Below are 57,671 nucleotides of genomic sequence, written 5' to 3' on the forward strand. Positions count from 1 at the left end.
AAAAAACACACTGCCAAATGGTATTATCCGCAGTCTTAAAAGGACCTGTATATGACATTCTGTCGATGTCATATTTTTTATCGCATCAATTGGTGCGATAAAAAGAGAAACCTTTTATGAAAAAATTACTGTGTGTATTATTACTTGTCTCGTCTGGCGCTTTTTCAACTGATAAATTATCCCCTCTTCCCGACGGCAGGGGCAATAATAACCTTTCAGCCAGTGGTCCTGAGGTTATTGATAAAGGCTCTCCATTCGCATTAGGTAAAGGCAATGACACTTACACTTATCTTCGTTGCTATTATCGCATCGAACCGGCCAATACCTCTCCGCGAGCAGACTACCTCTGGGCCAGGAATATAGATTCTGCGGCGTATTATCGATTGCAGGGGAGTTGGTGGTCATCGCTAGCCGTTTCATGGAAAAACATGTTTTACAGCGACCAGTCACTAACTGCACTTAATCAGGTGTGTGAAAACACCTTGAGCCGGGCGGGTATACGCCAACCTTTAGTGATGATAGCCGCAGCTAACAATAAGCTGTCGTTTAATTATACTATTTGGAACAATGATTCACCGGGGCAGGGTGAAGGTATCAATAAAATCATTGCGTTTGGTGATAGTTTGAGTGATACGAACAATGTGTTTAATGCGTCCTTATGGCGTTTCCCCAACCCGAAAAGTTGGTTTTTAGGGCGGTTCAGCAATGGCCCCACCTGGATCGAGTACCTGGCTAAACAGAACCATTTGCCTGTCTATAACTGGGCTGTGGGGGGAGCGGCATCCAATCAGCAAAAACTGGTCATTCCCGGTTTGCTCGATCAGGTGGATTCATGGTTGATTTATATGAAACAGGCCCGAAACTATCGGCCGGAAAACTCACTGTTTACCGTTTGGATTGGGGCGAATGATCTGGTTACTTATAATCAAGGTGTGGATGGTCTGATCGCGAATCAAACCAAAGCACTTAATCGATTGGTGAGTGCAGGAGCGAAAAAGGTGCTGGTGCTTAATTTACCGGATATTACGCGGGCACCGGAGTTTGCTTACCGTAAGGATGGCGAAAAAATCAAACGGCAGATCGACGATTACAATACCCGTATTAAACAGGTAGTAGAGGGAATCAACCGTAACTACTCCGAACCGCCGGTGATCATTTTTGATTTGGCTGAATTGTTTACGGATATGCTTGATAACCCGGCACGTTATCAGGTCAGTGAAACCAAAATGGCGTGTCTGGATATCCAGGCACCTTCGTCACTGAATTACATCAATGCAATTCCGGTTAGAGCGGCTTGTTCGAACGCAGATACCTACGTATTTTGGGATCTGCTGCATCCTACTACCCATACTCATCGCCTGTTGGCGGAGCATATAGCCCATTACCTGAAACAACAACGTGTGTTGCCGTAATTCCCGTTCAGCGTGAATAACGTTTGACGCCGTAAATCAGGCAGTCTCAAATCAATCGGCCATCCAGGCTTGGGTTCTGTGCTTGACGGGATCCAGGCCTTTTATTTTGTGAGAGATAAAAATGTTACTGAGAATCCAAGGGCATGGTAAAAAATTTTATGATACCAGGGGATTATTAGGGGTAATCGTTTGCTTTTCTTATAGAAAGGAAGTGGGGTGGACTGCTGACGGCTCTACGGTTGGTATTGTGATAAAAACTGGTGTTGTTCGCAGGAAAAGTACCTGAACATAATGTAAAAAAACACTCTGAGCTAGCTCAGAAATATATCAATTTATGTAAGCTGGCGCGCAGATTTTTTTCCACTGCTGTGTGCCCTGAACGGCCAGATGCGCCATGACTTGTTGGCTGTCATTTAATTGGGCCACGTTGCTATAGATATGATGCGTTAAGCTTGCATTCGACAACAACAGGGTGCTGCACTCGTTTTCATCAATATTCATGATAGGCAGCATCGATTCCAGGGCCAGGGCTATGGCTTTACCCTGACGGATCATATTGAGTCTTAGGTGCAGGTTATCGATGTTCATTAACTCACGAGAAAACCCCTGTCGCTGTAGTTGCGCATGGCAGTGTTTGAATATCGAAGTTTCCGAAAAGTAAGTGCCTTGTACCCAGGGTAATTCTCGATAATGCTCAGGTTTTTGCCCTACCGGATGCAGCAACAACAGTCGTTCCTCGGTACACAGATGTTGCGAAAAAGGGGGAGTCGACAGGGGCTCTATGCTGAATAGCAGATTAAGCCGGTTAAGCTCATTGCGGCTCACCCCTTCAGTCGGCGTAAGCCGTACCAGGTTGATGGTCAACTCGGGGTTTTTTATTAACAGGTAATCAATCACCGTATTGACGTGAGGGGGAACCGGCCCATAAACGCCTACCTGAATGTGCCTTTTTTCTTTATGGTTATCTTTGATTCGATTAAGCTCTTCATAATGGGCAATGATGTCACTATATAAGTGTTGTCCTTCTTTGGTTAAGGATAAACCTTGGTTAGTACGCTCAAAAAGTGTGATTTTTAAATTTTCCTCTAGCTCCTTAATTCTTTTGCTTAATGGCGACGGAGTAATGCAGAGACGGTCTGCAGCCTTGGTAATTGAGCCCTCTTGTGCAACGGCGATAAAGTAATTAACCCGCTTTGACATAAATTCCATAGCAATTCCTTTTTAATAGACTGAGTGCGGTCGTGAGATTTTGTTTAGAGTGTTCTGGTCTTTATTCGGTTCCTACCCTGCAGCTGAATTTACATTGAATTACACAGTGATTCACGTTTTTTCCCATGAATAAATTCATTATTCATGATGGCGATCTCCTTTTTTAAAGGCCTTTTATTACCTCTATAGTATTAGGTTTTACATTGAAAATACGAAGGGGTGCTGATTGTTTTTTCAGACTATGGCGACAGGTGGGCTGCTTTGGTTATTCGGAACTTCAACGTTTCGTTTAAGTTATGGCGTGCTAAAACCACGAGTGCGATGGTACGTATTACCCATTTAATCCGTAGGAAGAGTCTTGGCGTTGTGTGGATCGAGATCGCGAATACGAAAGAGCAGGCTCTTTTCTTCATGATGTTCCTTATCAGGGTGAGCACATCTTCAAATGCAGTTAGTTGACGCATTTTGGAATGCAAGATCCTGAGTGTATAGGGTTGAATGGAGCAGTATCTGTGATTAAAAAGGACATTGGCATGCTGGTTACGCCCTCCTCAGAACGGAACATCGCCCCCCGAGCGCTGGCAAATATTGCCCACTGTCGGGGAGGATGATTCTTAGATTAAAAGGTGACAGAGGTTTTTCCGCGCTAAGAAATGTCTACCAGCAACGTTTTTACACTCATTTTTGCGGCGGTAAAGAACAGCTTCGTCAGTTGTTGTTCATCGCCATCAGTGATGTTTTTCTCCGCATTCTTAATATCATTACTGACAATCTCGATGGCATTGCCGATTTTCAGCATGTGATTACTCAGATCGAGCAAATCTTGAGAGAAGGCAGTAGATTGCGTTGCAAAGCTCTGCTGCTGACGAATGTCAGATTGCTGTGATGCAATTTGCCGTTCAAGGCTGTTCACTTTGCTTTGCGCATCGCTGAGCATCACCGCCATCGCGATTAGCCCAGGTATTCCTAAAATGCCCAGGGCAATAAAGTAGAGTTTTTTCTTGTTTAGCTCGTCGAGCTTCTGCTGGCTGCCCTGTAAGTTGGATTGCAATCCGGCGATGGTCGCCTGCAAATCGATAATAATACGTTGCAGAGTCATATTATTTTCAGTCAGGGTATCATCAGTGTTCCTGGTGTGATCCTTCACTTTAGCGATCAGGCTGGATATTTGAGCAATTTCCCCTACGCTTTGTTGAATGAATTGGCTTAACTCTGAGGGGGATAAACTCTCCAGCGCTGCCAGCTTTTCATCAAGCTGCGTCTCCAGTTTTTGGCCCCAGGTTGTCACTTCGCGCTGCATCTGTTTAATATCCGGCAGTAATGTGCCAATGGCATTCTGGATATTATGTTGGATTTTGACAGCATTGGCGGGTAAGCCACTGAATTTTTGAATGGCCTCACCGGTGCGCGACAAATTATTGATGACTTGCGTGAGCATTCCATCACTCATAGGGTTTTCTCCAAATGAGGGGCAGGCTCAGCCCACCCCTTAAGGTTATGGGGCGTTATGCCACCAGGCGCTTGGTAAAATCGGCAATGGTCTGCCCTTTTGGTACTTCGCGGACGTCCACGCCGGCCATCTGACGTTTGATGATTGTGGTTCCGTCCAGCACCTTGCCAACGGACGTTGTCGATGCTTTAAGGAACAGTTCGCGGAGGTACCCGTCATCAATGATGCCGGTGCGCAGGTTATTGCTCAGTGTTTCCAACTCTGTAGTGAGTGAATCCCATGCATTGCTCATTTGCGTAGCGGCTGTCACGGCACTTTGTGCCTGAATTTGTAACCCCTGATAGCCGGAGCCGATTTGGCTCGCCACCATCACTTCACTGTTCAGCTGACTGCGGTCACGATAAAGTTTTTCACGGGCACTCAAGGAGTTACTGAGAACAATCGCGCCACCGGTAACGGCTGCGGCCCCGGCAAGTACCATGGTGATCCCGCCAATCACCACCGGGGTAGATGTCCCGGCAGTGACCAGCCCGGCGACCGCGCCCACGGCTGCGACAAATACGCCGCCAACAACCAGTAAGCCACCGAGTACAATGCCTGCGATTGCACCATCAATGGCCGTATTGATTCTACCGATATCCTGGTTAAGCTGTTCTAATAGTCCATTATTGCCACCGACCACATTATTAAGATTTAACACAATGATTTGGTAGTTATTCGAATCAACAATAAGGTTGTCATTCAAGGTGCCAATTGTTCGGCGCGTATTCGCTGAAACTTCCTGGTACTCTTTAGCCTTGTCATTGATTGCGCCCAGCATCTTTAACCACTCCTCTTTTGTTGCCCCTGATGGGATAACGCTCGGAATGATTTTCTGCAGTTCGAAGTAATTTTGAATATTGGTCACGTTGCTGATAATTAACGGTTGAATGTTATTCAGGTAATTATTCGCATGGACTTTTGCAACGTCCAGACTGGTGTTAATTTGACGTTGATGTTCCCGCAGGTTCTGGAAACGTTCAAAATCAACCGGTATCTGCTGTCTGACGCTATTGCAATAGGTTTGAATATGCAGTGCTTGGGACGATTGGGCATTCATACCATCATTAATAGAAAGTGTTGAGGATGTCATGATATTTTCCTTTATTAAACTAGGGGGTGATTAAACTTCAGGTAAGATATTATTGCCGGCGTAGTTAAGCTTGGCATTGTCGATAACTTTGGAAAGTTGCTGCCATTGTTCCGCGCTGAGTGAAATAACCTGTTTGGCTTGTTTTATTTCAGATGCATCACTGATGTTGCGTATCATTGGCGCCGCCGTCTGATAGGCTTTTGCTACCTTATTCCACTCGGCCGGCAATAACGTCATACGTTGCTCGGTAAGCGCATAGGTATCTACAAACAGTTGAGCCTGAGCCTGAACGGATTTTGCAACCGTGAGCAGCGCATTGGCGCTGGCCAACGCGTGGTATGCCGCAGCCAGCTTGGCATAGTTGGCCTTGAGATCGTTCACCGCCTGATGCGCGCCGGAAGCCCCGGCCGAGATCGCCTGAATACCGGAAATCATATAGTTGGCCTGCTCGGTAGCGGCTTTAGGCTTGGCGGGAGGTGTGTCTTTTGCCGGACCCAGCGGCACTGTCGCGACAATCGACTGGCCCAGTTGCACCACGCCTTCACCGGCTTTGACACCTGCGTCAACGATGCCCTGAATATTTTTCGCAATGGCTTCATTGAGCGCAGTGATAGTTTGCGCCAGCTGTTTAGCCTCGGCACTGAGGTCCTGTTCGATAGTCTCAACCGTCCCACGAAAGTTATTCATCAAAGGGTCTAAGGTTGCTCTGGTCACGCTAAAGTGGGTATCGACTGCCTGTGCTGCGACCTGATAGCTTAGCGCTACTTCCGCCAGTGCCGCGATCTGCTCAGCACTTTTCTGAGGCGATAGTGGGTCCTCTGTGGAAAAAAGGCTGTTGATAGTGTTGGTGAGGGTAGAAAAATTTGATGCCTTGCTAAACAACCCAATCAGCTCGGACATTGTGGTTTGTTTAAACGTATGGGCCTGCTGCCTCAACTGGTTTTGGTAGGCTTTGACTTTCACGGTCAGGCCCGGATCCATCAGCTGTGAAGTTAATAGTTGCTGGCTCAGCAGCAAATTACTGTAACTTTGGTTCAGTAAGGCATGAGAGGAAATGGCCAAATGCAATGCCAATAACTTCTGTGGACTTAAATCAATATCAACTGGATTTATCATAAGAAGCTCTCTTGTATAATTGGATGTTAAAATAATGTCGATAATAAAAACGGCTCTCTGTTCTCCTGTGGGTTATCTATTTGCGAGATAAACCTATCGCAGAGTTCTGCGTCTTGAGTATCGTCAAAATAATCAGGTGAATGTTCGAAAGGGAAAGTAAATTGAATTATGCAAGCCACAGTTGAAAGTGGTGAAAAGAGTTATGATTTTGGTTTGTGTTTCTTCAATTTTTCTTTGGTGGGTATTTCACTTGTCCTTTTTGATGATTCATCGTGTTTTATTGTGATTCGGTATTGCCAGTAATTGACGGGCGCCTATACTGCCTGATTATTCAAGTGAGAGGAGCTTTTTATTTAATTATTGAAAGGAGTCTATATGCGTAAAATATTGTCAGATCGAGGGCTGGAATTAATTAAAAGTTATGAGGGGCTTCGGCTTTCATCGTACCGCGACAGTGGCGGTATTTGGACTATTGGTTACGGGCATACCGGTGATGTTCGGGCGGGGAGAACCATCAGTGAATTAACCGCATTAACCCTGTTGCAGGCCGATGTTATGGACTGCGAAATACTGTTGCACAAGATTGTTGAGGTGCCTTTAAACCAAGGGCAATTCGATGCTTTGGTCTCTTTTCTGTTTAATGTCGGGCCGGGTAAGCCTGGGGTAAAGAGTGGGCTGCGGTATTTGAAATCTGGTTCGCCTTCGACGCTATTGGTATTGCTGAACGCCGGACGTTATCAAGAGGCCGCAGCTCAATTCCCTTTGTGGATGTATGCCGGCGGTCAGCGTCTGCCGGGCCTGGTGCGACGTCGTCAGGAAGAGCAGCACTTGTTCTTATCGGAAATGCAGCGTGTAGCCTAACCGAAATCCACAAAGGGTTATTTAGCATGGCCTGCCGAGTGGCCCATAGCTTAGCTACGCAGCATCGCCAGAAAGGCCTGAACCACTGGCGTCGCGCTGTCGGCGTGATGGATAGCGTACAGATCCGCCGACGGTGCCTGCTGCAGCGGACAGAAACGTACGCCGGGCCACGGAATGCGGCCATAGCTGTCCGGCAACAGCGTAATGCCATAGCCTTCGGCCACCAGCGCCATCAGGGTTTGCGGTTCGTTGACCTGATAGGCGATATCCGGTTTGAAGCCCTGCTGCAGACACAGATTATGCAGGTACAACCCCAGACTGGCTTCATGGGGCGGCAGTACGATGAATTTTTCATGCCGCAGCGCCGCCAGCGGCAGGCTTTCTGCCTGGGCTAGCGGGTGGTCCTGCGGCAGCACCAGCGCAATGTTCTCCCGTGCCAGCAGCTGGCATGTCAGCCCCGGCAGTATCTGTTCCCTGGCTTCCCGCCAGACGCCAATATCGATATGACGCTTTTGCAACGCGGTGATCTGCTGGCTGGGCGTCAGTTCGTTCAACGCCCAGGTGACGTTGGCCGTTTGTTCGGTAAAGCGCTTCAGCGCCGGTATCAGCCCGCCCCACACCGAAGTGCCGACCATGCCAATCACCATGTGTCCCGCTTCGCCACGCCCCAATTGCTGCACCTGATTGAGTGCATTACCCGCCTGATCCAATAGCATCTCGACGTTGTGAAACAAGGTTCGGCCCGCCAGCGTCAGCGCCATCGAACGGGTGGTGCGTTTGAACAGCTCGACGCCCAACTGGCTCTCCAGCTCCTTGATGTGCTTGCTGAGCGGGGGCTGGGAGATGTTCAGCCGCAGTGCGGCCTGGGTGAAGTTCATCTCTTCTGCCACCACGCGAAAATAGCGCAGCAGGCGGAAGTTAATCCGGCTGGGATCCGGCAGTTGCTGTGGCTGTTTTAGGTTGATGATGGCCTCCTGATGCGAGCAATTTATAGGTGAATGGAATAAATCAGCCGCCAATAATGTATTGGTCGCCGGTGCGCATCGCTCTCTACTATGGGGATTATTTCACCCTTCCACAGAAGAGAATACTATGTTTAATCAAGAAGATGCTTTTTCCTGTGCTGAAATTGTCCGCGCACGCATACCGGGCTTCCAACCGCGAGCGGCTTTGATCCTGGGCTCCGGGCTGGGTGCGCTGGCGGAGGTGATGACCGACACCCTGACCATCGACTACGCCGAACTGCCGGGCTTCCCGGTCAGCAGCGTGGTGGGGCATGCCGGTCAGTTGGTTGCCGGTTGGTTGGAAGGCGTTCCTGTCGTGTGCATGAAAGGGCGTGGTCATTACTACGAAGGGCTCGGTATGCAGGTGATGACCACCGCCGTGCGCACCTTCAAACTGTTGGGCTGCGAATTCCTGCTGGCGACCAACGCCGCCGGTTCGTTGCGCCAGTCGGTGCCGCCGGGCAGCCTGGTGGTACTCACCGATCACATCAACTTTATGCCCGAGTCGCCGTTGGTTGGCGATAACGACGAGCGTTTCGGCCCGCGCTTCTTCAGCCTGGCCAATGCCTATGACAGCGAGCTGCGTGGCCAATTGACCCAGGTGGCGCAGAGCGTGGGTATTCCTCTGGCGGAAGGGGTGTTTGCCGCCTACACCGGGCCCAACTTCGAAACCCCGGCAGAAATCCGCATGATGCAAACGCTGGGGTGCGACGTGGTCGGCATGTCTATCGTGCCGGAAGTGCTCTCGGCGCGCCATTGCGGGCTGAAAGTCCTGGTGGTTTCGGCGATGACCAACTACGCCGAAGGGCTGTCCGATACGCCACTGTCCCACGAGCAAACGCTGAGCTGCGCAGCCCTGGCGGCAGAGGACTTTATGCGCCTGATCCGTGAGTTCTTCAAAACGCTGTAACGCTGCAAGCTCCCCCGCGGCGAGGTGCAGGGGCCTGGCCGCGTGAATCATCGTTTTAATCAAAATAATAAGGTGATGGTGATGGCAATAAAAACGCGACTGAAGGTAATGGTTTTTCTGCAGTTTTTTATTTGGGGTGCCTGGCTGGTGACGCTGGGATCTTACATGATTAATACCCTGCATTTCAGCGGGTTGCAGGTGGGCATGGTGTACAGCGCCAAAGGCGTCGCGGCGCTGATTATGCCGGGGTTGGCAGGCATTCTTGCCGATCGCTGGATCCGCGCCAATTACCTGTATGCACTGTGTCATCTGTTCGGTGCGCTTGCGCTGTATTGCGCCGCCCAGGTTGAGCAGCCGATGGTGATGTTCTGGGTCATGTTGTTCAACGCCATGGTGTATATGCCGACGATTTCGCTTTCCAACGCCATTGCCTATTTTTGTCTGGAGAAGCACGGTTACGACACGGTGAAAGATTTTCCCCCGGTGCGGGTGTACGGCACCCTGGGCTTTATTGTGGCGATGTGGCTAATCGGCTTTAGCCGAATTGAGCTGAGCAATATGCAGCTGTATCTGGCTTCTGCCGTGTCACTGTTGTTGGCCTGCTATTCTCTGACGCTGCCGAATTGCCCGACCAGCAAAGTTGAAAAATCGAAAAGCTGGTTCAGCGTACTGGGGCTGGACGCGTTGGTTTTGTTCCGCCAACGGCGTATGGCGCTGTTTTTCCTGTTTGCCATGCTGCTGGGTGCGGCACTGCAGGTTACCAACACCTTCGGCAATCCTTTCCTGCATGATTTTGCGAGCAACCCGCTGTATCAGGACAGCATAAGCGTCAGGTACCCAGCGGTGCTGTTGTCGCTGTCACAAATCTCCGAGGTGTTCTTTATCCTCACCATTCCGTTCTTCCTGCGCCGATATGGCATCAAACAGGTGATGCTGATTAGTATGGCGGCCTGGACGCTGCGTTTCCTGTTCCTGGCCTATGGCACCCCGGTTGGTTTTGGCTTTGTGCTGCTGCTGCTTTCGATGATCGTTTACGGCTGTGCCTTTGATTTCTTTAATATTTCCGGGGCTATCTTCGTTGAGAAAGAGGCCGATAGCCGCATCCGTGCCAGCGCACAGGGGTTATTCATGACCATGGTCAATGGTATCGGCGCGTATCTGGGGGCGATAGCCAGCGGCGAAGTGGTGGATTTCTTCACCCACGACGGCGTAAAAGATTGGCAGAGCATCTGGTTGATCTTCGCGCTGTATACCTTGGTGCTGGGGATCATCTTTGCGCTGACCTTCAACTATCAGCACCGGCCGGAGGAATACGTTGGGCCGGTCGAGCGAGCGCATTAGAAAAAGGAGAGGGGCACGCAAACCGTGCCCATTTGGCGTCAAACGCCGGGAAAACGCCGTTGCAGCTGTTGCCAGTCCGGCGTGCTGTTTGCGCCACGACTGGCCACCATGCAGGCGGCGACGCGGTTAGCCAAATCGACCGCGCGCGGCAGCGGCCAACCGGCGGAGAGCCCGGCCAGCAGGCCGGCGCAGTGGGCGTCGCCCGCACCCTGTGTGTCGACGACGTCCACCGGGTAGGTCTTTACCTGGAGCGGCGGGGTATCGCCACGGCAAATCCAGACGCCATCGCCATCCAACCGACAGATCAGCGTGATATTGTGCGCGCTGGCAAACTCCCGGGCCAGGGTGAGCGTATCGCCTGCGCCGCACAGCGTTGCGGTTTCGCTACGGTTCAGCGTCAGCAGGCTGTGGCTGTCGCTGAGCATAGCAAAGAAATCTTCATCCAATTGAGCGATGCCCGGGCCGGGATCGATCAGTCGCCACTGGTCGAACGGCAATCTGGTCAGCCATTCGCGTACGGCCTCACCGCTTTCTCCGGCCAACTGCTCGCCGCTGATGTAAATCAGCGTGTCTTCCGTCAGGGGCAACGTGCCCAACTGGGCTTTATTCCACTGGGTTTCGCAGCCGGGTTCGACCACCGACAGAGACTCACCGTTGGGGTGCATCCGTGTCTGGCGGCGGCCATTGTCCATTTGACCATGGCGCAACAGTACCGGCATATCCAGATGATTCATTTCGGCCTCAACCGCCGCAGCCGATACCCCGTTGCCAACCGGCATGCCGTTGATCACCGGGACCTGCAGGCGTCTGAGCGCCCGTGCGACATTAAACGCGCAGCCACCTATTTTTTGCTCCTGCGTCAGCGCTACCTCAACGATCGCGCTGCCTAGGGCCAGAATCGGTTTTACTGCTAAAAACTCACTCATGGATCTCCTCCGCTGTCGGCCGGTGGGCCGAACAGAATCCCCTATGATGACCGCGCAGGCGCGTGGAGTCGAGAGGGAAGCCCGATATGCTGTGGCCAGCGGTGAAATAACCATGCTCTTTTTGTCACTAGTGCGTATAATCGCCGCCCGGCGATTAATTAACCTGTGAAAGAGCACCAGAATGAGCACTACCAGCCTGATCCAACCCGATCGTGAATTGTTTTCCTATAAGCCTTATTGGGCCGAATGTTATGGCACCGCGCCGTTTTTACCGATGTCGCGCGAAGAGATGGATCAACTGGGCTGGGATAGCTGCGATGTGATCATTATCAGTGGTGACGCCTATGTCGACCACCCGAGTTTTGGTATGGCGATCATCGGCCGCATGTTGGAAGCGCAGGGCTTCCGCGTCGGCATCATTGCGCAGCCGGACTGGAGCAATAAAGAAGATTTCATGCGGTTGGGCAAACCGAACCTGTTCTTCGGCATCACCGCCGGTAACATGGATTCGATGATCAACCGTTATACCGCCGATCGCAAACTGCGCCACGATGATGCCTACACCGCCGGCAACGTGGGCGGCAAGCGTCCGGATCGCGCGACGCTGGTTTACAGTCAACGTTGCAAAGAAGCCTATAAAGACGTGCCGATCGTGCTGGGCGGCATTGAAGCCAGCCTGCGTCGCATCGCTCACTACGATTACTGGTCGGATACCGTGCGCCGTTCGGTATTGGTGGATTCCAAAGCCGACATGCTGATTTACGGCAACGGCGAGCGCCCGCTGGTGGAAGTGGCACACCGCCTGGCTGCGGGCGAGAAAATCAGTGAAATCCACGACATCCGCAACACGGCGGTGATGCGCAAAGGCGCGTTGCCGGGCTGGACCGGTGTGGATTCTACCCGTCTGGACAAGCCGGGCCGCATTGAGCCTATCCCGAACCCTTACGGCGACGATCTGCCCTGTGCCGACGGCGGTAAACCGGAGCCGGAAGCTAAACCGGTCACCGTGCGCGCCGCCAAGCCCAAGCCGTGGGAAAAAACCTATGTGCTGCTGCCATCTTTTGAAAAGGTGAAAGCCGACAAGGTCCTGTATGCCCACACTTCGCGCATTCTGCACCATGAAACCAACCCAGGCTGTGCCCGTGCGCTGATGCAGTCGCACGGCGACCGTTACGTGTGGATCAACCCACCGGCGATCCCACTGACCACGCCGGAAATGGACAGCGTGTTTGCCCTGCCGTACCAGCGTATTCCGCACCCGTCCTACGGCAAGGAAACCATTCCTGCCTATGACATGATCCGCTTCTCGGTCAACATCATGCGCGGTTGCTATGGCGGCTGTTCATTCTGTTCGATCACCGAGCACGAAGGGCGCATCATCCAGAGCCGTTCGGAAGACTCAATTATTCGCGAGATCGAAGAAATTCGCGACAAAGTACCGGGCTTTACCGGTGTGATCTCCGATTTGGGCGGCCCGACCGCCAACATGTACATGCTGCGCTGTACCAACCCGCGCGCTGAGCAGACCTGCCGCCGCGCCTCGTGCGTGTACCCGGAAATCTGCACCTACATGGACACCAACCACGAACCGACCATCAAGCTGTATCGTCGTGCGCGCTCGCTGGAAGGCATCAAGAAGATCCTGATCGCCTCCGGCGTGCGTTACGATCTGGCGGTAGAAGATCCGCGTTATATCAAAGAGCTGGCTACCCACCACGTTGGCGGCTACCTGAAGATTGCGCCGGAACACACCGAAGAAGGCCCACTGTCGAAAATGATGAAGCCGGGCATGGGCAGCTACGACCGGTTTAAACAGCTGTTTGACCATTACTCCAAGCTGGCGGGCAAAGAGCAGTATCTGATCCCGTATTTCATCTCCTCGCATCCGGGCACCCGCGATGAGGATATGGTGAATCTGGCGCTGTGGCTGAAGAAAAACCGTTTCCGTCTCGATCAGGTTCAGAACTTCTATCCGTCACCGATGGCGAACTCCACCACCATGTATTACAGCGGCAAGAACCCGTTGAGCAGAGTGGGTTATAAGAGTGAAGATGTGGTGATACCGAAAGGCGATCGTCAGCGTCGCCTGCACAAGGCGCTGTTGCGTTACCACGACCCGGCCAACTGGGCGATGATCCGTACCGCGCTGGAAGATATGGGCATGAAACACCTGATCGGCAGCCGTCGCGAGTGTCTGGTGCCGGCGCCAAGCATTGACGAACAGCGCGAAGCCAAGCGGTTGCAGCGCCATACTCGTCCGGCGCTGACCAAGCACACTGACATCACCCGTCAGCGTACGCCGTCCAATAAGCCGCCGCGCAAGCCGATTCGCAACGGCAAACCATAACGGTCAGGCACTGGCTTAAATGAAAAGGAGAACCCTCGGGTTCTCCTTTTTTGCTTTTGAAAGTCAGAGCTGCTCGTAGGCCGCTTCGACTTTCATCAAATGACGCGGCGCCTGCGGGGCGGGATGGTATTTGCGCACGTGCCAGTTAAAGGCTTCCGGCGACAGATTGTTAATCATCGAGATGGCTTGCTGACGGTTGCTGGAGAAGGTCCGCAGCAGTGCGCCGGTGCCGTTGACGTAGGCGATGATGGTGGCGTAACGCAGCGTGACAGGATCGTCGATGCCTTTAAGCTGCTGCTTTTGCAGCACCGCCAGGTAGGCGGCACCGAGGTCAATATTGGTGTCCGGATCCAGCAGGTCGTCGTCGTCCGGGCAGCCGCGTTTCCCTTTGTAACGGTAGGCATCACAGCCGGCGGTGTCGGCTTTCAACTGCATCAGGCCGATAGCATTGGAGCGGCTGATTGCCGCCGGATTAAAGCCGGACTCCACCTTGATCATCGCGGCGATCAGTTTTTGATCGACATCGTATTTATCCGCAGCATCTTCGATCGCATCGTCAAAAGCATGAGCATCATAGCTGGTGCGCGGTTTTTTGCTGGAACAACCGGCCAGGATCAGCATCAGGCATATCACGCCTGCGCGCGACCAGAGTCGTAGGGTGGGTTTCATGGTGCTCCGTATTGTTTTTGCTGGGATAAAGTCGGCATCATAGCATCTCCGTCAGTGCCTGTTCGACATACAGATAGCCAATTCCCATCACCTGCTGCGCGCGCGTCAGCTGACCAAAACCGATGTGCGTCGCTTGAGTCTGGATCTGGTCGTGACGATCGAAGGGGTTGAACCCGGTCTGGCTGACGATGGTCTCCAGCCAGGCCTGACCAAAGCCACAGCTGCGGCCATAAAGGTAAATACGGTTAATATTTAAGATATTTAGGAAGTTATACAAACTCAGGCCAATCGCCTGGGCGGCACGCTGCACCAACACCTGCAAGGCTGCATCCCCTTGATGGTAACGGGCGATCAATTCGGCGGTGGTGGGGGTTTTAAGCCTTTCGCCTTCGGGCGGCAGTCTGGGGGCGACCTTTAGCTGGATGCGCGCCTTTTTTTTCAGTGCCGACAGCGAGGCGATGGTTTCCAGACAGCCGTAACGGCCACAGGAGCACAGGCTGCCATCGGGATCGACGATGGTGTGGCCAATCTGGCCGCTGCCGAACAGGCTGCCCCGGTAAATCTGCTGGTTAATCACGAACGACGAGCCGATGCCGTAATCGACGTTAATCACGCAGAAGTCCTGCGCATTGGCGTTATTTTGCCACTTTTCCGCCAGCCCCAGCATCACGCAGTCGTTATCCAACAAAACCTCGGTCTTCAGGCGCTCTTCCAGCAGGTATTTTATCTCGACCGGTCCTTCCCACGGGGCCTGCGGCATACGCTGCGACACGCCGGTCAGCGGGTTGACCTGGCCGTGGATCGACAAGGCTATTTTCAGCGGCATGCCCTGTTGGCGGCTGTGCAGATGATAGATTTGCACCATTTCCTGCAGCATTGCCTGCGGCGTGGTGGCCACGATCGGTTGCGGTGTGAAGGCGCTGCACGGCGTGATCAGGCCATCCACCACGATGCTTTCAATCAGATAGGGCGACACGTTCAGGCACAGGATCCGTTGCCCGGAGGCGGCGATGCGGTAACTGCCGCCCCCCAAGCCGCGACGGTGCAGATTCTGCCGATCGTGCTCAACCCGGCGCTCTTCCTGCAGCTCATCGAGAATTTTGCCGACGGCGGGAATAGACAGCTGCGAAAGCCGTGCCAGCGTCGATTTACTGGCGATCTTTTCCCGATACAGCAGCGCGCACAGCACCCGTTTATTAAAATTGCGCACCCGTTGGTTATTCAACCCTTGCAATGCCATTCATTAAACCTCGTTTACTGTATTGCGTGATGGTAGCGCAGAAAGTCAGCAATTCTGTCATCTAGACTGCCTGAAACGCAACCTTCAGTATTTTTAGTGAGGAAAACATGCACGGGACAGTCAAGGTTTGGCAAGAGCAGGTTGAATTACCCACTTACGGCACCGGCGAGCAGGACTCGCACCCGATGTTCCTGGAAAATCGGGTCTATCAGGGATCGTCCGGTGCGGTTTATCCCTATGGCGTTATTGACACCCTGAGCGGTGAAAAATCCCTGCGTCGCTATCAGGCGGTGTATCTGGAAAACGACTACCTGCGCGTGATGCTGTTGCCGGAGCTGGGCGGGCGTATTCATCGGGCTTACGACAAAGTGCAGCAGCGCGATTTTGTTTATCACAACGAAGTGGTGAAGCCGGCGCTGGTGGGGTTGCTGGGGCCGTGGATCTCGGGGGGGATCGAGTTCAACTGGCCGCAACACCATCGCCCGACCACCTATATGCCGGTGGACTGCCAGATCCAGCAGCACGATAGCGGTGCGCAGACCGTCTGGCTGGGGGAAGTGGAGCCGATGCGCGGGTTGCAGGTAATGGCCGGTTTCACGCTGTATCCTGACCGCGCGCTGATCGAAATCAGCGCCAGGATCTTCAACGCCAACCCGACGCCGCGCCATTTCCTGTGGTGGGCCAACCCGGCGGTGAAAGGTGGGGACGATCACCAGAGCGTATTCCCGCCGGATGTGACCGCCGTTTTTGACCATGGCAAGCGCGATGTCTCTTCGTTCCCTATTGCCACCGGCACCTACTACAAGGTGGATTATTCGGCCGGTGTGGATATTTCACGCTACAAGAATATCCCGGTACCGACGTCTTACATGGCGCATAAGTCGGACTATGACTTTGTGGGCGCTTACAGCCACGATGAGCAGGGCGGATTGTTGCATATCGCCGATCGCCATGTGTCGCCCGGCAAGAAACAGTGGAGCTGGGGCCACGGCGAATTTGGTCAGGCCTGGGATCGCAACCTGACCGACAATAACGGCCCTTACATTGAGCTGATGACCGGGGTCTACACCGATAACCAACCGGATTTCACCTGGCTCGATGCCTACGAAGAAAAATGCTTCGTGCAGAATTTCCTGCCTTACAACACCCTGGGTATGGTGCAAAACGCCAACACTCGTGCAGCGCTAAAACTGGAAAGCGACGGGCGGCAGCTGGTGTGGGGATTGTATGCGGTCGTGCCACTGGCACAGCACCGCTTGGTGATCCGCAGCGACAGCGACCAGCAGTTGCTGCTCGACCGTCGTGTCGATCTCACCCCAGGTGCGGCGTTGCTGGAGACCATGACCGGCGATTTCGCTGGCCGCCTGACGATTGAATTGCAGGACGCGCAGGGCCGCAGCGTACTCAGCTATCGCCAGCATCAGGCGAGCGAAAGCACCGAGTTGCCGCAGCCCGCCAAAGCGCCACTGGCGGCAGAGCAGATCGTCAGCGCCGATGAAGCCTGGTTTATCGGCCAGCATCTGGAGCAGTATCACCACGCCAGCCGTTCGGCGTTCGATTACTACCAGCGGGGTCTGGCGTTGGATCCTCTCGATTACCGCTGCAATCTGGCATTGGCCACGCTGGAATATAACCGCGCCAATTTTAAACCTGCCATTGCCTACGCGGATGACGCGCTGGCGCGGGCCCACAACCTTAACCGTAACCCACAGTGCGGGTTAGCCAGTCTGATCCGTGCCTGCGCTCAGGAACAATTGGGCAACGACGATGCCGCCTACGAAGATTTCTACCGTGCCATCTGGAGCGGTAATGGCAAACCGGGCGGTTTCTATGGCCTGGCGCGGATTGCGGCGCGGCGCGGGGAGTATCAGCAGGCGCTGGAGTTTTGTGAAAGTAGCCTGAGCGTGAACGCCAGCCATTATCCGCTGATTGCCCTGAAGGCGCTGCTGTTGCAACGCTTGGGGAAAGGGGCACAGAGCCTGGACTACATCGATGACCAGCTTGTCGCCCGTCCGTTGCATTACAGCCTGTACTACCTGCGCTACGCGCAAACCCGCGCGGAGGCCGATCTGCAACGCCTGAAGGCGGTGACCGGCTGCCGCGGGATCAATGCGTTGACCATCGCCGGCCAACTCGGTGAATGGGGAGCCAAAGAGCAGGCGATTGAATTATTGACGCTGCTGGACAGCCAGGAAACCTTGCCGCGCTATATGTTGGCCAGCCTGCGCAAAGGCGCGGTAAGCGATGAGGAATACCGCAGTTTACTGACGCAGGCGCGCAACAGCTTTGCCCGGCAGGTGCGTTTCCCCAATACCCTGAACGAAGTGCAGATGCTAAGCCAACTGCCGGAGTGCGATTTCGCGCAGTATCTGCTGGCCTGTTTCCATTACAGCAAGCGCAACTATCCACAGGCGGTGGCGTTGTGGCAGAGCTGTGTGGAGCGGCAACCGACGTTTGCCGATGCCTGGCGTAATCTGGGGGTCTACGCCTTCAATAAGCTCAAACAGCATGATGTGGCGCTGGCTCATCTGCAGCGGGCTTTTGCCCTGCAGCCTGATGACGCTCGCCTGCTGTTCGAACTGGATCAGTTGAATAAGCGCCTGGGTACTGCGCCTGATCAACGGCTGGCGATGTTGGAGCAACATTTGCCGGTAGTGGCCCGCCGGGACGACCTGACCGCCGAATTGCTGAGCCTTTACAACCAATGCGGTCGGCTGAGCGATGCGCAGCGGATCCTGCAACAGCGTGAGTTCCACCCGTGGGAAGGCGGCGAAGGCAAAGTGACCGGTCAGTATCTGATCAACCTGCAGCGGCTGGCATTCCAGGCATTGCAACGGGGGGAACCGCAGCAGGCGCATGAGTTGCTGCAGGCGGCATTGCACTACCCGCAGAATCTGGGGGAAGGCCGCCTGGCCGGGCAAAGCGACAACGACATCTACTATTGGCTGGGTATCTGCGCCGCGCGACAAGGCAAGCTCGATGCGGCCGCCGGCTACTGGCAACGGGCCTGCGTCGGGCACAGCGATCTGACGGAGAGCCGCTACTACAACGACCAGCCGGTGGATTATTTGTTCTATCGCGGCATGGCGCAAAAGCAACTCGGGCAGTCGGCGCAGGCCGAACAGCAATTCTGGCAAATGCAGCAATGGGCAAGCCAGCAGTCAGGGGCCGCGCCTGGCGCCGATTTCTTTGCCGTTTCGCTGCCGGATCTGATGGCCTTGGACAATGACCTGCAACAGGCGCATCAGCAGCACTGCCTGCTGGTTACGGCGTTGGCGCAGCTGGGGTTAGGGCAGCTACCGGCGGCGCAGCAGACGTTGAGCGAGTTGCTGGCGATCAATCCTGCGCATGACAAAGCGCATTTATTCAGCCTGTTGGCCGAAGCTTTGGCCAACTGATGCCGAAAGGGGACGAATGTGACGAATAAACTGAACATGCCCTATGTCTGGACTATCTGCCTGGTCGCCGCTTGCGGTGGCCTGCTGTTCGGCTACGACTGGGTGGTCATCGGCGGAGCCAAACCCTTCTACGAGGCCTATTTTGGCATTACCGATCCCGCCCAGTCCGGCTGGGCGATGAGTTCGGCGCTGGTGGGCTGTATTTTCGGCGCGGTGATCTCGGGCCTGCTGTCAGATCGCTTTGGTCGCAAGTTGCCGCTGGCGATCGCCGCTTTGACCTTTGTGATCTCGGCCTGGGGCACCGCCGTGGCCACCAGTTTTGACGCCTTTATCATTTACCGCATTGTCGGTGGCGTCGGTATTGGCCTGGCTTCGGCGCTGTCGCCGGTGTATATCGCCGAAATCAGCCCGGCGGCGCAGCGGGGTCGCTTCGTTGCGGTGAACCAACTGACCATTGTGATTGGGGTGCTGGCAGCGCAGTTGATCAACCTGCTGATTGCCGATCCGGTGGCGACCAATGCCGGTCAGGCGGAGCTGTTGGCCAGCTGGAACGGTCAGGTTGGCTGGCGCTACATGTTTGGCGCCGAGCTGGTGCCGGCGCTGGCCTTCCTGCTGCTGATGTTGGCGGTGCCGGAGTCGCCGCGCTGGCTGGCGAAGGTCGGCCGCCACGAGCAGGCGCAGAAGGTCTTGCGACGCATCGGCAATGAAGGTTATGCGCAGCAAACGCTGGCGGAAATCCTCCATACGCTGGACAAGGACAGCCGCAAGGTGCCGCTCAGCGCACTGTTGCGCAGCGACGTGCGGCCGGTGCTGGTGATTGGCATTGTGTTGGCGATATTCCAGCAGTGGTGCGGCATCAACGTGATCTTTAACTATGCGCAGGAGATCTTCGCTTCGGCAGGGTTTGATATTAACGACACGCTGAAATCGATCGTCGCCACCGGGTTGATCAATCTGATCTTCACCCTGCTGGCCCTGCCGCTGGTGGATCGCATAGGCCGCCGCCGGCTGATGCTGATCGGTGCCAGCGGATTAACGGTGATCTACCTGCTGATGGCAGCGGCTTATGCCTATGGGCTGTTGGGGTTGCCGGTCTTGCTGTTGGTGTTGGTTGCCATCGCTATTTATGCCGTCACGCTTGCTCCCGTCACCTGGGTGCTGCTGTCTGAAATCTTCCCCAACCGCATTCGCGGCGCGGCGATGGCTGCCGGTACCTTTGCGCTGTGGGTGGCCTGTTTTGTCCTGACCTATAGCTTCCCGTTGCTGAATGCGGCATTGGGCGCGGCGGGCAGTTTCCTGTTGTATGGCGTCATTTGCCTGGCTGGCGCAGGGTTTATTTACGCCAGAGTGCCGGAAACCAAGGGCATCACGCTGGAGGCGCTGGAGGAGCAGCTCAGCGCAGCAGGCGCTACTGTCATCAAGGAGAAAGAGTTTACTTAACCCTGTTTAGTTTAATGCGTGATCCTGTGGCGGTAAGTAATCAGCTTGATCATTTAGTGTAATGAGTCTGTGCTCCGCCGGGGGGGAACAGCGGTAAAGCTCTCCGGCGGAATAATAAAAATAGGCAGCAAGAGGTTAATGAACATTAACTGGAGAATAACGATGTTGCTAAAAAAAATAAAACACGTGCTGTTAGCCATTACCGGGGGCCTGATTATTTGCAGTGCAGGCGCACAGGCTAAAAACGATAAAACTACCCTTGGCGCTATTTATCTCGATACCCAGGGGTATTACGCCGGCGTCCGCTGGGGCGTGCAAGACGGTGCTGCCAAGGGCGAAGGAAAAATTGAAATCATAGAAACCAATGCGCAGGGGGATGTTTCTAAAGAAAGTTCGTTTATCGATACCATGATTGCGCGCGACGTGAATGCCATCGTGCTTTCCGCCGTATCGGTCAATGGCAGCGTGCGGGCCATCAAGCGCGCCAACGAAGCGAATATTCCGGTGATTTGTTACAACACCTGCATTAATGAGAAAGGCGTAGATAAATATGTTTATGCCTATCTGGTGGGTGACCCTTATGAGTTTGGCAAAAAACTGGGCAATACCGCCGCTGATTACTTTATTGAAAAGAAAATCACCGAGCCCGCGATTGCGGTTATTAATTGCGAAGCTTTCGAAGTGTGCGTGCAACGGCGTAAAGGGTTTGAAGCGGCGTTAAAAGCGAAAGTGCCGGGCATGAAAATCGTCGCTAATCAGGAAGGCACGGTGCTGGACAAGGCGATCTCGGTCGGCGAGAAGCTGCTGATCTCCTCCGGGAAAGTCGATGCCATTTTCGGCGAGTCCGGCGGCGCTACGCTTGGCGCGGTTAAAGCCGTGCGCAACCAGAACAAGGTAGGCCAAACGGTGGTGTTCGGCTCGGACATGACCACTGAAATCGCGCAGGAGCTGGTGAACCGCCAGGTACTGCAGGCGGTGGTGGATATATCGGGCAAGAAAATGGGCGCTCTGGTCTTTGCTCAGGCGATGAATGCCATCAACCGCCAACCGGTCGGCCAAAAGGTGGTGCAGGTGCCGATCGATCTTTATGCCTCCTCGCAGAGCGCCACTGATTGGCTGGCGACTCATAAAGATGGCTTGCCTTAATGTCGGTGACCCCCATGAACGACAGAGCCTTAAACGAATTGGCGCAGCAACCGGTGGTGGCTCGTATTCAATCCGGGCATAAGCGATATCCGGGAGTGGTGGCGCTGCAGGATGTGAATTTTACCCTGCGGCGTGGCGAGGTGCGCGCTTTGCTGGGGAAAAACGGCGCGGGCAAGTCCACCTTGATCCGCATGTTGACCGGCAGTGAGCGGCCGGATACCGGGCAGGTGTTTATCGGCGAGCAGTTGCTGGATGGGCCAGAGGCGCTGTTGACGCGTCGGGCCGGTGAGCTTGGCGTACGGGCCGTCTATCAGGAACTGAGCCTGGTTCAGGATATGAGCGTGGCGGAAAACCTGTGTCTGGGGGCCTGGCCGCAGCGCGCCGGGGTGATTGACGCACAGGGTATGCTGACGCAGGCACGTCTTGCGCTGGCGTTGCTCGGGGTGGATATCGATCCCCAAAAATGGGTTCGCGATCTCAGCCCGGCGCAGCAGCAACTGGTGGAGATCGCCCGGGCCTGTCAGGGGGATCCCAAAGTGGTGATCCTCGACGAGCCAACCAGTTCGCTGGCCAATGCCGAGGCCGATCTGGTCGCGGCGGCAGTGATGCGCCTTTCCGCCGCCGGGATTGCAGTGGTGTATGTCAGCCACCGAATGAACGAGATCCGCCGGCTGGCATCGTCCTGCACCATTATGCACGACGGCCGCGTGGCGGGTGACGTCGCACTGGACAACACCTCCACCCAGCAAATTGTCGACCTGATGCTGGGCCATCAGGACCACCATACGCAAACCGTCACGGCCCCGAAGGGCGGGGACAAGGTTTTTGAAGTTAAGCAATTATCGCTGCCGCCCAAATTGCACCAGGTCAGTTTTGAGCTGCGGCGTGGCGAAGTGTTGGGTATCGCCGGGTTACTGGGCGCAGGCCGCAGTGAATTGCTGAAAGCCATTGTCGGCCTGACGCCGTTCAGCGAAGGCGAGCTGATCCTCGACGGTGAAACGCTGATCTACCCCAATTACGCCCAGATGCTCAAACGCGGTATGGCCTACACGCCGGAAAACCGAAAGGCTGAGGGCATCATGCCGTTGCTGGGCGTGGATGAAAATACCGTGATGACCGACAGCCCTTCAGTCAGTCGTTTTGGCGTGCTGAACTGGCCGAAGATCAAACAGGTTACCTCGGCGATCGTCGGCCGCATGCGGGTGAAAACCGCGGAAACCGGCACGCCGATCATGACGCTCTCCGGCGGTAACCAGCAGAAGGTGGTGATTGGCCGTTGGGTTTACGCCAGAAGCCGGATCCTGTTGCTGGATGAGCCGACGCGCGGGGTGGATGTTGAAGCGAAAAATCAAATCTACCGTATTGCGCGTGAGCTGGCGGCGGAGGGGAAAAGCATTATTTTCGTGTCGAGCGAAGTGGAGGAGTTGCCGCAGGTCTGCGACCGGATCTTATTGTTGCAGCAAGGAAGGATAGTGAAGGAATTTATCTCACCCGTGGATGTTGAACAGCTGATGTCTGAAGTGCTGATGATCCAATAATTCTGCCCGTATTCGAAGGCACCGGAGGTAATGACAATGTCCACATTGGTACCGGAAGTCAATATAGCCAAAACCCGAAAGCTATCAAAGCACGCCAATGAATTTGGCTTGCTGGCGATTATTATCGTGCTCTACCTGGTATTTTCTATTTATGCCACCGGGTTTATTTCACTGAATAACCAAATGAATATTTTACGCGATGCCGCCACTATCGGCATTGCCGCCTGGGCCATGACGTTGATTATTATTTCCGGGGAAATAGACGTCAGCGTTGGCCCGATGGTGGCCTTCATTTCGGTGATCCTGGCTTACTTAATGCAATACGCCATCCCGCTGCCATTAGCGTTGATCCTGGCCTTGTGCCTGGGGGCGGCGTTAGGCTCGGTCGCCGGAGTATTACGTGGCTGGTTCAACGTGCCCAGCTTTGTCGCCACGCTGGGACTTTGGAGTGCTCTACGCGGTATGGGGTTGTTTATGACCAACGCCTTGCCGGTGCCGATCGACGAAAATGCGGTGCTGGACTGGCTGGGCGGACAGGTGTTGGGCCTGCCGGTTTCAGCGGTGATTATGCTGATCCTGTTTGTGATTTTTCAGTTTATCAGCAAGAAAACCGCCTTTGGTCGCTCGGTGTACGCCATTGGCGGTAACGCCAGCGCTGCCCAGCTGTGTGGCATTAACGTCAAGCGTATTCGCGTCCTGTTATTCACCCTGGCCGGCCTGCTGGCTGCCGTCACCGGTATTCTGCTGGCGGCGCGCCTGGGCTCCGGCAATGCCGGTGCGGCCAGCGGCCTGGAGTTTGACGTGATTGCCGCCGTGGTGGTGGGCGGTACCGCCTTGTCCGGCGGCCGCGGTTCGATGCTCGGCACGCTGCTCGGCGTGCTGGTGATCACCCTGATTGGCAACGGCCTGGTCTTGCTGGGGATTAACTCCTTTTTCCAACAGGTGGTCAGAGGGGTGATTATCGTACTGGCGGTGCTGGCCAATATTATCGTGATGCAGAAGAACAATAAGCAATAGCCTCATGTACCACTAAAAATAACGCTTTAAATCTGGAAGGAAAATATTATGGGAAAAATGTTGGCGGCTTATTTACCCGGAAACTCCACGGCAGAGCTGCGCGAGGTGGATATTCCGCAGCCGGGTATTGGCCAGGTGTTAATTAAAATGAAATCGTCCGGTATTTGCGGCAGCGATATTCATTATATTTATCATCAGCACCGTGGTACGGCGGCTGCACCGGAGCAGCCCTTGTACCGGGGATTTATTAACGGCCACGAACCTTGTGGGCAGATTGTCGCGTTGGGGGCCGGTTGCCGGCACTTTCGCGAGAGTGACCGCGTGCTGGTGTACCATATTTCCGGCTGCGGTTTTTGCAGCAACTGCCGCCGGGGCTATCCGATTTCCTGTACCGGCGCCGGCAAGGCCGCCTATGGCTGGCAGCGGGATGGCGGCCACGCCGACTACCTGTTGGCGGAGGAAAAAGATTTGATTCATCTGCCTGATTCGCTCAGCTACGAAGACGGGGCTTTTATTTCCTGCGGCGTCGGCACGGCCTATGAAGGCATTGTGCGCGGCGAGGTGTCCGGCAGCGATCACGTGCTGGTGGTGGGGCTGGGCCCGGTCGGCATGATGGCGATGATGCTGGCGAAGGGACGCGGGGCAAAAACGGTGATTGGCGTCGATGTTATCCCGGAGCGTCTGGCGACCGCGAAGCGGCTGGGGCTGATGGATCACGGTTTTCTGACCGGCGAGGGCGTGACCGAACGCATTCGCGAATTGACCGCGGGCGGTGCCAACGTCACCCTCGACTGTTCCGGCAATGCCAAAGGGCGCCTGCTGGCGCTGCAGGCATCTTCGGACTGGGGAAGGGTTGTCTACATTGGTGAAACCGGCAAGGTGGAATTTGAAGTCAGCGCAGACCTGATGCATCACCAGCGGCGGATCATCGGCTCCTGGGTCACCAGCCTGTACCATATGGAAAAATGCTGCACCGATCTGCACGACTGGAAAATGCATCCGCATCAGGCCATTACCCACCGTTTTAAGCTCGAGCAGGCCGCGCAAGCCTATGCGCTGATGGCTTCCGGACAGTGCGGCAAAGTGGTGATTAACTTCGCCGATTAACGTCAGGAGGCACTATGGCACTGTTTCGTTTGGATAACGGCTGCGTCTCGCTGGTGGTTTCCTCGCTGGGCGGCAGCGTGCTGAAATTCACCGCCCACACACCGGAGGGAGAGATCCCTCTGCTGCGGCCTGCGGCAGTGAGCGACGCCACACCGGCGCTGCAATCGGGGTGTTTTCCGCTGGTCCCCTTCGGCAATCGGGTCAATCAAAACCACTTCAGCTTCGAACAACAAGACTACCGGCTCAGCGCTAATACCGATTGGGATCGGCATTATCTGCATGGTGATGGCTGGCTGCAGGAATGGCAATGTGTGGAACAAGCTGACGATGCCCTTCACTTGCGCTATAGGCATGAGGATGGCCCTTACCGTTATCAGGTAGAGCAATATTTCACGCTTCATCAGCAGCAACTCAGTATCGAACTGGCGGTAGAGCACCGCGGTGAAAGGCCGATGCCCTATGGGCTGGGCTGGCATCCGTACTTCCCGTTAACGGCGAATACTCGGGTACAGGCTTCCGCCGGGGCTTACTGGCGAGAAGCCGAAGACTGGCTGGCGGGCGAGCAGGCGGCATTAACCGGGGAGATGGATTTTTCCCGGTCGGGGCCATTGCCGCGCCATTGGGTGAATAACGGCTTCAGCGGCTGGAACGGTGAGGCGTTGATCCAGTGGCCGGAACAAGGCGCTCAGTTACGGATGGACACTCAGCCGGCTTGCCCGGTTTACTTCCTGTTTGTCTCGGATCCGGCGTTCGATCCGGGGTATCAATTCGACTTTTTCTGCCTGGAACCCATGTCGCACGCCGCCAACGGGCATAACATGGCTGACCTGGGTGGGCTGCGCCGGCTGGCTAAAGGGGAGCGGTTTAGCCAGACGATGTTGCTCAGTTATTCCGCGGTTTAAGCCCGAAAATTAAAATTCGGATCTCCTTCACAGAACCCATTCAAACTCTGCAACCGGTTACTGAAACCGGTTGCGGTTTTTTCGTTTTTGAAACCATACTCATTCTTCAACTGAATCATTTGTATCTATGCCCCCAGGAGAACGGATGAAAAAAATATTTTTATGCTGCGCCGCCGGAATGTCGACCAGTATGGTGGTGAATAAAATGAAAAAGTCTGCCGAACAGCAGGGGATTGAGGTTGATATTATCGCCGTCGGCCTGGAGGAATTTGAATCCACGCTGGCGAATTACCAATGCTGTCTGCTTGGGCCGCAGGTGAAATATAAGCTGGCCGATTTTAAAAAGATTGCCGACAGGGAAAATAAGCCGATAGCGGTGATAAACAGCATGGATTACGGCATGATGCGCGGCGATAAAATTCTCGCCGAAGCCTTACAGATGATCGCACAACACTGATCCCGCCGGGGCGCCGGCAACAGCCTGTTTCCGCCGGGTTCCCGCTTTGTGACCATTGACTCAGAACGTCCCGAGGGTTGAACCATGAGTATCAGCCAGGCCGCATTCAATTTTATTGAAAATCGCATCAGCCCGATAGCCGGGAGATTATCGACTCAGCGACATATTATGGCGATCCGCGACGGTTTTATTTCCGCGATGCCCTTTATGATTGTCGGTTCATTTTTATTGGTCTTTGCCTACCCGCCTTTTTCCGCCGACAGCGGTTGGGGAATTGCCCAATGGTGGCTGGGGGCGGCGGAAAAACATCAGGTCGCTATTCTTACCCCGTTTAATATGACGATGGGCATTATGTCCATCTATATCACCGCCGCCATTGCCTACAACCTGGCGCAGAGTTATAAGCTCGATCCCTTTATGGCGGCGATGCTGGCCTTGATGTCGTTCTTGCTGGTTGCCGCGCCGCAGAGCGAAAAGATGCTGCCGACGGCGGCACTGGGCGGAGTGGGGATTTTCACCGCCATTCTGGTGGCGATTTATACCACCGAACTGATCCGCTTCCTCAAAGCGCACAATATCGGCATCTCGCTGCCGGAACAGGTGCCGGCCAAGATCAAGCAGTCGTTCGATCTGCTGATCCCGATCCTGGCGGTGGTGATCACCCTGTATCCGCTGAGCCTGCTGGTGCAGCACCAGTTCAACCTGCTGCTGCCGCAGGCGATCATGGCGCTGTTCCAACCCTTGATCTCCGCTGCGGATTCGCTGCCGGCGATCCTGCTGGCGGTGCTGATCGGACATCTGCTGTGGTTTGCAGGTATCCACGGCGCAGTGATCGTTTCCGGTATGCTGCAGGCCTTCTGGCTCACCAACCTGGGGATCAATCAGGATGCGCTGGCCGCCAACCAACCGATGCCGCACATCTTTATGGAGGCTTTCTGGACCTTCTTTATCGTTATCGGCGGATCCGGCGCCACCTTTGGGTTGGTGCTGCTTTATCTGCGTAGCCGTTCGGCACACCTGCGTTCGATCGGTAAGCTGAGCCTGGTACCTAGTTGTTTCAACATCAACGAACCGGTGATCTTCGGCACGCCGATCGTGATGAACCCCACCTTCTTTATTCCGTTTATCACCGCGCCGATCGTCAACTCGATCATTGCCTACGCGGCGGTGAAGCTGGATCTGATCGGGCGGGTGATCTCAGTGGTGCCCTGGACCGCTCCGGCGCCGATTGGTGCCGCCTGGGCTACCGGTTGGGATTTCCGTGCTGCGCTGTTGGTGCTGCTGCTGGCGGCGGTTTCGGCGTTGATCTACTACCCGTTCTTCAAAGTCTATGAGCAACAGCTGCTGGATCAGGAAGTGAGCGAAGCGGAGCAGATTGAACGGACACAAGGAGTCACCGAATGATGGACATGGAAACGGCGGTAATGGAGCTGATCATCAATGCCGGAGAGGCGCGCAGCTGTGCCATGCAGGCGCTGTATGCGGCGCGTAAGTACCAATGGGACCAGGTGGATATTCTGCTGGCGGAATCGCAACTGGCGGCGAAGCGCGCCCACGCCACCCAGACCGAGCTGATCGGTTTTGACGAGGGGGAGGGCAAGCTGCCGGTCAACCTGATTATGGTGCACGCGCAGGACCACATCATGAATGCCATGCTGGCACGCGATCTGGTGGAGGAACTGGTGAGAATTTACCGATTACTGGAGCAAAACGGGGTGAAAAACCAATGAGCGTATTTCCGAAAGACTTTCTCTGGGGAGCCGCAACCGCGTCTTATCAGGTCGAGGGCGGCTATGATGCCGACGGCAAAGGCCTGTCCAACTGGGACCTGTTCTCTCACCTGCCAGGCACCACCTATCAGGGTACTAACGGCGACGTGGCGGTCGATCACTATCATCGCTTCCGTGAAGATGTGGCGCTGATGGCCGAGCTGGGCATGCAGACCTACCGATTCTCGATCTCCTGGCCGCGGCTGCTGCCACAAGGTCGGGGCGAAGTGAACGAGGCCGGGGTCCAATTCTACAGCGATCTGATCGACGAACTGCTCAAGCACAATATCAAACCGATGATCACCCTTTACCACTGGGATCTGCCGCAGGCGTTGCAGGAAGCGTTTGGTGGTTGGGAATCGCGTGAGATCGTCGATGCTTTTGATGAGTATGCGCGGCTGTGTTACTCGCGGTTTGGCGACCGGGTCGAGCTCTGGTCCACGTTCAATGAAACCATCGTGTTTATCGGCATGGGCTATTTCACCGGGGCGCACCCACCCAAACTGACCGATCCGAAAAAGGGCATTCAGGCGTGTCACCATGTGTTCCTGGCCAACGCCCGTGCGGTAAAAAGCTTCCGTGAAATGAAGATCAACGGCCAGATCGGCTTTGTCAACGTGCTGCAACCGAACGATCCGATCAGCGATTCACCGCAGGATCGTCGCGCCTGCGAGATCGCCGAAGGGATCTTCACCCACTGGCTGTACGATCCGGTGCTGAAAGGCGAATACCCGTCAGAGCTGCTGGCGATGGCGCAGCAGGCCTTTGGTGTGCCGCATTTCGCGCCGGGCGATGAGGCGTTGCTGAAAGAGAATATCGTCGATTTTATCGGCCTGAATTACTACAAGCGTGAAATGGTCGCGCACAACGATGACGTGGACGGTTATACCATCAACACCAGCGGGCAGAAGGGCAGCGGGCGCGAGCTGGGCTTCAAGGGGCTGTTCAAACAGGTTCGTAACCCGAACGGCGTCTACACCGACTGGGATTGGGAGGTCTATCCGCAGGGGTTGACCGATGCCATTGGCCGTATCGTCAAACGCTACGGCAATATTCCGATCTACATTACCGAGAACGGGCTGGGAGCCAAGGATCCGATCGTCGAAGGTGAGGTGCGCGATCAACCACGTATTGATTATCTGCGCGATCATATCCAGGCGATCGGCGCGGCGATCGAGCAGGGCGCGGATGTTCGTGGTTATTACCCGTGGTCGTTTATCGATCTGCTCTCTTGGCTCAACGGCTATCAGAAACAGTACGGCTTTGTGTATGTCGATCACGACAACAATCTGGCACGTAAGAAGAAGCAGAGCTTTGGCTGGTATCAGCAGGTGATCGCCACCAACGGCGAACGGCTGTAGCTCACGGAAGGGGTAAGTCTCAGTAGGTCCCTGGCTGATAGGTAACACTTTAGCCTGGGCGGGTACTTGCCCTCTTTTTCTGATCTATCCGTCAATCATTCCCTTCTCAAAATCTCCTCTTGCTATTCCATTTCGGCATACCCGTGTTGTGACTATTCATTACTCACCGCCTATAAAAACGCCATATAGTCAAATTATTGCCTTACCGTACCATCACAAACAGGAGGGTGAGATGAGCGATTCCCCGCTTGAACCGCCAAACAACTTTCCTCGCCGGCCGGCAGAGCATAAGCATCTGTTACAGTTCCCTTGGGGAACCGCCAAAGCTGGCAGGATCGCCATTCTCCCCCGTATCCCGCTTTCTGCATGATGAGGGAATAACCATGAAAACGATAACGCTGGGCAGCAATACATTCGACTACCAGGACAGCGGCAGCGGGGACACCACCTTGTTGCTGCTTTCAGGCTGGTGCCAGGATCATCGGCTTTTTAAGCACGTCGTGCCGCTGCTGGCGCAACACTATCGCGTACTGAATATTGATTGGCGCGGGCACAATGCCGCACGCAGTTATGACGGCGATTTTGGTATGGATGATCTCACGGCCGATCTGGTTCTGTTTCTTGACCGGCTGGATGTTGAGCGCTTGATTCCGCTCTCTACATCCCATGGCGGCTGGGCCAACATCGCTTTAAGCCAGCAGTTGGGCCCGTTGCGGGTACCGAAAACCATTGTGGTGGACTGGTTGATGACCGGAGCTTTTACCGATCTGCTGCAGAATTTACAGCAGAGCCAGCGGCCGGAAAGCTGGCAACAGGCGCGAGATGCTCTGTTTGCGGAATGGGTAGCCCATACGGATAACCAGGATGTGATCAACCATGTTCAACAGGAAATGGCCGGGTTCGATCAGGAGATGTGGATCCGTTCTTGTCGGGAAATCGAGTTGGCCTATCGGCAATTCGGTTCGCCCCTGCAACGCCTGGAACAACTCACTCCGGAGCGTCCGGTAATGCATCTCTATTCACAACCGCATAGCGCCGAGTATGACCAGCTGCAGCGCGAATTCGCCCAACGCCACCGTTGGTTCAACCCGGTGAAAATTGCGGGGGCGAGCCATTTCCCCACCCTGGAATCGCCGGACAAAGTGGTGATGGAAATTCGGTCATTTATTGGCTAGGAAACCTCTCGCCGTAGCAGCAGCGTTCCTAATGATGAGCAGAATCATAAGAATGTGCGTAGCCGTATTTATGTCGTTTGGCCTGTCTGCCGTGATTAAACCACCGACATTGTGCACGCCTGTTTTCCAGTGGGTAATCAGGAGGTAAAGCATGAGCATGCAGACCGATCGTAAGGTGATCACTGGCGGTCATATTATCACCATGGACGCAGAGTATGGGGAACTGCCCCAGGGGGCGCTGCTGATTGAAAATGGCCGGATCGCAGCGCTGGCGGAAAACGCAAAGGCGTTTAGTCATCTGGAGGCTCAGGTGATCGATGCGCGTGGTGCGATCGTGTTGCCGGGTATGATCGATAGTCATCGCCACACCTGGATGTCGTTGTTTCGGGGGATCTCGGGCGATATGTCGTTGCCGGAATTTCTGGCAAATACGTTTTATGGGCTGGGGGCCCTGGTGACCGCCGAGGATTTGTCCACTGCCACCCTGGTGGGAGCGCTCGAGGCCATAGACAGCGGAGTCACAACCATTCTCGACTGCTGTGACTGTGTTAATAGCCCGGATCATGCCGTCGCGGCAATCGAATCACTGCAACAATCCGGCATCCGTGGCGTGTATTCCTATGGATTTCAGGTTTATGATTTTCAGCCCGCCGGTTTTTCCTGCCATCAAGAACGCGTCAATTTTGCCGCTGAATTGCGCGAGCGTTATTTTAGCGACGATCAGGGTTTGTTGCGTATGGGAACCTTGCTCAGCGATTTCGGCACAGTGCCCTTTACGCAGACAGCGGCGGAGATCCGCATGGCGCAGCAGCAGGATCTCCTGATTGCTTCTCATACCGGTGCACTGCCTAACAGTCGGTTATTAAAAGGGTTGCAGGAACTGGACGATCATCAATTGCTGCAGCCCGGCCACCTGCATATTCACTGTTCCGGTCTGACCGATCCTGAATGGCGGCTGTTGGCTAAAACCGGCGCTAAAGTCAGCATTGCCCCCGAAACTGAAATGCAAATGGGCATGGGTTTTCCCCCTATCAGAGCCTGCTTGGATCACGGTATAGCCCCGGCCATCAGCACCGATATTGTCTGTGTGGGGTCTGGCGATCTGTTTTCGCAGATGCGGTTGGGGCTGCAAACCCAGCGCTGCCTGGATAACCATCAGCACCATATCCGTGGCGAAATTGTATCTGAACTTTCTCTCTCGGTGGGGGATGCGCTGCGTTGGGCGACCCACGGCAGCGCGGCTGCGCTGGGAATGGAGGCAAGCATCGGTTCGCTGACGCCGGGAAAACAGGCCGATGTGATTTTGCTTAAACATCAGCGGGCGATGGTGCCTTCTTCTTTCCCAAGGGCGAGCAGTGTGTTGCAGTCCCATGCTGCCGATGTAGATACGGTGATCATCAACGGCCAGATCCGCAAGCGGCATGGCGAACTGGTGGGGCAGGATATGGCCGCCATCCGGCAACGTGCCGCTCAGACGCTGGCGCGTATTCAGCAGGCGGCGCTCGGGCGCGCAGAAATCACGAGAGCAGAAGCGGTTGCCTGGCTTAGGGAGGCGGAGCGGAGAGCGTCGGTAAATCTGGCGGAGGCCTATCGCCAATAAGCGTATTTTGGATCATGCTGCGCCCGACCGAAGCCGGGCGCAGGGAGATTACAGTGAGTCCGGATCCGGCCCCAGGCGGTTGCCGATATCCAGTTTGGCAATTTCGCCCAGTTCGTCTTTGTCCAGTTTGAAGTCGAAGACTTCGAAGTTTTCACGAATACGCGCTGGCGTGACCGATTTCGGGATCACGATCAGCCCGCTGTCCAGGTGCCAGCGCACCACGATTTGCGCCGGGGTTTTCTCGTATTTTTCCGCCAGCTTTTTGATCACCGGTTGGTCGAATACCCCTTCGCCACCCTGTGCCAGTGGGCTCCAGGATTCGGTCGCAATATGGTGGGTTGCGTTCCAGGCGCGTAGCTGACGCTGTTGCAGCAACGGGTGCAGCTCAATTTGGTTAATCACCGGTGCGACATTTGTTTCGTCCAGCAGGCGCTGCAGGTGCGGGGTGTGGAAATTGCATACCCCGATGCTTTTGACCAGCCCCTGCTCACGCAGTTTGATCAACCCGCGCCAGGCATCGACATATTGGTCTTGCTGCGGTTTTGGCCAGTGGATCAGATACAGATCGACGTAATCCAACTTGAGTTTTTCCAGGCTGGTTTCCAGCGCACCTTGCGGGTCGCCCTGATCGTCGTTCCACAGTTTGGTGGTGATAAACAGCTCATCGCGTGGTACTGAGGTGGATTGCAGTGCTGCGCCAACCCCTTCCTCATTCTTGTAGATTGCAGCGGTATCGATCGAGCGATAGCCCACCTCCAGTGCTTTAAGCACCGCCTGGGTGGTTTCTGAAATACTCGCCTGCCAAACGCCGAGACCCAACTGCGGCATCAGATTACCATCGTGGAGTTTGATGATGGGTTGTTGCGTTGTCATGCGTATCTCCTTATCAACGGATTGCCCAGTGCTGCATGCACCGGAAATGGCTATTAATAAATTCTAGTTGGCAAATTGGGGTGGTGCTGAGTTTGCTAACCAAATTCCAGCGCTGTCGGGACAGGGCGGCTACAGGTCATGTTTTCTCCCTCGGATTAACCAGATGATGTCGTGCGAAGCGATCGGCAGCGCAGAAAGCGCGCTGAACTGCGCCCGATGATCGGTCGGGCGCAGGAGAGAAGTCGAAACTAAAGCCTAGCAGGAAATACCGGTTTTGCGATTAACGCGCCGCGTTATAAATGCGCTGGCTGACTTCCAGAGTGATGTCCTGGTGCTCGCCCAATGCGGTCATGCCGTGCTGATGCAGCTTATCCAGCAGGGCCGGAATAGAGCTGCCGTCGAGCTGGTAATCCGCCATGCGGGTCGGTACACCCATCTGTTCGAAGAAGGCACGAGTGGCGGCAATGGCACCGTCGATGCGGCTGTCTTCACTGCCGTCGCGCAGGCCCCAAACGCGGTCGGCGTACTGCAGCAGTTTTTCGCGTTTCTGGGCTTTTTTCTCGATCAGCAGCGCGGGCAGAACAATCGCCAGCGTTTGGGCATGATCCAAACCGTGCATGGCGGTCAACTCGTGGCCCAGCATATGGGTTGCCCAGTCCTGCGGCACGCCGGCGCCGATCAGGCCGTTCAGCGCCATGGTGGCGCTCCACATCACGTTAGCGCGCACCGCATAGTTTTCCGGCTCGGACAGCGCGCGCGGACCATCTTCCAGCAGCGTCAACAGCAGGCCTTCGGCAAAGCGGTCTTGCACCTTGGCGTCGACCGGGTAGGTCAGGTACTGCTCGATGGTGTGGACAAAGGCGTCGACTACGCCATTGGCGATTTGGCGCGGCGGCAGGGAGTAGGTCACTACCGGATCCAGCACCGCGAACAGCGGTTGCACGTGTGGCGAGAAGAAGTGCTGTTTGTCGCCGCTGCTTTTGCGGGTGATCACTGCGCCGCTGTTGGACTCAGAGCCGGTGGCCGGCAGTGTCAGTACGCAGCCCATTGGCACCGCGCCTTTGATTTCACTGCCCACGGTTTTCAGGATGTGCCAAGGATCGGCATCCGCCTGATAGTGGGCCGCTGCGGCAATAAACTTGGTGCCATCAACCACGGAGCCGCCGCCGACCGCCAGCAGGAAATCGATATTTTCTGCACGCACCACCTCGACCGCTTTCATCAGCGTTTCGTAGGTTGGGTTAGGCTCAATGCCGGAAAACTCCTGCACGTTGCGGCCCGCCAGTGCGGCATAAACCTGATCCAGTACGCCGTTTTTCTTCACGCTGCCGCCACCGTATGTGATCAGAATGCGTGCGTCGGCAGGGATCTGCTGTGCCAGGCCGGCGATTTGGTCTTGGCCGAACAGGATTTTGGTTGGGGTATGGAGAATAAAGTTTTGCATGGGTGATTTCTCTTCTGCATGGGGCCAGCGCCGTCGGCGCAAAATATCTGAGGCGTATTGTCAGTAACTTGGCTCAGCAGCACAATGCACATTCCTGCCCGAGTCTTGCCTATTCCTACAAAACGTTGTAGAAAAATAGAGTTTTAAACTATTATTTATGCCGAATTATTCTTAATGTAAGAGGGTGTTTCCGTGAGCGAAATCGATGAACTGCGCGGCCGCATGGCGCGCCAGGCGGCCTGCTTTGCCGAGAGCAACGGTTATACGCCTTCGCCGGTACCGCTGGTGAAAATCCTCTATGTTGATCGCCATTGCCCGCGCCAGCCGGTGATGTATGAACCGGGGATCGTGATCATTTTTCAGGGGCATAAGGTCGGATACTGCGGTAACCGGGTCTTTCAGTACGATCCGCGCAATTATCTGTTGATGACGGTGCCGCTGCCGTTTGAGTGTGAGACCTTTGCCAGCCCGGAATTGCCGCTGGTGGGGTTGTCGGTGAATATCGACAGCCAAATGCTGCAGGACCTGTTGATCGACATCGGCGATGACGACTACCTGGTGAAGCCGCGCAGAGAAAGCAGCGGGGTGAACCTGGCCGAGCTGTCGGAAGAGCTGTTGTGCGCTACCGAACGCCTGCTGGATGTGATGGCCAAACCGCTGGATGCACGCGTGCTGGGACCGCAGATTGTGCGTGAAATTCTCTATCACGTACTGCGCGGAGCCTGTGGCGCCTCATTGCAGGAATTGGTTAATCGCCATACCCACTTCAGCCAAATCGCCAAGGCGCTGCGGCGCATCGAGAACCAATATGCGGACAACCTCAACGTTGAGCAGTTGGCGGGGGAAGTGAATATGAGCATCTCGGCGTTTCACCATAACTTCAAGGCGGTGACCAACACCTCGCCGCTGCAATATGTGAAATCCTATCGTTTGCACAAGGCGCGTTTGCTGATGGTACACGACGGTCTGAAGGCCAGTACCGCCGCAATCCGCGTCGGCTACGAAAGCGCTTCGCAGTTCAGCCGCGAATTCAAACGCTTCTTTGGCGTAACACCGAGTGACGAAGTTGCCCGACTGCGCGAAAACCCCCCTTTATTGATAGAGGGCTAATCTCGCCGCCGGGCAGTGATTCAGCGTGTCAGCACAATTTTACCGAAGGCTCCGCGATCGAGGTGATCGAGCGCCTGCGGCAATTGATCAAAGCGGTAGCGCTGGTCGATCACCGGCTGCAGGGCATTGACGTCCACCGCACGCACCAGATCTTCCAGCGCACGGCGGTGGCCGACACCAATACCCTGAATGATCGGCGATTTCAGCAGCAGCGGCCCCGCGGGAGCCGAGACTTCGAAGCCCTCCAGCGCCCCGATCACCGAGATACGCCCGTGCACCGCAACGGCGCGCACCGAGTTGCCGAGATTAGGGCCACCCACGGTATCAATCACGTGGTCGATGCCGCGATCCTGGGTCAACTGGTACACCCTTTCTACCCAGTCCGCAGTCAGACGGTTAATGCCATGATCGGCACCCAAGGCTTTGGCTCGCGCCAGTTTTTCGTCGCTGCCGGAGGTAACATAGACCTCGGCACCGAGCATCTTGGCGATTTGAAGCCCGAACAGCGCCACGCCGCCAGTGCCCTGTACCAGCACCGATTCTCCGGCGTGCAGCTGGCCCTGTTCCACCAGCGCGAACCAGGCGGTCAGTCCGGCGCAGGGCAGGGTACTTGCCTGCGCATCGTCCAGCGAGGTGGGCGCAGCCGTCAACCAGTCTTCATGCAGCACCACGTATTCCGTCAGCATGCCCTGATAAAAACCGCCCAAAGTGTGGTAAGGCGGGATACGCGCATTGCCATGCGGCTTTTGCCGGCCATCGATCCAGCCAGGGCTAAAGGTGGAAATCACCCTCTCGCCGGGTTGAAAACGGGTGACGTCGGGCCCAATGGCGTCGACTTCACCGGCCATGTCGGAGGCTGGCGTGAAGGGCTGCGGCAGTTCTAGTCCCATGCCGGTTTCAATGACCAGTTTGTCGCGGTAATTGAGCGATACCGCATTCACTTTCACTCTGATCTGGTGCGGTCCCGGTTGCGGTATGACGCTTTCACTCAGTTGCAGGTGTTGGCGCCCCAGGGCGTCCATTGTCCAGCGTTGCATTGTTTCGGCCATGATTGACTCCAGAGTCAGTGATAAACAGACCTGCTGATAATATCGTTGATATAGGTTCGCCAGTGGCGATAAAATTTCTTTTGATTGTTTCTTTCAGGGCTACAAATTATGAGCGATAGCTTGAACGGCATTTCGGTATTTGTCACCGCGGTGGAGGCAGGCAGTTTTGCGCTGGCAGCCAGCCGGCTACACCTTTCGCGTTCGGCGGTGGGGAAAACCATTGCCCGCCTGGAGCAACGTTTGGCCGTTCGCTTGTTTCATCGCACGACCCGCAGCCTGAGCCTGACCGACGACGGTGCGCTGTTTTACGATCGTTGTCTGCGGGCACTGGAAGAGATACGTACCGCAGAAATGCTGCTGGAGTCGGGGAAGCAGCAGGTCAGCGGCAGGCTGAGGGTGTCGATGCCGGTGCTGTTTGGCCGCATGTGCATTGCGCCGCTGTTGACCAGTATGGCGCGTGAGCATCCTGGGTTGGCGCTGGAGCTGTCATTCAACGACCGCGTGGTGGATTTGATTGAGGACGGTTTTGACCTGGCGATCCGCAACGGTACGCTGGTCAGTAGCAGTGGGTTGGTGGCACGGCGCGTTGGCGACCACCGCATGGCGTTGTGCGCGGCTCCGGAATACCTGTTGCGCAGTGGCGAACCCAAAAACCTCGAACAACTGGCGCAACATGATGCGGTGACCTATATGCGCGCCGGCGTGGTTCGCACCTGGACACTTCTGGATGCCTGCGGAAAAGAGCAGGAGGTGATACCGAAGAAAGGGTTGCAGATGGATGACTTGCAGGCGATTGCGGACGCCACGGTCGAAGGGTTTGGCATAGCCTGGCTACCTTGCTGGCTGGTGCGCGAATCGTTGTTGAAAGGGGAATTGGTCAGGCTGATGTGCGATCGGCCCGGCATGTCATTCGAAGTTCACGCGGTTTGGCCGCAAACGCCGCATTTGCCACTGAAGGTTCGATTGGCGGTGGATACGCTGGTGAGCAAGCTGCCTCCCAGCCTGGCGTTGGTTGAAAAAGCGCTTTAAGGGCGGCGATGGCCGCCCGTCTGGGCATCAGGAAGAAGCGGCGCGTTTTTTTCGCCAGATAACCAACATGCCGCCCAGCAGGCCAACCAGCAGTAGCACCAACGGCAGGATCATCAGCCCGGTCATCACCTGGCTCTCATAGCGTTTCACCAAAGGGATCTGGCTGAAAGCGTAGCCGAGGCCGACCACCGCGCCCACCCAAATCACCGCACTCAGCCAGTTAAAGAACTGAAAACGGGTGCTGTTCAGACCAGAGATACCGGCCATGGTGGGCAAAAGAGTACGAACGAAACCCAGGAAACGGCCGATGACCAGCGCCGTCAGGCCATGGCGGTTAAACAGGTTGTGTGCACGTTGGTGATACTGAGCGGGCAGTTGCAGCAGCCAACCTTTGACCAGATTGGTATGGCCCAACCAGCGGCCCTGCAGGTAGCTCAGCCAGCAGCCCAGGCTGGCGGCAACGGTCAAAATGATCAGCGTCGGTACAAAGGCCATCACGCCCTTGGCGATCAGCGCGCCGGATAACAGCAGCAGGCTGTCGCCGGGTAAGAAGGAAGCTGGCAGTAGTCCGTTTTCTAAAAAAAGAGTGGTGAAAAGTACTGCATAAACCACCCAAATTACGCTGGGATTGGCAAGGGCAATGAAGTCCTGCTGCCAAAGCGCATGAACAATCTCTCGTAATACATCCATTATTTATCCTGTTGCATACCGGTTGCGCCTGGCTTCAGGGTATCCAGGGCACAGTGTTGGCCGTATCTGACAGTTACCCGCCTAGTGTAACGCTAATAGCTTAAGCACACATTAAACAAGGCGAATAAAGTTGCCGATGCAAACAGGCGTTCTGTTAACGCGTATTGGCGATGCGGTCGAACCCGGCGGCGAGATCGGCAATCAGATCCTGCACGTTCTCCAGGCCGATATGCAGACGCACCAGGGTGCCGGAGAAGTCGACGCCGCCCGCTGGGCGAATGGCTTCCAGTTCCTCCGGCTGGTTAGCCAGGATCAGGGATTCAAAGCCGCCCCAGGAATAGGCCATGCTGAAGTGGCTGAAGTTATCCAGATACTCGGCTAACTGCACGTCGCTCAGGCGCTGTTTCAGCACGAAAGAAAACAGGCCGTTGCAGCCGCTGAAATCGCGCAGGTAAAACTCGTGACCCTTGCAACCGGGCAGCGCCGGGTGATTGACCACCGCCACCTCGGATCGCTGGGCCAGCCAATGGGCGACTTCGATGCTGCTCTGCTGGTGCTGCTTCAGGCGTACGCCCAGGGTGCGCAAACCGCGGCTGGCCATATAAGCGGTATCGGCGTCCACCATTTGGCCCATCAAATAGGAGTATTCACGCAGTTGGTCCCAACAGCGCTCGTTAGCCACGGCGGTGCCGAGCATGTAATCGGAATGGCCAATAATGTATTTGGTGCCGGCCTGAATCGAAATGTCGATATCAAAATCCAGCGCCTTGAACAGCACCCCGGCCGCCCAGGTGTTATCGATCATGATCACCACTTCAGGCGCCACGGCGCGAATCGCCTGCACCATTGCCGGAATATCCTGGATCTCCATGGTGATCGAACCGGGGGATTCGAGGAACACCACGCGGGTATTGGGCTGAATCAGCCCGGCGATATCGGCGCCGATCAGCGGATCGAAATAGGTGGTTTCCACATTCATGCGGCTAAGAATATGGGTACAAAAGTCCTGCGTCGGCTCATAGACGGAACCGGTCATCAGCAGGTGGTCGCCCGCGCCGACAAAGGACAGAATGGCGTTGGAAACCGCCGCCGCGCCGCAAGGGTAGAGCACGCAGCCTGCGCCGCCCTCCAGTTCGACCATCGCATCCTGCAACGCGAAGTGGGTCAGGGTGCCGCGTCGGCCGTAAAACAGCTCGCCATGAGCACGTTTGGCGGTGGCCTCTTTTTTGGCCGCCACGGAGTCAAATACCAATGAAGAAGCGCGTTGGGTGACGGGGTTGACGGAGCCCTGGGTATAGCGCTTGCTGCGCCCGGCGCCAATCAGGGTAGTTTCGATGTTTTTAGACGTCATAGGAGCGGGCTCACCTTTGCTTGATCTTCACGGGTCATTTGCGATAGCCCTTACGTTAGCATGACGCCTTATAGCCATCCAGACGTTTTAACATCCAAATGTAGAAACGGCTATAATCTTCTGCTCAATCGTGCCCTCGCATCTCATCCTTCTGCCTGACGGCGATAACCAAGCGGGTTTATCGGTGAGTCCGGGATGTAACAGTAAAATGCGACAAATCCCCCGTCTTTGTTGCAGCCCTGTGCGGTAAAAGTGACGAAATAGCCCTATAAAGGGTGCATATAGGCCCGAACAGGCGGCGAATGGGTTAGTGAGAAGGCCTTTAGTGCGCCGCAGGGGCAATTTTCCCGATTATTTGGTAAATAATAATGAGAACTACTATCAATCCCTGATTGGTTTGATATGATCGCACGCTGAATTATTCCTCAATTTTGATCGGTAACGGGTGGAGGCACAGCGTGAAAACGGCTGGCAAGAATTTAAATCAAGGATCGTTCGGTCAGGGCCGGGCGCAATGGGGCCAGGCGTTCGGCCGTGGTCTGTTAGCTTCAATGGTATTGGTGGTAGGTCTGGCCGGCAGTGCTCATGCGGCACCAGCGGCTAATCCGGCCGTTACCGAAAGCGTGGCTCCGGCTGCCACCGCGCCTGCCGCGGCAGCGCCTGAAACTCTCACTCCGGTGAACCCGCAACCGACCATCCAGCCGCCGGAAACCCGCGGTATGGACCTGTCCGTCTGGGGTATGTACCAGCATGCGGACATCGTGGTGAAAATCGTGATGATTGGCCTGGTGCTGGCGTCTATCGTCACCTGGACCATCCTGTTCTCCAAAGGCAGCGAACTGTTCCGCGCCAAGCGCCGTCTGCGCCGCGAACAGCTGGCGTTGGCCAACGTACGCTCGCTGGACGAAGCGTCCGAACTGGCGCAGAGCTTCTCGGACGAGAGCATCAGCGCCGTGTTGCTCAACGATGCGCAAAACGAGCTGGAGCTGTCGGCGGCGTCCAACGACAACAACGGCATCAAGGAACGTACCGGTTTCCGTCTGGAGCGTCGCGTAGCGGGCTACAGCCGTAACATGGGGCGCGGCAATGGCTTCCTGGCGACCATCGGTGCCATTTCGCCGTTTGTCGGTCTGTTCGGTACCGTTTGGGGCATCATGAACAGCTTTATCGGCATCGCCCACTCACAAACCACCAACCTGGCCGTGGTTGCGCCCGGCATCGCAGAAGCGCTGCTGGCTACCGCGCTGGGCCTGGTCGCCGCGATCCCGGCGGTGGTGATTTATAACATCTTTGCCCGTGTGATCAGTGGTCACCGCGCTCAGGTTGGCGACGTAGCGGCACAGGTTCTGCTGTTGCTGGGCCGTGATTTGGATCTGGCCGCCACGACGGAAGCCAAACGCTCACAGCATTCACACCAACTGCGGGTGGGGTGAGTTATGGCGATGCGCTTAAATGAAGATCTGGACGACAGCGGCGAACTGCATGAAATCAACGTGACGCCGTTTATCGACGTCATGCTGGTGCTGTTGATCATCTTTATGGTGGCCGCGCCGCTGGCAACGGTAGATATCCGTGTCGATCTCCCGGCGTCCTCCGCCAAACCTCAGCCGCGTCCGGAAAAGCCGGTGTTCCTGTCGGTGAAAGCGGACAAACAGCTTTATGTTGGCGAGCAGGCGGTCAGTGCAGATCAACTGACGTCGGTGCTGGATCAACGGACGCAGGCGAATAAAGAGACCACCATCTTCTTCCAGGCGGATAAGAGCGTGGACTACGAAACGCTGATGAGCGTAATGGATACGCTGCGTAAGGCCGGTTACCTGAAAGTGGGGCTGGTGGGGATGGAAGGCACCGCCAAGTAGCGGGCTGTTATCACCCAGGATTAGAAGGGCGCTCAGGCGCCCTTTTTTATTGATTGAATTTTGTACCGGGGCTTGACGCATTGCCGACAAATGAAAATACTAATAGATAGTAATTAACACTACTTTCCGGAGTCGGCTATGCCAACCAGCATTGCTTTAAGCCCTCATTTTGAAAAGTTCGTTCATGAGCAAATTGACAGCGGACGTTACGGCAACGTCAGCGAAGTGATACGGGCAGGGCTGCGCCTGCTTGAAGAACATGAGCGCGCGATGAAAATTGAAGAGTTGCAAGTGGCCATTGTACAGGGAGTTGAAAGTGGTGAGGGAGTCCCGGCGGAAGAGGCGTTTGCGCGCTTGAGGGCTAAATACCAACGGATGGTGGATAACGGAAGTGACTGATGGGGCTAACAATATCGCCAGCAGCGATATATGACATTGAAAGTATTAGCGACCATATTGCACAGGATAACCCGGCCCGGGCGCTGAGTTTTATTTCTGAACTGTATAACCAATGCCAGCGTATCGGCGAGTCGCCGGAAGCCTACCAAAAGCGTCCTGAACTTGGCCGGGACGTCAGGATCAGCGCCTACGGAAAATACCTTATCGTTTTCACAGCGATACAACGTAATGTCAGGATCGAGCGAGTACTCCACGGGGCGAGAAATATTTTGCGTCTGTTGGCTCATCGCTAGGTCGTCAGGGCCGCTCAAATCAACCGCGGCCCCGGCGTTGTTTAGCGCTTATTAGCCGCGAGCGTGCGCCGCTGCGCGGGCGATCTGTTCATCGGTAGGACGTACGCCGGTGTAGAGGACAAACTGTTCCAGCGCCTGCAGCGCGATCACTTCTGCTCCGGTAATCACCTGTTTGCCGTGCTCACGTCCGTAACGGACCAGCGGGGTTTCCGCAGGCAGTGCCACCACGTCGAAGACGATTTTCGCCGCATCGACAGTCGCCGGGGAGAAGGCCAACTGCTCGGCTTCTGTGCCGCCCGCCATGCCGATTGGCGTTACGTTGATCACCATATCCACCTTTAGCTCATCGATTTCCGCCTGCCACTGATAACCGTATGCACTGGCCAGAGCCTGTCCGGCCTCCGGGTTACGGGCGATGATATGGCCATTTTTGAAACCGGCGTCACGCAGCGCCGCGGTCACCGCTTTCGCCATACCGCCGCTGCCGCGCAGGGCAAAGGAGGTTTCTGTCGGGATTTGGTACTGGGCCAGCAATTTGGCGATGGCGATATAATCCGTGTTATAGGCCCGCAAAAAACCGGCGTCATTGACGATGGTATTGACCGATTCAATCGCCGTTGCGGAAGCGTCCAGCTCATCGAGGAAAGGGATGCAGCTCTCTTTAAACGGCATGGAAACCGCGCAGCCACGGATGCCCAAAGCCCGTACGCCGCCCACTGCTGCCTGGATATCCTGGGTAGTGAACGCCTTGTAGATAAAGTTCAGATCCAGTTCCTGATACAGATAGTTATGGAAACGGGTGCCGAAGTTGCCTGGGCGACCGGCCAGTGACATGCACAGCTGGGTATCTTTGTTAATCTCACGGCTCATGCTGAGCTCCTTAAGCGGGAAAAGAAAAACCTCAAGTCAGGGCTGGCCGAGCAGCGCCTTCGAACCGGCGTGGCGCCAGTGGATGTTGCCCGGCAGGTAAAGCGCGTTCTGTTCCAACGGACGCTCGTCAATCAGCGCGCTGACCATGTCGAAACTGTATTGGGCCAGGGCGCGACAGTCTTGTGCCACGGTGTCGATTTTCAGCGTCAGGCCATCGAACAGGTAGTGATCGTCGAAGCTGCACAAATGCAGATCGCTCTCCATCAACTGGTGTTGATTCAGGTAGCGCAATACCCCTTCCAGCAGGCCGCAGGCGGCGGTAAAGAGCGCCTTGGGCGGACGGCCCAGCTGCGCGCAGAGTTGGGCGAACATCTCGTAGCCGGAGCTGGGGTGATAATTGCCGTTGATGATCCATTCCGGTTTACACACCACGCCGGCGCGCTCAAGGCCGAGCTGAAAACCGGCCAGGCGATCGCGGGTTGGCGAGATTCGCGGTTGCCCGCCAAGGAAATAGAACTCGTCAGGATGCTGGCGTGCGACGTTCTCCACCAGCGTAGCGGTCGAGCTCAGCGAGTCGGTGATCACCAGCGGCAACTCGGAGCCGGTTATCAGCCGGTCCATCTGCACTACCGGCAGGCTGGCGTTAATCTTTTGGTATTCCGCATCGTTGAGCTGGCTGGAGGCGACAATCAGACCATCGACCTGACGTTGCACCAGGCTGTTCACCGCCATCATTTCCTGCGCCGGGTTTTCGTCGGTACAGGCGATCAGCAATTGCAGACCGGCCTCGCGGCACAGCGTTTCCAGCTCGCGTGAAATCACCGCAAAACCGTAGTTGGTCATTTCCGGCACCACCAGCCCCAGGGTATGGCTGCGGGAGGAACGCAGCGAACGGGCATGGAAACTGGGCTGGTAATGGTGCTCGCCGGCCAGCGCCAGGATGCGATCGCGGGTATCGTCGGACACCCGATACTCCTTGCTGCGTCCATTAAGCACCAGGCTGGCGGTCGATTTCGACACGCCGGCCAGTGCGGCAATATCACTGATGGTTATGCGTTTATTTTTTTTCACTGACGGCATCTGAATTCATCGAAGGATGCGTCATTCTAGCATGCATGGCGTCAGCGACCAGTGCTCGAGCGCCAGCTGCGCTTTACCGCGCAGGCGCAGCAAGGGGTGTGGGGCGGGGAAGTAGCGCGAACTCATGGTCGCTTCGCCGTGATTGATAAAAATCTCCACGCTCGAACGGTCGAACAGTATCTGCAGCTGAGTCAGCTCACCGCGCCAGTAACGGTGTTCCTGCTGCCCGCTGCGCAGGTTGTTGCGCGTCAGCTGCAGCACGGTGCCATCCCAACTCAGGGTCATCGCCCCGCCAAAGTCGGCGTTGAACGCGCCGTTTGGCACCAGCAGCAGCTCCGCGCTGTCGACAGGCCAGCAGGGCGCATCGTCGGCGGTGCCCTGCCATTGGCGGCTTTCGCCCCGTAGCTGTTGCAGTTCACGTGCCGGACGTTGGCAGAGTTTGCCGTTATGCAACGACAGCTCCCGTGGGCAGGTCAGAATATGGATCCAGCCATACTGCAGAGTCGGGTGGCAATCCTCGTCTTGCTCCGGCACGCCCATCCAGCCAACCAGCAACCGACGGCCATCTTCGGTCAGGGTGGTCTGCGGCGCGTAGAATTCAAACCCGGCATCCAGCTCGTGGAAGTCCTGATGGTCGAAAGTGGCCTGTCGATAATCCAGCCTGCCGGTGAAATAGCCCGCCTGGTAAACATTGAGATAGCGTTCGGCTTCCGCCGCCAGCCCTTGCGGACAGCAGATCAGCACCTCGGCACCGTCCAGCGTAAACAGATCCGGGCATTCCCACATATAGCCGAAGTCGCCCATGCCGTTCAGCTGTGAACCTGCGATTTCACCCAACAGCTGCCAATTGCGCAGTTCAGCGGAGCGCAGCAGCAAAACCTTACCACGATCCTGCAGGTCACGGGCGCCGAGCACCATGTACCAGTTGTCCTGATGGCGCCAGACCTTCGGATCGCGCACGTGGCCGCTGTAACCCGGCGGCAGCGGCAACACTGGCCCAAGCTTGTCATAGCCGCCTTGTGCATTCTCCTGTGCCAGACATTGATAGGCGGTACGCGAGCCGTCGGGATATTTTACGTTGCCGGTATACGCCAGCATGATTTTGCCGTCCGCCACTACCGCCGAGCCGGAGTAACAGCCATGGCTGTCGTAGCAGGCCCCCGGCACCAGCGCCACCGGCTGGTGCTGCCAGTGGACCAGGTCCGTCGACTGCCAGTGGCCCCAGCATTTGTTGCGGTGATCGCAGCCCAGCGGGTTCCACTGATAGAACAGGTGGTAAACCCCGTTATGCTGGATAAAACCGTTGGGATCGTTGAGCAGCCCGACGCTGGGGGCCAGGTGCCACGCCGGTCGGTGCGGATCGCGCAGCGCCTTGGGCATGCCGCTCATGATCGCCTGTACGGCCTGTTTCATCAGCTTCAGTTCTTCCATTATTCACTGTCCGTTTTGTATTTCAGCAACAACGAGAGGGTAAAGGCGCTGCCAAAGGCGATCACCAGACCAATGATATAACTCACCAGCGAACTGGCCTGCACAATCGCCATTCCCGGAATGGCCGTGAGCCCGACGGCGTTCATGCCGACATGATTGGCCACGACCCAGGCTCCACCGAGCGCACCGCCTGCCAACGCTGCCAAAAACGGCTTCACAAAGCGCAGGTTGATGCCGAACAGCGCCGCTTCGGTAATGCCAAGCATGGCGGAAAAGGCGGAAGGTACCGCAATGGCTTTGATTTTTGCGTCACGGGTTTTGAAATACACCGCCAGACAGGCACCACCCTGGGCGATGTTGGCCATTGACCAGATCGGCAGCAGGAAGTTAACGCCGATATTCGGATTCCCTAACAACCCGGCTTCGACGGCATGGAAGCTGTGGTGAATGCCGGTGATCACGATAGCGGAATAGAGGCCGCCGAACAGCAAGCCGGCAAACCAACCGGCGTGGGCAATCAACGTGCTGAGGACAAAGGAGATGCCGTCACCCAGCGCACGCCCGGCGGGCCCGATAAACAGCATGGCGACGAAGCCGGAGATCACCACCGTCAGGAACGGCGTCAGGATCAAATCCAGCGCGTTGGGGATCACTTTACGCAGCTGTTTTTCCAGTACGCTCATAAACCACACCGTCAGCAGCACCGGGAATACCGTGCCCTGATAGCCGATCATGGCGATTTCCAGCCCGAAGAAATCCATGGTGTGGAAACCGCTGGCGACGCCCCAGGCGTTGGTCAGCGCCGGGTGAGTCAGAATGCCGCCGAGCGTGGCGCCCAGATAGGGGTTACCGCCGAACTCGCGCGCCGCGGTGAAACCGATCAGGATCGGTAAAATGATGAACGCCGCCGAACTGAACATGTCCAGCATCACGAACAGGGCGCTGTTGGCATCGGCCCAGCCGTAGGTTTTCACCATACCGAGCAGGCCCATCAGCAGGCCGGAGGCGACGATGGCCGGAATGATCGGCACGAAGATGTTCGACAGCAGGCGGGCGATGCGTTGCAGCGGATTAAGTTTTTTAGCGGCTATGTCGGCGGCTTCCGATTTGCTGGATTCGCTGACGCCGGCCGCTTTGATAAATTCCGCGTGCACCTTGTTGACCAGTCCGGTACCGAAAATCACCTGGATCTGCCCGGCGTTGCTAAAGCAGCCTTTCACCCCGTCCAGCTTGCCGATCGCCACTTTGTCTACCTTGCTGTCATCCACCAGCACCAGACGCAGGCGCGTGGCGCAGTGGGCGGCGCTGGCGATATTTTCTTTGCCGCCGAGCAGCGGCAGTAGCGCGTTGGCGGTTGCGGTTATGTCCATGTTCACTCCCTTCATAAATAAAAATGCCGCCGCGGATTTTCGCGGCGGAAATCAGTTCATCAGCGTCAGAAGAAGTACTTGAATCTGGCACGTACACCGTAGCGCTGATCGTTATTGGCGTTAGCTATCTTGTTCTCGGCATTGGCCTCCAACATCGAGACGTAGGCGCCGAGGTACAAATTGAAATTCTTCATATTCATGATGTTAGGTATCTGATACGAAGTATGGATTGTGTGGATGTCATACTTGCCCGGTTCGCTGAGCGGGTTGCTGATATCGGCCGTCATTCCGGCCGTGTTGAACTCTTTGATGTTGTTGTGAGCATAGATATAACCCACTTCAAAGCGACGCCACAGCACGTTGATCCCGGCGGTAAAGTCCTGCTCGCCGGCGGCGTCAAGATAGGCGGTGCTCAGGTTGGCGACCACGCCGTTGTCCGGATGGGTGGCGGTGTTGTTCCAACTGAGGGTCATGCCATAGCCGTTGCGTTTGGACTGGTCGACGAATTGCCCCTGACTGTCACGGTAGCCATAGGCGTTGTTGACCACGTTGCTTTCCATCGCCACCGCCGCGCTGAGCCGATCTTTTTTCCAGGCGATCACCGGCCGCAGATAGGCGACATTCTTTTTGTTATCCAGACTGTTGCCGTGATAGGCGTCGTCCTGGAACAGCGAAGTACCGTCTTCGACCAGCGTATTCAGTTCGAAGTAGAAGTCGCCGGCGTACTTGCTCAACATCAGGTTACCGCCGCTGCTGCTACGACCGCGGCCTTCTTTCATCATGTAGATATAACCGAAGCCATCGGCGTACAGATCGTTGGCGGTATTGCCGGAATACTGGATGAAGGTGTCCTGATTGAGCGGGAACATGTCATAGGCTTCAAAGCGACCAATCTTGGTTTGCCAGTTCTTTTCGTTGCCGAAGAAGAAGGCGGCGTCGTCGAGGTTCATCTTGCCGGTCATGTCCGCCAGCGGTTGCACGCTGAAACCGGAGAAATTGCCGTCTGGGTTGCGGCGATAACCGTCCACGCCGACCAGTATGCGACCGTTGATATCCCACTTTTCTTTGTTGCCGGGCTTCCAGTCCTTGTTGTCGCTGCCTTTCAACGACGTCAACTGGCCGCTGCGGCTGGCGCCGTCCAGGTTGAACTCGACGTCACCGTACAGCTTGAGATCGGTTAAACCGGTGAGCTTCAGGTTGGCGGCCGGCGCGGCCTGAGTTTCCAGCGTTGCAGTGCGCTGCGCCACCTGAACGGTTTGCCGCTCGGTGTTGGCGGTGCGTTGTTCCAACTGCTGGGCCTTGCGCTCCGCCGTCGTGGCGCGCGTTTCTGCCTGGCTCGCCCGTTGTTCGGCCTGCTGCAGCCGCTGTTCCAGCGCATTCAGACGCGCTTCGATACTGTCGTTGGCGCCTGTTGCCGCCGCAGAGGTAGAGATGAAAAGTCCTGTAGTGATGGCCAGATAGCTAAGTTTTTTCATGATTTTCTATCATCCGGGAAGGTTGTTATTATTTTTTGCTAAATTGCTAAACCGGTTTTTCAGGATGAAAGATAGTGAGTTGAAGAGCGACTGGCAATCAAGTTTGCTAACCCGATTCAGCTATTGTGATCGAGTCCGCAAATTGTGCCTGAGCAACAAACAGTGAAGTCGGCCCCAATTTCGCCCGCTTAAGCTCGAGTTTTTCGGGGCCCGATGGGCTGAGAACGGCTCAGCGGCGGAGGAAAGCCCGCAGTTCGTCAGCGTGCGGCAGGGCGGTCATTGCACCCTTGGCGGTGGTCGCCAATGCGCCACAGGCCTGGGCCTGAGCGATCACCGCCGGCCATTGTTCCTCCTGCGGCAAGGCGCCGATCTGCGCCAGCGCCGCCAACAGGCCTGCGACAAAAGCGTCACCTGCGCCGGTGGTGTCGATCGGGGTGATCGCAGGGGCACGAAAATGCCGGATCTGCTTGCCGTCATGCACGCATACGCCGTCGCCGCCCAGCGTCACCAGCAACAAACGCAGCGGGTAGCGTTGCATCATCCAGTCAATGGCGCTCTCTAACTCACCGATATTGCTGATAAAACTCAGCTCCTCCCGCGATATTTTCACCACGTCCGCCAGCAGCAGGGCTTTTTGCAGGCAGGTGCGCAGCGCATCCGGTTGACGCCAGACTTCTTCACGAATGTTCGGGTCGAAGCTGACCCAACCGCCGGCCGCCTTGATGTTCTCCATGGCGGTGAACGTGGTGCTGCGGCTGGGCTCTTGCGACAGGGCGATAGAGCAGACGTGCAGCCACTCATCGGCTATGAAATCAGGCAGATCGCCAGGCTGCAGGAACAGATCGGCGCTGGGGTTGACCATAAAGGTGAAGGAGCGTTCGCCCGACAAATCCAGATCCACCACCACGGTGGAGGTGTGGTGATCGGCGTCCAGCAACATATGGCGAATGTCCACCTGCTCTTCGCTGAGCACCTGCTGCAGAAAGAGACCGAAACTGTCCTGGCCGACCCGGCCGATAAAGGCGCTGTCGCCGCCCAAGCGGGCAATGCCGACCGCCACATTGGCGGGCGCACCACCGGGACACTTTAGGTAACTTTTTGAATTTTCTGGAACCAGGTCGACGACTGCGTCACCCAGAACCCATACGCGATTAACCATGTTCTACCCCTGTTTTCACCCATGTCAGATGGCGAGCTAAAATAGAAGAACCGGTTTAGCATTGCAATGAAAGAATCTGTCGCGCAACGCGAAAGGGCAGCAGGCTGCGAGGTGGCTATGACCTGATGGCGGAATAAGTTATATCGATTGTGAATAAGTAACGCATTGACAAATATAATTAAAAATCAGCATGGCAATTAATCGCGAATTTGATTTCTGGCGAGAACTAATAAAGCGCTCAACCGTATTGGAAATAGGAAGTTTCCTAAAGACTATGGCCTGTTTGGCATTAATCACTCGGTGATGAATAATTGCATTGTTTAGATGCAATTATTCATGAATATGAATGGCAATCAAAATAAAATAATAAATATAATGATTAAAAACAATTTGTTGAGTGTTGTTTTTGACTTGATGTTACAGCGGTGGCATTAGCGTCGCAGATCATTCTTATTAAGCATTTTGTTACCCAGCGCCCATTACCGACCAAAATTAAGTTGATCGTGAGCTATTCGTGCGCATAATGTTTGCGTTTGTTTACAATTCTTATCTTTTATTTGTCTTTCGACAGGGAAAAAGTAATGCGCCACTCCGCCTACTCTTCGCTCAGCCTTGCTGTGCGCAAGGGCTGTATTCCATTTGGCTCCGTTGTCTTGCCGCTATTTATATTCAGCCAACCGCTGCTGGCGGCAACATCAAACAGCGAACAGCTGATCATACAGCAGCAGCGGCAAAAGGCGCTGGAGCAACAGCTGACCCCCCCGACGCCTGATGTGCGCCTGTCGCCACCTTCGTCCAGCTTTGGTCGCATTGCTTTCCCAGCAGAAAAACCTTGTTTCCCTATCGATCAGGTCGTGTTGAGCGGCCAGGACAAGCTCCCCCATTGGCTGCCGTTGCAGCGCATCGCCAACCAGGCGCAGGGCCGTTGCCTGGGCGGGCAGGGCATTAACCTGCTGATGAGCACCCTGCAAAACCGGCTGGTGGATCACGGCTATATCACCACCCGCGTATTGGCGCCGACGCAGGATCTGAAAAGCGGCCAACTGCGATTGGTGGTGGTGCCAGGCTACGTGCGTCAGGTGAAACTGACGACGGACAGCGGCCATTACATTCAGCCTTACAGCAGCTTCCCGGCCCATGCGGGCAACCTGCTGGATCTGCGTGATATTGAACAGGGGCTGGAAAACCTGCAGCGCTTGCCGACGGTGCAGGCCAATATGGAAATCATCCCCGGCGAACAGCCCGGCGAAAGCGACATTGCCCTGAGCTGGAAGCAGGAACGCATGTGGCGTATTGGCGCCTCGCTGGATGATTCCGGCACCAAGAGTACCGGGCGTTATCAGGGCGGCTTGACGCTGTCGCTGGATAACCCGTTTTCGCTCAGCGATCTGTTTTATATCTCCGGCTCTAGCGATCTGCAAAACCAGGGCGGCAAGGGATCGAAGAACATCACCGGGCACTATTCGGTGCCGTTCGGTTACTGGATGGCCGGGGTCACCGCCAACAGCTATGACTACCACCAGACCATTGCCGGCCAGAATCAGGATTACCGCTACAGCGGCAAGAGCAAGAACCTGGATTTCCAACTCAGCCGCGTACTGCACCGTAACGGCAGCCAGAAAACCACGCTGACCTATGACGTGCTGGCGCGCGAGTCCAGCAACTACATCAACGATACCGAAGTGGAAGTGCAGCGCCGACGCACCTCGGGCTGGCGCCTGGGGCTGCAGCACCGCCATTACATTCAACAAGCCACGCTGGACGCGGGTGTCAGCTATCAGCGCGGTACCCGTTGGTTCGGCGCATTGCCTGCGCCGGAAGAGACCTTTGGCGAGGCGACGGCGCTCAGCAAAATTGTGCAGCTTAACGCCCAGCTCGACGTGCCATTCAGCCTGTTCAGCCAGAACTTCCGCTACAACGTGCAATACCAGCGTCAGATCAGCGATACGCCGCTGACGCCGCAGGATCAGTTCGCTATCGGCAACCGTTGGACGGTGCGCGGCTTTGACGGCGAGCGCACCCTGAACGCCAATCACGGCTGGTTCGTCCGTAACGATCTGGCCTGGCGCACGCCGTTGCAGGGGCAAGAGTTGTATCTCGGTGCCGACTACGGCGAAGTGGGCGGCTACGGTTCCGACTATCTGGTTGGGCAGCACCTGGCCGGTGGCGTAGTGGGCCTGCGCGGCTACGCCTTCAAGGTCGGTTACGATCTGTTCGCCGGCGTGCCTTTCTCCAAACCCGAGGGGTTCAGCACCAGCCCAGTCACCCTGGGCTTTAACCTGAGCTGGAACTACTGAGGGCACGACCATGCGCATAGGCCAATACGATATCAGGGCGCCGATGATCCTCGGCGGTGAAGACAGCGAGGCAGAAGCCTTTGGCGCGGCGGTATGGCTGTGGATGCATTCGCCGATGCACCGCGATGCCCCGTTGCACACCCTGCCGACGCTGCTGCTGCCGATCATCAAGCGACAGCAATATGTGCTGGCGTCGCATCGGAATCAGCCGGTGTTTTTCCTCAGTTGGGCCTGGATGAATCAAGATGCCGAGGCGCGTTATCTGACGCAGCCTGCGGTGAATATGCTGGAAAGTGACTGGAACAGCGGCGATCGCCTGTGGTTCTGCGACTGGATAGCGCCCTTCGGGCATACGCGAGAAATGCGCAATCTGGTCGCGCGGGAAATCTTCCCGCACCTGTGTATGCGGGCGCTGTATCACCGCGGAGAGCAGCGTGGAAAGCGCGTGGTGAACTTTAAAGGCGCGCAGGTTAGCCATCAGCAGGCGCAGCAATGGTGGGCGAGCCACCCGTTAGCCGTCGAGCCGTCAGAAATCCAATAAGGACATTGCCATGAACAAGAACCTGTATCGTATCGTTTTCAACAAAGCGCGTGGCATGCTGATGGTGGTGGCGGATATCGCCCGCTCCGGTCGTGCCGGGTCTGCCCGCTCGTCCGGTCTGGGGCATACCCTGAGCCAGTGCATCGGCAAGATGAACGCCGTCAGCTTTAGCCTGCTGATGGCGCTGGGGGCTATCCAACCGGTGCAGGCGGCGATTATTGCCGACGGCAATGCGCCGGGCGGCCAGCAGCCGACCATCGTCAACAGCGCCAACGGTACGCCACAGGTCAATATCCAGACGCCAAGCGCCGGTGGGGTTTCTCGCAATACCTACAGCCAGTTTGACGTCGACAAGCAGGGCGCGATCCTCAACAACTCCCACAAAATGACCCAAACCCAACAGGGCGGCTGGGTCGACGGTAACCCGTGGCTGGCGAAAGGCGAAGCCAAGGTGATCCTCAACGAGGTCAACTCCCGCGATCCCAGCCGTTTGAACGGTTATATCGAGGTTGCCGGGCAGCGTGCTCAGGTGGTGATCGCCAACCCGTCCGGCATTACCTGTAACGGTTGCGGCTTTATCAACGCCAACCGCGCCACCCTGACCACCGGGCAGGCGCAGATCAACAACGGTAACCTGACCGGCTTTAACGTCGAGCGGGGCGAAGTGGTGGTTGAAGGCGCCGGCATGGACAGTTCGCGCCAGGATTACACCGAAATCATTGCACGTTCGACGAAGATCAATGCTGGACTGTGGGCGAACGATCTCAAAGTCACCACCGGGCGCAACAAGGTGGATGCCGCGCATCAACAAATCGACAAACAAAGCGACGATCCCTCAACCCGCCCGCAGCTGGCGGTAGACGTGGCGAGGTTGGGCGGCATGTACGCCGGTAAGATCCGCATGATCGGCACCGAAACCGGCGTCGGTGTGCGTAATGCCGGTAACATCGGTGCACAGGCCGGTAGCGTGGTGGTCACCGCCGATGGCCGCATTGAAAACAGCGGTAAAATCAGCAGCGGCGGCGATATGCAGCTGGCCTCGAAGGGCGGCGTCAGTAACAGCGGCTCACTGTTCGCGGCAGGCCATGCCGACGTCAGCAGCGATGGCGAAGTGCAAAACAGCGGCTCTATTGCGGCCCGCAATAATGTGCGTGTCCAGGCAGCCAGCCTGAACAGCAGCAAAGGCAGTACGCTGGCGGCCGGTGTGCAACAGGATGGTCGGCTTGGCGGCAGCGGCGAACTGGCGCTAACCACCAGCGGCAAACTGACTGCACAAGGCCAAAATCTGGCGGCAGGCAACCTGCGTGCCAATGGGCAGGGCGTGGACATCAGCGGCAGCCGTACCGCGGCTAACCAGGTCACGCTGGAAGCCGGGGCCGGCGATTTGTCCACGGCCAATGCGCAGGTCGAAGCCGCGCAACAGCTCACCGCCAGCAGCGGCAAGCGGTTCAATAATGACGGTGGCAAGCTGGCGGCGAATAAGCTGGCGCTCAACGCGCGTGACTTATCCAACCGCAAGGGGGAGATCACCCAGCTTGGCGAAGACAACCTCCGGTTGAACCCGCAGGGCAAACTGGATAACGCCGGCGGCCGTATTGCCAGCAACGGCAATGACTTGACGTTGGAAGCCGGTTCGATCGACAACCAGGACGGGCAAATCGTCCATGCGGGTAAAGGCGCGCTGGCGGTGAATACCGGTCGCTTGCAGGGCGATGGCGGCAAGCTGTTGTCCAACGGTCAGCTCAGCATGCAGGGCGGCGACTATGTGTTGGACGGCGGCACCACTTCGGCGCAGCAGATCGCGTTGGATGCCGGCAGCCTGTCTAACCGCAACGGTCAACTGGTGCAGAGCGGCAAGGGTGAGATGCGCCTCAATACCCGCGAGGGGATTGATAACCAGGGCGGCCAACTGGCGGCCAATGGCAACGTCGCGCTTAACGCCGCGCGGTTGAACAACCAGAGCGGCAAAGTGATTGCTGCGCAGGACGGCAGCCTGAAGGCGCAGGTCAGTGGCACTATCGATAACCGCCAGGGCCAACTGGCGGCCAGTGGCCATACTCAACTGCGGACGGACACGCTGGATAACCGCAAAGGGCTGGTTTCCGCCGCGACGGGCGACGCTGAGATCACGGCACGACAGGCGCTGGATAACCGCGGCGGCCGTATCGAGGCCAGACAGGCTCTGCAACTGACCGGGGCCGGGTTGGAGAATCAGGCCGGGCAGGTGGTGGGCGGCGCGCTTTCGCTGGCGCTGGGCAAAGGGGCGCTGAATAACCAACAGGGCGTCATTGCCGCCAGCGGCGATCTGGGCCTGAACAGCGGGGCGCTGAACAATGACGCCGGCCTGCTGCAATCCGCCGGCAACATGAATATCGACACCCAGGGCGCGGCGTTGAGCAACCGCCTGAGCGGTGAAACCGGCGGCATCCTCAGCCAGGGGACGTTGACTGTCCACAGCGGTGCGCTGGACAACAGCCAGGGCATGCTGGTGGGCGCCGGAACGACCGATCTGTTCACCGGCGAGCTTGATAACAGCCAGGGCACTCTGGTCGGCAAGCAGAAGCTGAATATCGACAGCCTGGCACTGACCAACGACGGTGGACTATTGCAGGCGGGCGGCGATGCGCACATCGATACCCACGGACAGGCCCTGAGCAACCGTGATAGCGGTAAGAATGGCGGTATCAGCAGCCTGGGCAAACTGACGATCGCCAGCGGTGCCGTGGATAACCAGGCCGGTTTTATCGCCAGTTCGGGTGACCTGCAACTGCATGGCGAGCAACTGGATAACCGCCGCGGCACGCTGGCTTCAGAGAAGCAGCTGTCGGCCACCGCCAGGGCGATCAATAACCAGGGCGGGGCGATCAAGTCCGGTCAGGATATGACGCTGGATGCCAAAGAATTGCTGGATAACAGCAATCTTGGGGTGATTGGCGCAGGTAAAAAACTGCGGTTGGACAGCGATCATCTGGTGAACAATCAGGGCACGGTGGTCAGCGCCGATGCGGCGAAGATTAACTTCGGCCTGCTGGAGAACCAGGGCGGCCAATTGGCGGCACAGACGGCGCTGGAGCTGCACGGCAATAGCCTCAATAACAACGATGGCGGCCTGATCCAGAGTGGTGAGGGGTTAGATCTGACCGTTGATCGGCTGACCAACGCCAACAGCGGCGACAAGGGCGGTATCACCAGCCAGGGGGCGATGAACCTCACGACCGGCGTGTTCGATAACGGCCAGGGCGTGGTGATTGCCGGCAAGGGCTTGCAGCTCGATGCCGAAGCGCTGCTGAACGGTGGCGGCAAACTGGTGGCACAGCAGGCATTGGTGTTGAATACCACCGGCGCGGGCGGCCTGAATAACCAGGGTGGATTGGTGCAGTCGGGCGCGGATATGCATGTCGATACCCACGGCCAGCGGCTGGATAACCAGAACGGTACCCTGCACAGCCTGGGTAAACTGCAGCTCGGCAGTGGCGACGTCAATAATCAGGGCGGTACGCTGGGGGCCAAAGGCGACTTTGCCCTGGCGGCGCTGAAATTGGACAACGGTAACGGTGGGCGGATTATTGGCGAACAGGCGCTCCAGCTCGCCAGCGCCGGTCTGGATAACCGTAACGGACAAATTCAGGCTGTCGGCAACCTGTTGCTGGACAGCGCGCAGGGGGTTATCGACAACGCCCTGGGGCTGATCCGCAGCGGCGCCACCGTGACGCTCAATGCCCTGCAGTTCATCAACGACGACACCAAGGCGGAAAATAAAGGGCTGGAAGGCCAAGCCGTGGCGCTGAACACCGGCTCGCTGAGCAACCGTGGCGGCAGCATTCTGGCTAACCAACAGCTGACTATCACCAACGGCGGTCAGTTGGATAACAGCGCTGGCCAACTGGCCGCCAGCGAAAATCTGCAGTTGCAGGGCGCGGCGCTTAACCTGCTGAACACCGGCGGTATCGTTAAAGCGGGCAAGCTGCTGGACATCAACGCCGCAGCGGTCGGCGGCGACGGGCAATTGCTGTCGCTGGGCGATATGAACCTGGTCAGCGCGCAGGGCATCAATAACAGCGGTGAGATGATTGCCAACGGCAATTTCAACTTCACCACGCCGGGCGATGTGACCAACAGCGGCAAACTGCTGGCGGGCGCCAAGCTCGATCTGCGCGCCAATAATCTGTTCAATGCCGCCAGCGGCGAGATTAACGCCGGGCAGGATTGGCTGACGGTCAACGGCACCTTGACCAACTATGGTCTGATTGACGGCAAACATACGTTGATCCAGGCCAACACGCTGACCAACATCGGCACCGGCCGTATTTATGGCGATGCTATTGGCGTGCAAACCGTCACCTTTAACAACCTGGCGGAGAACGGCACCGCTGCCACGCTGGCCGGGCGCGAACGGGTGGATATCGGCACCCAAACGCTGAATAACTACGATCATGGGTTGATTTACAGCGGTGGGGACATGGTGATTGGCGGCCAGCTTGACGCCAACCACCTGACCACCGGCCAGGCCGGCATCCTCAATAATCACAGTTCGACCCTTGAATCTGCGGGCAACATGGCTATTTCGGCCGGACAGATCAACAACGTCAATGACCGCTTTACTACCGAACTGGTTACCGTTTCCAACGGAAAAATCACCGAGTATCAGCAATCGGGCGATCCGGTACGCTGGATGGCCGGAGAACCGGGCGTCTTCGTTGACCGCAATTCATCAGACTCGCTGTTGAACCTGAATACCCCCGGGAAAACGGGGCATAACAACGACAGATTTACGCAATACGACTACAACCGTACGGTGCAGGAAACCCAGGTCAAGGAAAGCGA

46 protein-coding genes (1 of these 46 running past the window's edge) are annotated in these 57,671 nt (G+C 56.2%); 27 read left to right on the forward strand and 19 right to left on the reverse strand.

Features of this window, described 5'->3' with window-relative positions:
* Positions 1-116: 116 nt before the first annotated feature.
* Complete coding sequence (locus tag H5P17_RS09070) at positions 117-1,412, forward strand: SGNH/GDSL hydrolase family protein (RefSeq protein WP_182822467.1); 1,296 nt, start codon at positions 117-119, stop codon at positions 1,410-1,412.
* Between the two features lie 327 nt (positions 1,413-1,739).
* Here H5P17_RS09070 and H5P17_RS09075 read toward each other — a convergent pair whose 3' ends face one another.
* From H5P17_RS09075 to H5P17_RS09090, 4 genes are all read right to left on the reverse strand, one after another.
* Positions 1,740-2,621 (reverse strand): LysR family transcriptional regulator, encoded by an 882-nt coding sequence (locus H5P17_RS09075; RefSeq protein WP_048823994.1) that lies wholly within the window; start codon positions 2,619-2,621, stop codon positions 1,740-1,742.
* 646 nt (positions 2,622-3,267) lie between these two features.
* Entirely contained in the window at positions 3,268-4,071 is an 804-nt protein-coding gene (locus H5P17_RS09080; protein ID WP_182822469.1) for a hypothetical protein, read from the reverse strand.
* A gap of 55 nt (positions 4,072-4,126) precedes the next feature.
* A complete protein-coding gene (locus tag H5P17_RS09085) occupies positions 4,127-5,203 on the reverse strand; it encodes an HBL/NHE enterotoxin family protein (RefSeq protein ID WP_044553512.1) in 1,077 nt (358 codons plus the stop codon).
* A 30-nt stretch (positions 5,204-5,233) separates the two neighbouring features.
* Positions 5,234-6,319 carry an HBL/NHE enterotoxin family protein gene (locus H5P17_RS09090; RefSeq protein WP_044553510.1) on the reverse strand — a complete coding sequence of 362 codons (1,086 nt, stop codon included), beginning with the start codon at positions 6,317-6,319 and terminating at the stop codon, positions 5,234-5,236.
* Positions 6,320-6,694: 375 nt separating this feature from the next.
* Here H5P17_RS09090 and H5P17_RS09095 point away from each other — a divergent pair, with 375 nt between their 5' ends.
* A complete protein-coding gene (locus tag H5P17_RS09095; protein ID WP_044553508.1) occupies positions 6,695-7,180 on the forward strand; it encodes a lysozyme in 486 nt (161 codons plus the stop codon).
* 50 nt (positions 7,181-7,230) lie between these two features.
* Here the strand turns inward: H5P17_RS09095 and H5P17_RS09100 are convergent, their stop codons facing one another.
* Positions 7,231-8,121, reverse strand: coding sequence for a LysR family transcriptional regulator (locus tag H5P17_RS09100; protein ID WP_044553896.1), 891 nt, complete (start codon positions 8,119-8,121; stop codon positions 7,231-7,233).
* Between the two features lie 151 nt (positions 8,122-8,272).
* Between H5P17_RS09100 and xapA the strand changes: the two genes are divergently transcribed.
* Both xapA and H5P17_RS09110 read left to right on the forward strand, forming a co-directional pair.
* Positions 8,273-9,094 (forward strand): xanthosine phosphorylase, encoded by an 822-nt coding sequence (xapA, locus tag H5P17_RS09105; protein WP_182822471.1) that lies wholly within the window; start codon positions 8,273-8,275, stop codon positions 9,092-9,094.
* 81 nt (positions 9,095-9,175) lie between these two features.
* Positions 9,176-10,435 carry a nucleoside permease gene (locus H5P17_RS09110; protein ID WP_044553895.1) on the forward strand — a complete coding sequence of 420 codons (1,260 nt, stop codon included), beginning with the start codon at positions 9,176-9,178 and terminating at the stop codon, positions 10,433-10,435.
* 38 nt (positions 10,436-10,473) lie between these two features.
* Here the strand turns inward: H5P17_RS09110 and H5P17_RS09115 are convergent, their stop codons facing one another.
* The gene (locus tag H5P17_RS09115) at positions 10,474-11,361 is read right to left on the reverse strand and encodes a PfkB family carbohydrate kinase (protein ID WP_182822473.1); all 888 of its coding nucleotides are present in this window, start codon (positions 11,359-11,361) and stop codon (positions 10,474-10,476) included.
* Between the two features lie 181 nt (positions 11,362-11,542).
* Here H5P17_RS09115 and H5P17_RS09120 point away from each other — a divergent pair, with 181 nt between their 5' ends.
* Positions 11,543-13,708 carry a YgiQ family radical SAM protein gene (locus tag H5P17_RS09120; protein WP_044553504.1) on the forward strand — a complete coding sequence of 722 codons (2,166 nt, stop codon included), beginning with the start codon at positions 11,543-11,545 and terminating at the stop codon, positions 13,706-13,708.
* A 63-nt stretch (positions 13,709-13,771) separates the two neighbouring features.
* Here H5P17_RS09120 and H5P17_RS09125 read toward each other — a convergent pair whose 3' ends face one another.
* Both H5P17_RS09125 and H5P17_RS09130 read right to left on the reverse strand, forming a co-directional pair.
* Positions 13,772-14,377: a transglycosylase SLT domain-containing protein gene (locus tag H5P17_RS09125; protein ID WP_044553503.1), complete on the reverse strand. Its 606-nt coding sequence runs from the start codon at positions 14,375-14,377 to the stop codon at positions 13,772-13,774.
* A gap of 37 nt (positions 14,378-14,414) precedes the next feature.
* Positions 14,415-15,617 (reverse strand): ROK family protein, encoded by a 1,203-nt coding sequence (locus tag H5P17_RS09130; RefSeq protein ID WP_044553501.1) that lies wholly within the window; start codon positions 15,615-15,617, stop codon positions 14,415-14,417.
* A gap of 107 nt (positions 15,618-15,724) precedes the next feature.
* Here H5P17_RS09130 and H5P17_RS09135 point away from each other — a divergent pair, with 107 nt between their 5' ends.
* The 13 genes from H5P17_RS09135 (at position 15,725) to H5P17_RS09195 (ending at position 32,527) form a co-directional block, all read left to right on the forward strand.
* Complete coding sequence (locus H5P17_RS09135) at positions 15,725-19,015, forward strand: DUF5107 domain-containing protein (protein ID WP_182822475.1); 3,291 nt, start codon at positions 15,725-15,727, stop codon at positions 19,013-19,015.
* Positions 19,016-19,033: 18 nt separating this feature from the next.
* Positions 19,034-20,455, forward strand: coding sequence for a sugar porter family MFS transporter (locus H5P17_RS09140; protein ID WP_370570031.1), 1,422 nt, complete (start codon positions 19,034-19,036; stop codon positions 20,453-20,455).
* A 162-nt stretch (positions 20,456-20,617) separates the two neighbouring features.
* Complete coding sequence (locus H5P17_RS09145; RefSeq protein WP_182822477.1) at positions 20,618-21,601, forward strand: substrate-binding domain-containing protein; 984 nt, start codon at positions 20,618-20,620, stop codon at positions 21,599-21,601.
* Between the two features lie 14 nt (positions 21,602-21,615).
* Complete coding sequence (locus H5P17_RS09150) at positions 21,616-23,139, forward strand: sugar ABC transporter ATP-binding protein (protein ID WP_255477877.1); 1,524 nt, start codon at positions 21,616-21,618, stop codon at positions 23,137-23,139.
* 30 nt (positions 23,140-23,169) lie between these two features.
* Positions 23,170-24,156 carry an ABC transporter permease gene (locus H5P17_RS09155; protein ID WP_182822481.1) on the forward strand — a complete coding sequence of 329 codons (987 nt, stop codon included), beginning with the start codon at positions 23,170-23,172 and terminating at the stop codon, positions 24,154-24,156.
* Between the two features lie 48 nt (positions 24,157-24,204).
* Positions 24,205-25,263: a zinc-binding dehydrogenase gene (locus tag H5P17_RS09160; RefSeq protein WP_182822482.1), complete on the forward strand. Its 1,059-nt coding sequence runs from the start codon at positions 24,205-24,207 to the stop codon at positions 25,261-25,263.
* A gap of 14 nt (positions 25,264-25,277) precedes the next feature.
* Positions 25,278-26,165 (forward strand): aldose 1-epimerase, encoded by an 888-nt coding sequence (locus H5P17_RS09165; RefSeq protein WP_182822484.1) that lies wholly within the window; start codon positions 25,278-25,280, stop codon positions 26,163-26,165.
* A 145-nt stretch (positions 26,166-26,310) separates the two neighbouring features.
* Positions 26,311-26,622 (forward strand): PTS sugar transporter subunit IIB, encoded by a 312-nt coding sequence (locus tag H5P17_RS09170; RefSeq protein ID WP_044553491.1) that lies wholly within the window; start codon positions 26,311-26,313, stop codon positions 26,620-26,622.
* Between the two features lie 84 nt (positions 26,623-26,706).
* Positions 26,707-28,026, forward strand: a complete 1,320-nt coding sequence (locus tag H5P17_RS09175; protein WP_182822486.1) for a PTS sugar transporter subunit IIC — start codon at positions 26,707-26,709, stop codon at positions 28,024-28,026.
* Positions 28,023-28,352, forward strand: a complete 330-nt coding sequence (locus H5P17_RS09180) for a PTS lactose/cellobiose transporter subunit IIA (protein ID WP_020828661.1) — start codon at positions 28,023-28,025, stop codon at positions 28,350-28,352. The genes H5P17_RS09175 and H5P17_RS09180 overlap by 4 nt, the downstream gene beginning before the upstream one ends.
* Positions 28,349-29,752 carry a GH1 family beta-glucosidase gene (locus tag H5P17_RS09185; protein ID WP_182822488.1) on the forward strand — a complete coding sequence of 468 codons (1,404 nt, stop codon included), beginning with the start codon at positions 28,349-28,351 and terminating at the stop codon, positions 29,750-29,752. Before H5P17_RS09180 ends, H5P17_RS09185 begins: the two co-directional genes overlap by 4 nt.
* 383 nt (positions 29,753-30,135) lie before the next feature.
* On the forward strand, positions 30,136-30,927 hold the full coding sequence (locus H5P17_RS09190) for an alpha/beta fold hydrolase (protein ID WP_044553487.1): 792 nt from the start codon (positions 30,136-30,138) through the stop codon (positions 30,925-30,927).
* Positions 30,928-31,078: 151 nt separating this feature from the next.
* Positions 31,079-32,527: an amidohydrolase family protein gene (locus H5P17_RS09195; RefSeq protein ID WP_182822490.1), complete on the forward strand. Its 1,449-nt coding sequence runs from the start codon at positions 31,079-31,081 to the stop codon at positions 32,525-32,527.
* A gap of 48 nt (positions 32,528-32,575) precedes the next feature.
* On the opposite strand, the gene dkgA is transcribed toward H5P17_RS09195, so the two are convergent.
* Complete coding sequence (dkgA, locus tag H5P17_RS09200; protein ID WP_044553485.1) at positions 32,576-33,400, reverse strand: 2,5-didehydrogluconate reductase DkgA; 825 nt, start codon at positions 33,398-33,400, stop codon at positions 32,576-32,578.
* A 280-nt stretch (positions 33,401-33,680) separates the two neighbouring features.
* A complete protein-coding gene (yqhD, locus tag H5P17_RS09205) occupies positions 33,681-34,844 on the reverse strand; it encodes an alcohol dehydrogenase (protein ID WP_020828656.1) in 1,164 nt (387 codons plus the stop codon).
* Positions 34,845-35,066: 222 nt separating this feature from the next.
* Here yqhD and H5P17_RS09210 point away from each other — a divergent pair, with 222 nt between their 5' ends.
* A complete protein-coding gene (locus H5P17_RS09210; protein ID WP_220496761.1) occupies positions 35,067-35,954 on the forward strand; it encodes an AraC family transcriptional regulator in 888 nt (295 codons plus the stop codon).
* 20 nt (positions 35,955-35,974) lie between these two features.
* Here the strand turns inward: H5P17_RS09210 and H5P17_RS09215 are convergent, their stop codons facing one another.
* Positions 35,975-37,003, reverse strand: coding sequence for an NAD(P)-dependent alcohol dehydrogenase (locus H5P17_RS09215; protein ID WP_182822492.1), 1,029 nt, complete (start codon positions 37,001-37,003; stop codon positions 35,975-35,977).
* Positions 37,004-37,111: 108 nt separating this feature from the next.
* Here H5P17_RS09215 and H5P17_RS09220 point away from each other — a divergent pair, with 108 nt between their 5' ends.
* Positions 37,112-38,032, forward strand: coding sequence for a LysR family transcriptional regulator (locus H5P17_RS09220; RefSeq protein ID WP_182822494.1), 921 nt, complete (start codon positions 37,112-37,114; stop codon positions 38,030-38,032).
* 27 nt (positions 38,033-38,059) lie between these two features.
* Here the strand turns inward: H5P17_RS09220 and H5P17_RS09225 are convergent, their stop codons facing one another.
* Positions 38,060-38,722, reverse strand: coding sequence for a DedA family protein (locus H5P17_RS09225; protein WP_044553478.1), 663 nt, complete (start codon positions 38,720-38,722; stop codon positions 38,060-38,062).
* A 154-nt stretch (positions 38,723-38,876) separates the two neighbouring features.
* Positions 38,877-40,073 (reverse strand): cystathionine beta-lyase, encoded by a 1,197-nt coding sequence (metC, locus tag H5P17_RS09230; protein WP_044553476.1) that lies wholly within the window; start codon positions 40,071-40,073, stop codon positions 38,877-38,879.
* A 458-nt stretch (positions 40,074-40,531) separates the two neighbouring features.
* On the opposite strand from metC, the gene exbB reads away from it, so the two are divergent.
* From exbB to H5P17_RS09250, 4 genes are all read left to right on the forward strand, one after another.
* Positions 40,532-41,506, forward strand: a complete 975-nt coding sequence (exbB, locus tag H5P17_RS09235; protein ID WP_182822496.1) for a tol-pal system-associated acyl-CoA thioesterase — start codon at positions 40,532-40,534, stop codon at positions 41,504-41,506.
* A gap of 3 nt (positions 41,507-41,509) precedes the next feature.
* Complete coding sequence (gene exbD, locus H5P17_RS09240) at positions 41,510-41,932, forward strand: TonB system transport protein ExbD (RefSeq protein WP_020828649.1); 423 nt, start codon at positions 41,510-41,512, stop codon at positions 41,930-41,932.
* A 138-nt stretch (positions 41,933-42,070) separates the two neighbouring features.
* Positions 42,071-42,331: a type II toxin-antitoxin system ParD family antitoxin gene (locus H5P17_RS09245; RefSeq protein ID WP_182822497.1), complete on the forward strand. Its 261-nt coding sequence runs from the start codon at positions 42,071-42,073 to the stop codon at positions 42,329-42,331.
* Positions 42,331-42,624, forward strand: a complete 294-nt coding sequence (locus tag H5P17_RS09250) for a type II toxin-antitoxin system RelE/ParE family toxin (protein WP_182822499.1) — start codon at positions 42,331-42,333, stop codon at positions 42,622-42,624. Before H5P17_RS09245 ends, H5P17_RS09250 begins: the two co-directional genes overlap by 1 nt.
* Positions 42,625-42,675: 51 nt before the next feature.
* Here H5P17_RS09250 and H5P17_RS09255 read toward each other — a convergent pair whose 3' ends face one another.
* From H5P17_RS09255 to H5P17_RS09280, 6 genes are all read right to left on the reverse strand, one after another.
* Positions 42,676-43,494, reverse strand: a complete 819-nt coding sequence (locus H5P17_RS09255) for a shikimate 5-dehydrogenase (protein WP_182822500.1) — start codon at positions 43,492-43,494, stop codon at positions 42,676-42,678.
* A gap of 36 nt (positions 43,495-43,530) precedes the next feature.
* On the reverse strand, positions 43,531-44,574 hold the full coding sequence (locus H5P17_RS09260) for a LacI family DNA-binding transcriptional regulator (protein WP_182822502.1): 1,044 nt from the start codon (positions 44,572-44,574) through the stop codon (positions 43,531-43,533).
* Positions 44,575-44,595: 21 nt separating this feature from the next.
* Positions 44,596-46,005, reverse strand: coding sequence for a sucrose-6-phosphate hydrolase (locus H5P17_RS09265; protein WP_044553471.1), 1,410 nt, complete (start codon positions 46,003-46,005; stop codon positions 44,596-44,598).
* The gene (locus tag H5P17_RS09270) at positions 46,005-47,375 is read right to left on the reverse strand and encodes a sucrose-specific PTS transporter subunit IIBC (protein ID WP_044553469.1); all 1,371 of its coding nucleotides are present in this window, start codon (positions 47,373-47,375) and stop codon (positions 46,005-46,007) included. The genes H5P17_RS09265 and H5P17_RS09270 overlap by 1 nt, the downstream gene beginning before the upstream one ends.
* 65 nt (positions 47,376-47,440) lie before the next feature.
* Entirely contained in the window at positions 47,441-48,850 is a 1,410-nt protein-coding gene (locus H5P17_RS09275) for a carbohydrate porin (RefSeq protein WP_044553468.1), read from the reverse strand.
* A gap of 229 nt (positions 48,851-49,079) precedes the next feature.
* Positions 49,080-50,009, reverse strand: a complete 930-nt coding sequence (locus tag H5P17_RS09280; RefSeq protein WP_182822503.1) for an aminoimidazole riboside kinase — start codon at positions 50,007-50,009, stop codon at positions 49,080-49,082.
* A 581-nt stretch (positions 50,010-50,590) separates the two neighbouring features.
* On the opposite strand from H5P17_RS09280, the gene H5P17_RS09285 reads away from it, so the two are divergent.
* The 3 genes in view from H5P17_RS09285 to H5P17_RS09295 are tightly spaced (at most 10 nt apart) and all read left to right on the forward strand, a layout consistent with a single transcriptional unit that may run on beyond the window.
* A complete protein-coding gene (locus tag H5P17_RS09285) occupies positions 50,591-52,306 on the forward strand; it encodes a ShlB/FhaC/HecB family hemolysin secretion/activation protein (RefSeq protein ID WP_182822505.1) in 1,716 nt (571 codons plus the stop codon).
* Positions 52,307-52,316: 10 nt separating this feature from the next.
* Positions 52,317-52,847 (forward strand): toxin-activating lysine-acyltransferase, encoded by a 531-nt coding sequence (locus H5P17_RS09290; protein ID WP_182822507.1) that lies wholly within the window; start codon positions 52,317-52,319, stop codon positions 52,845-52,847.
* 10 nt (positions 52,848-52,857) lie between these two features.
* Positions 52,858-57,671, forward strand: partial view of a hemagglutinin repeat-containing protein gene (locus tag H5P17_RS09295; RefSeq protein WP_255477878.1) — the beginning only. 5,029 nt of this gene lie beyond the right edge of the window; 4,814 of the gene's 9,843 nt are visible here — the first part of the coding sequence; the start codon lies at positions 52,858-52,860; the stop codon falls past the right edge of the window.

Origin of the sequence: Serratia sp. OS31 (assembly GCF_014164835.1) — a bacterium.
Taxonomy (GTDB): domain Bacteria; phylum Pseudomonadota; class Gammaproteobacteria; order Enterobacterales; family Enterobacteriaceae; genus Serratia; species Serratia liquefaciens_A.

Excerpts from the sequence above, each read along its gene's own strand:
- H5P17_RS09215 (WP_182822492.1), bottom strand. The coding sequence starts at position 37,003 with ATGGCCGAAACAATGCAACGCTGGACAATGGACGCCCTGGGGCGCCAA.
- H5P17_RS09245 (WP_182822497.1), top strand. The coding sequence starts at position 42,071 with ATGCCAACCAGCATTGCTTTAAGCCCTCATTTTGAAAAGTTCGTTCAT.
- H5P17_RS09115 (WP_182822473.1), bottom strand. The coding sequence starts at position 11,361 with ATGAGTGAGTTTTTAGCAGTAAAACCGATTCTGGCCCTAGGCAGCGCG.
- H5P17_RS09185 (WP_182822488.1), top strand. The coding sequence starts at position 28,349 with ATGAGCGTATTTCCGAAAGACTTTCTCTGGGGAGCCGCAACCGCGTCT.
- yqhD (WP_020828656.1), bottom strand. The coding sequence starts at position 34,844 with ATGCAAAACTTTATTCTCCATACCCCAACCAAAATCCTGTTCGGCCAA.
- H5P17_RS09180 (WP_020828661.1), top strand. The coding sequence starts at position 28,023 with ATGATGGACATGGAAACGGCGGTAATGGAGCTGATCATCAATGCCGGA.
- H5P17_RS09210 (WP_220496761.1), top strand. The coding sequence starts at position 35,067 with ATGGCGCGCCAGGCGGCCTGCTTTGCCGAGAGCAACGGTTATACGCCT.
- H5P17_RS09220 (WP_182822494.1), top strand. The coding sequence starts at position 37,112 with ATGAGCGATAGCTTGAACGGCATTTCGGTATTTGTCACCGCGGTGGAG.
- H5P17_RS09150 (WP_255477877.1), top strand. The coding sequence starts at position 21,616 with ATGAACGACAGAGCCTTAAACGAATTGGCGCAGCAACCGGTGGTGGCT.
- H5P17_RS09075 (WP_048823994.1), bottom strand. The coding sequence starts at position 2,621 with ATGGAATTTATGTCAAAGCGGGTTAATTACTTTATCGCCGTTGCACAA.
- metC (WP_044553476.1), bottom strand. The coding sequence starts at position 40,073 with ATGACGTCTAAAAACATCGAAACTACCCTGATTGGCGCCGGGCGCAGC.
- exbD (WP_020828649.1), top strand. The coding sequence starts at position 41,510 with ATGGCGATGCGCTTAAATGAAGATCTGGACGACAGCGGCGAACTGCAT.
- H5P17_RS09135 (WP_182822475.1), top strand. The coding sequence starts at position 15,725 with ATGCACGGGACAGTCAAGGTTTGGCAAGAGCAGGTTGAATTACCCACT.
- H5P17_RS09255 (WP_182822500.1), bottom strand. The coding sequence starts at position 43,494 with ATGAGCCGTGAGATTAACAAAGATACCCAGCTGTGCATGTCACTGGCC.
- H5P17_RS09260 (WP_182822502.1), bottom strand. The coding sequence starts at position 44,574 with ATGCCGTCAGTGAAAAAAAATAAACGCATAACCATCAGTGATATTGCC.
- H5P17_RS09160 (WP_182822482.1), top strand. The coding sequence starts at position 24,205 with ATGGGAAAAATGTTGGCGGCTTATTTACCCGGAAACTCCACGGCAGAG.
- H5P17_RS09170 (WP_044553491.1), top strand. The coding sequence starts at position 26,311 with ATGAAAAAAATATTTTTATGCTGCGCCGCCGGAATGTCGACCAGTATG.
- H5P17_RS09225 (WP_044553478.1), bottom strand. The coding sequence starts at position 38,722 with ATGGATGTATTACGAGAGATTGTTCATGCGCTTTGGCAGCAGGACTTC.
- H5P17_RS09265 (WP_044553471.1), bottom strand. The coding sequence starts at position 46,005 with ATGGAAGAACTGAAGCTGATGAAACAGGCCGTACAGGCGATCATGAGC.
- H5P17_RS09270 (WP_044553469.1), bottom strand. The coding sequence starts at position 47,375 with ATGGACATAACCGCAACCGCCAACGCGCTACTGCCGCTGCTCGGCGGC.
- H5P17_RS09080 (WP_182822469.1), bottom strand. The coding sequence starts at position 4,071 with ATGAGTGATGGAATGCTCACGCAAGTCATCAATAATTTGTCGCGCACC.
- H5P17_RS09290 (WP_182822507.1), top strand. The coding sequence starts at position 52,317 with ATGCGCATAGGCCAATACGATATCAGGGCGCCGATGATCCTCGGCGGT.
- H5P17_RS09155 (WP_182822481.1), top strand. The coding sequence starts at position 23,170 with ATGACAATGTCCACATTGGTACCGGAAGTCAATATAGCCAAAACCCGA.
- H5P17_RS09195 (WP_182822490.1), top strand. The coding sequence starts at position 31,079 with ATGAGCATGCAGACCGATCGTAAGGTGATCACTGGCGGTCATATTATC.
- dkgA (WP_044553485.1), bottom strand. The coding sequence starts at position 33,400 with ATGACAACGCAACAACCCATCATCAAACTCCACGATGGTAATCTGATG.
- H5P17_RS09085 (WP_044553512.1), bottom strand. The coding sequence starts at position 5,203 with ATGACATCCTCAACACTTTCTATTAATGATGGTATGAATGCCCAATCG.
- H5P17_RS09095 (WP_044553508.1), top strand. The coding sequence starts at position 6,695 with ATGCGTAAAATATTGTCAGATCGAGGGCTGGAATTAATTAAAAGTTAT.
- H5P17_RS09190 (WP_044553487.1), top strand. The coding sequence starts at position 30,136 with ATGAAAACGATAACGCTGGGCAGCAATACATTCGACTACCAGGACAGC.
- H5P17_RS09090 (WP_044553510.1), bottom strand. The coding sequence starts at position 6,319 with ATGATAAATCCAGTTGATATTGATTTAAGTCCACAGAAGTTATTGGCA.
- xapA (WP_182822471.1), top strand. The coding sequence starts at position 8,273 with ATGTTTAATCAAGAAGATGCTTTTTCCTGTGCTGAAATTGTCCGCGCA.
- H5P17_RS09125 (WP_044553503.1), bottom strand. The coding sequence starts at position 14,377 with ATGAAACCCACCCTACGACTCTGGTCGCGCGCAGGCGTGATATGCCTG.
- H5P17_RS09120 (WP_044553504.1), top strand. The coding sequence starts at position 11,543 with ATGAGCACTACCAGCCTGATCCAACCCGATCGTGAATTGTTTTCCTAT.
- H5P17_RS09280 (WP_182822503.1), bottom strand. The coding sequence starts at position 50,009 with ATGGTTAATCGCGTATGGGTTCTGGGTGACGCAGTCGTCGACCTGGTT.
- H5P17_RS09070 (WP_182822467.1), top strand. The coding sequence starts at position 117 with ATGAAAAAATTACTGTGTGTATTATTACTTGTCTCGTCTGGCGCTTTT.
- H5P17_RS09130 (WP_044553501.1), bottom strand. The coding sequence starts at position 15,617 with ATGGCATTGCAAGGGTTGAATAACCAACGGGTGCGCAATTTTAATAAA.
- H5P17_RS09275 (WP_044553468.1), bottom strand. The coding sequence starts at position 48,850 with ATGAAAAAACTTAGCTATCTGGCCATCACTACAGGACTTTTCATCTCT.
- H5P17_RS09110 (WP_044553895.1), top strand. The coding sequence starts at position 9,176 with ATGGCAATAAAAACGCGACTGAAGGTAATGGTTTTTCTGCAGTTTTTT.
- H5P17_RS09175 (WP_182822486.1), top strand. The coding sequence starts at position 26,707 with ATGAGTATCAGCCAGGCCGCATTCAATTTTATTGAAAATCGCATCAGC.
- H5P17_RS09250 (WP_182822499.1), top strand. The coding sequence starts at position 42,331 with ATGGGGCTAACAATATCGCCAGCAGCGATATATGACATTGAAAGTATT.
- H5P17_RS09285 (WP_182822505.1), top strand. The coding sequence starts at position 50,591 with ATGCGCCACTCCGCCTACTCTTCGCTCAGCCTTGCTGTGCGCAAGGGC.
- H5P17_RS09145 (WP_182822477.1), top strand. The coding sequence starts at position 20,618 with ATGTTGCTAAAAAAAATAAAACACGTGCTGTTAGCCATTACCGGGGGC.
- H5P17_RS09165 (WP_182822484.1), top strand. The coding sequence starts at position 25,278 with ATGGCACTGTTTCGTTTGGATAACGGCTGCGTCTCGCTGGTGGTTTCC.